This window comes from Streptomyces sp. NPDC028419 (genome assembly GCF_055565515.1).
This window is the reverse complement of the sequence record NZ_JBVHUE010000002.1, coordinates 55229-104416: the sequence shown is the minus strand read 5'-3', so window position 1 is coordinate 104416 and position 49188 is coordinate 55229. Positions and strand designations below refer to the sequence as shown.

The 49188-nt window shown below is 73.0% G+C and carries 45 protein-coding genes, 1 tRNA gene and 1 riboswitch (1 of these 47 running past the window's edge); of the genes, 20 read left to right on the top strand and 26 right to left on the bottom strand.

What is annotated here, in order from left to right; translation table 11 throughout:
- The first annotated feature begins 89 nt into the window (after positions 1-89).
- Both ACZ4UB_RS02865 and ACZ4UB_RS02860 read left to right on the top strand, forming a co-directional pair.
- Positions 90-1229 carry a N,N-dimethylformamidase beta subunit family domain-containing protein gene (locus tag ACZ4UB_RS02865; RefSeq protein ID WP_468067847.1) on the top strand — a complete coding sequence of 380 codons (1140 nt, stop codon included), beginning with the start codon at positions 90-92 and terminating at the stop codon, positions 1227-1229.
- Positions 1230-1351: 122 nt separating this feature from the next.
- A complete protein-coding gene (locus ACZ4UB_RS02860; RefSeq protein ID WP_468067846.1) occupies positions 1352-1756 on the top strand; it encodes a VOC family protein in 405 nt (134 codons plus the stop codon).
- Between the two features lie 64 nt (positions 1757-1820).
- On the opposite strand, the gene ACZ4UB_RS02855 is transcribed toward ACZ4UB_RS02860, so the two are convergent.
- The 3 genes from ACZ4UB_RS02855 to ACZ4UB_RS02845 are packed head-to-tail and all read right to left on the bottom strand — an operon-like array spanning position 1821 to position 4638.
- The gene (locus ACZ4UB_RS02855; RefSeq protein WP_468067845.1) at positions 1821-2609 is read right to left on the bottom strand and encodes an ABC transporter ATP-binding protein; all 789 of its coding nucleotides are present in this window, start codon (positions 2607-2609) and stop codon (positions 1821-1823) included.
- On the bottom strand, positions 2606-3667 hold the full coding sequence (locus ACZ4UB_RS02850) for a FecCD family ABC transporter permease (protein WP_468068172.1): 1062 nt from the start codon (positions 3665-3667) through the stop codon (positions 2606-2608). Before ACZ4UB_RS02850 ends, ACZ4UB_RS02855 begins: the two co-directional genes overlap by 4 nt.
- Entirely contained in the window at positions 3631-4638 is a 1008-nt protein-coding gene (locus ACZ4UB_RS02845) for an ABC transporter substrate-binding protein (RefSeq protein WP_468067844.1), read from the bottom strand. The genes ACZ4UB_RS02850 and ACZ4UB_RS02845 overlap by 37 nt, the downstream gene beginning before the upstream one ends.
- 47 nt (positions 4639-4685) lie before the next feature.
- Positions 4686-4800, bottom strand: a riboswitch (cobalamin riboswitch).
- A gap of 229 nt (positions 4801-5029) precedes the next feature.
- Between ACZ4UB_RS02845 and ACZ4UB_RS02840 the strand changes: the two genes are divergently transcribed.
- Positions 5030-5842: a peptidoglycan-binding protein gene (locus ACZ4UB_RS02840; RefSeq protein ID WP_468067842.1), complete on the top strand. Its 813-nt coding sequence runs from the start codon at positions 5030-5032 to the stop codon at positions 5840-5842.
- A gap of 85 nt (positions 5843-5927) precedes the next feature.
- Here ACZ4UB_RS02840 and ACZ4UB_RS02835 read toward each other — a convergent pair.
- Positions 5928-6000 (bottom strand) — tRNA-Trp (locus tag ACZ4UB_RS02835).
- 183 nt (positions 6001-6183) lie between these two features.
- Between ACZ4UB_RS02835 and ACZ4UB_RS02830 the strand changes: the two genes are divergently transcribed.
- The 5 genes from ACZ4UB_RS02830 to ACZ4UB_RS02810 all read left to right on the top strand — a co-directional run bounded on the left by ACZ4UB_RS02830 (position 6184) and on the right by ACZ4UB_RS02810 (position 13971).
- Entirely contained in the window at positions 6184-6717 is a 534-nt protein-coding gene (locus ACZ4UB_RS02830) for a DUF4352 domain-containing protein (RefSeq protein WP_468067841.1), read from the top strand.
- Between the two features lie 138 nt (positions 6718-6855).
- Positions 6856-8190, top strand: a complete 1335-nt coding sequence (locus ACZ4UB_RS02825) for a glycoside hydrolase family 18 protein (RefSeq protein WP_468067839.1) — start codon at positions 6856-6858, stop codon at positions 8188-8190.
- Positions 8191-8273: 83 nt separating this feature from the next.
- Entirely contained in the window at positions 8274-9512 is a 1239-nt protein-coding gene (locus ACZ4UB_RS02820) for a serpin family protein (protein ID WP_468067838.1), read from the top strand.
- Between the two features lie 168 nt (positions 9513-9680).
- The gene (locus tag ACZ4UB_RS02815) at positions 9681-11348 is read left to right on the top strand and encodes a sigma-70 family RNA polymerase sigma factor (protein ID WP_468067836.1); all 1668 of its coding nucleotides are present in this window, start codon (positions 9681-9683) and stop codon (positions 11346-11348) included.
- 169 nt (positions 11349-11517) lie between these two features.
- Positions 11518-13971, top strand: a complete 2454-nt coding sequence (locus ACZ4UB_RS02810; RefSeq protein ID WP_468067835.1) for a helicase associated domain-containing protein — start codon at positions 11518-11520, stop codon at positions 13969-13971.
- Positions 13972-13992: 21 nt separating this feature from the next.
- Here ACZ4UB_RS02810 and ACZ4UB_RS02805 read toward each other — a convergent pair whose 3' ends face one another.
- Both ACZ4UB_RS02805 and ACZ4UB_RS02800 read right to left on the bottom strand, forming a co-directional pair.
- Positions 13993-14910, bottom strand: coding sequence for a DUF1906 domain-containing protein (locus tag ACZ4UB_RS02805; RefSeq protein WP_468067834.1), 918 nt, complete (start codon positions 14908-14910; stop codon positions 13993-13995).
- 85 nt (positions 14911-14995) lie between these two features.
- Positions 14996-16423, bottom strand: a complete 1428-nt coding sequence (locus ACZ4UB_RS02800) for a glutamate decarboxylase (protein WP_468067833.1) — start codon at positions 16421-16423, stop codon at positions 14996-14998.
- A gap of 269 nt (positions 16424-16692) precedes the next feature.
- Here ACZ4UB_RS02800 and melC1 point away from each other — a divergent pair, with 269 nt between their 5' ends.
- A complete protein-coding gene (gene melC1, locus ACZ4UB_RS02795; protein WP_468067832.1) occupies positions 16693-17082 on the top strand; it encodes an apotyrosinase chaperone MelC1 in 390 nt (129 codons plus the stop codon).
- Positions 17082-17918, top strand: coding sequence for a tyrosinase MelC2 (gene melC2, locus ACZ4UB_RS02790; protein WP_468067830.1), 837 nt, complete (start codon positions 17082-17084; stop codon positions 17916-17918). The genes melC1 and melC2 overlap by 1 nt, the downstream gene beginning before the upstream one ends.
- On the opposite strand, the gene ACZ4UB_RS02785 is transcribed toward melC2, so the two are convergent.
- Positions 17885-18607: a response regulator gene (locus ACZ4UB_RS02785; RefSeq protein ID WP_385779690.1), complete on the bottom strand. Its 723-nt coding sequence runs from the start codon at positions 18605-18607 to the stop codon at positions 17885-17887. The two genes, melC2 and ACZ4UB_RS02785, sit on opposite strands and share 34 nt — an antisense overlap.
- Positions 18604-20187: a sensor histidine kinase gene (locus tag ACZ4UB_RS02780; protein ID WP_468067827.1), complete on the bottom strand. Its 1584-nt coding sequence runs from the start codon at positions 20185-20187 to the stop codon at positions 18604-18606. Before ACZ4UB_RS02780 ends, ACZ4UB_RS02785 begins: the two co-directional genes overlap by 4 nt.
- A gap of 105 nt (positions 20188-20292) precedes the next feature.
- Here ACZ4UB_RS02780 and ACZ4UB_RS02775 point away from each other — a divergent pair, with 105 nt between their 5' ends.
- Positions 20293-21675 carry a cation:dicarboxylate symporter family transporter gene (locus ACZ4UB_RS02775; protein WP_468067826.1) on the top strand — a complete coding sequence of 461 codons (1383 nt, stop codon included), beginning with the start codon at positions 20293-20295 and terminating at the stop codon, positions 21673-21675.
- Between the two features lie 277 nt (positions 21676-21952).
- The gene (locus ACZ4UB_RS02770) at positions 21953-23710 is read left to right on the top strand and encodes a S8 family peptidase (protein WP_468067825.1); all 1758 of its coding nucleotides are present in this window, start codon (positions 21953-21955) and stop codon (positions 23708-23710) included.
- Positions 23711-23746: 36 nt separating this feature from the next.
- Here ACZ4UB_RS02770 and ACZ4UB_RS02765 read toward each other — a convergent pair whose 3' ends face one another.
- From ACZ4UB_RS02765 to ACZ4UB_RS02750, 4 genes are all read right to left on the bottom strand, one after another.
- On the bottom strand, positions 23747-25174 hold the full coding sequence (locus tag ACZ4UB_RS02765; RefSeq protein WP_468067824.1) for an alpha/beta hydrolase family protein: 1428 nt from the start codon (positions 25172-25174) through the stop codon (positions 23747-23749).
- A 102-nt stretch (positions 25175-25276) separates the two neighbouring features.
- A complete protein-coding gene (locus ACZ4UB_RS02760) occupies positions 25277-25951 on the bottom strand; it encodes a (2Fe-2S)-binding protein (protein ID WP_468067823.1) in 675 nt (224 codons plus the stop codon).
- A gap of 62 nt (positions 25952-26013) precedes the next feature.
- A complete protein-coding gene (locus ACZ4UB_RS02755) occupies positions 26014-27075 on the bottom strand; it encodes an SIS domain-containing protein (RefSeq protein WP_468067822.1) in 1062 nt (353 codons plus the stop codon).
- Positions 27076-27114: 39 nt separating this feature from the next.
- Complete coding sequence (locus ACZ4UB_RS02750; protein WP_468067821.1) at positions 27115-28398, bottom strand: PTS transporter subunit EIIC; 1284 nt, start codon at positions 28396-28398, stop codon at positions 27115-27117.
- A 179-nt stretch (positions 28399-28577) separates the two neighbouring features.
- Between ACZ4UB_RS02750 and ACZ4UB_RS02745 the strand changes: the two genes are divergently transcribed.
- Positions 28578-29351, top strand: coding sequence for a GntR family transcriptional regulator (locus tag ACZ4UB_RS02745; protein ID WP_468067820.1), 774 nt, complete (start codon positions 28578-28580; stop codon positions 29349-29351).
- A gap of 93 nt (positions 29352-29444) precedes the next feature.
- On the opposite strand, the gene ACZ4UB_RS02740 is transcribed toward ACZ4UB_RS02745, so the two are convergent.
- The gene (locus ACZ4UB_RS02740; protein ID WP_468067819.1) at positions 29445-30689 is read right to left on the bottom strand and encodes an MFS transporter; all 1245 of its coding nucleotides are present in this window, start codon (positions 30687-30689) and stop codon (positions 29445-29447) included.
- Between the two features lie 336 nt (positions 30690-31025).
- On the opposite strand from ACZ4UB_RS02740, the gene ACZ4UB_RS02735 reads away from it, so the two are divergent.
- A complete protein-coding gene (locus tag ACZ4UB_RS02735; protein ID WP_385779670.1) occupies positions 31026-31718 on the top strand; it encodes a GNAT family N-acetyltransferase in 693 nt (230 codons plus the stop codon).
- Between the two features lie 51 nt (positions 31719-31769).
- Here the strand turns inward: ACZ4UB_RS02735 and ACZ4UB_RS02730 are convergent, their stop codons facing one another.
- The 3 genes from ACZ4UB_RS02730 to ACZ4UB_RS02720 are packed head-to-tail and all read right to left on the bottom strand — an operon-like array spanning position 31770 to position 35034.
- A complete protein-coding gene (locus tag ACZ4UB_RS02730; RefSeq protein ID WP_468067818.1) occupies positions 31770-32795 on the bottom strand; it encodes a TolB family protein in 1026 nt (341 codons plus the stop codon).
- 29 nt (positions 32796-32824) lie between these two features.
- Positions 32825-34141 (bottom strand): MFS transporter, encoded by a 1317-nt coding sequence (locus ACZ4UB_RS02725; RefSeq protein ID WP_468067817.1) that lies wholly within the window; start codon positions 34139-34141, stop codon positions 32825-32827.
- Positions 34142-34143: 2 nt separating this feature from the next.
- A complete protein-coding gene (locus tag ACZ4UB_RS02720; protein WP_468067815.1) occupies positions 34144-35034 on the bottom strand; it encodes an alkaline phosphatase family protein in 891 nt (296 codons plus the stop codon).
- A gap of 258 nt (positions 35035-35292) precedes the next feature.
- On the opposite strand from ACZ4UB_RS02720, the gene ACZ4UB_RS02715 reads away from it, so the two are divergent.
- Positions 35293-36612: an alpha/beta hydrolase gene (locus ACZ4UB_RS02715; RefSeq protein WP_468067814.1), complete on the top strand. Its 1320-nt coding sequence runs from the start codon at positions 35293-35295 to the stop codon at positions 36610-36612.
- Here ACZ4UB_RS02715 and ACZ4UB_RS02710 read toward each other — a convergent pair.
- Entirely contained in the window at positions 36590-38074 is a 1485-nt protein-coding gene (locus tag ACZ4UB_RS02710; RefSeq protein ID WP_468067813.1) for a carboxylesterase/lipase family protein, read from the bottom strand. The two genes, ACZ4UB_RS02715 and ACZ4UB_RS02710, sit on opposite strands and share 23 nt — an antisense overlap.
- A 150-nt stretch (positions 38075-38224) precedes the next feature.
- Here ACZ4UB_RS02710 and ACZ4UB_RS02705 point away from each other — a divergent pair, with 150 nt between their 5' ends.
- The gene (locus tag ACZ4UB_RS02705; protein ID WP_468067812.1) at positions 38225-38548 is read left to right on the top strand and encodes a hypothetical protein; all 324 of its coding nucleotides are present in this window, start codon (positions 38225-38227) and stop codon (positions 38546-38548) included.
- 113 nt (positions 38549-38661) lie between these two features.
- Positions 38662-38940, top strand: a complete 279-nt coding sequence (locus ACZ4UB_RS02700; RefSeq protein WP_468067810.1) for a chaplin — start codon at positions 38662-38664, stop codon at positions 38938-38940.
- A gap of 90 nt (positions 38941-39030) precedes the next feature.
- Here the strand turns inward: ACZ4UB_RS02700 and ACZ4UB_RS02695 are convergent, their stop codons facing one another.
- The 3 genes from ACZ4UB_RS02695 to ACZ4UB_RS02685 form a co-directional block, all read right to left on the bottom strand.
- Positions 39031-39897 carry a tyrosinase family protein gene (locus tag ACZ4UB_RS02695; protein ID WP_468067808.1) on the bottom strand — a complete coding sequence of 289 codons (867 nt, stop codon included), beginning with the start codon at positions 39895-39897 and terminating at the stop codon, positions 39031-39033.
- 65 nt (positions 39898-39962) lie between these two features.
- Positions 39963-40337: a tyrosinase family oxidase copper chaperone gene (locus tag ACZ4UB_RS02690; protein ID WP_468067806.1), complete on the bottom strand. Its 375-nt coding sequence runs from the start codon at positions 40335-40337 to the stop codon at positions 39963-39965.
- Between the two features lie 99 nt (positions 40338-40436).
- Entirely contained in the window at positions 40437-41048 is a 612-nt protein-coding gene (locus ACZ4UB_RS02685) for a trimeric intracellular cation channel family protein (RefSeq protein WP_468067805.1), read from the bottom strand.
- Positions 41049-41241: 193 nt separating this feature from the next.
- Here ACZ4UB_RS02685 and ACZ4UB_RS02680 point away from each other — a divergent pair, with 193 nt between their 5' ends.
- Both ACZ4UB_RS02680 and ACZ4UB_RS02675 read left to right on the top strand, forming a co-directional pair.
- Positions 41242-41661 (top strand): SRPBCC family protein, encoded by a 420-nt coding sequence (locus ACZ4UB_RS02680; RefSeq protein ID WP_468067803.1) that lies wholly within the window; start codon positions 41242-41244, stop codon positions 41659-41661.
- Between the two features lie 5 nt (positions 41662-41666).
- Complete coding sequence (locus ACZ4UB_RS02675; RefSeq protein ID WP_385779646.1) at positions 41667-42095, top strand: MarR family winged helix-turn-helix transcriptional regulator; 429 nt, start codon at positions 41667-41669, stop codon at positions 42093-42095.
- 19 nt (positions 42096-42114) lie between these two features.
- On the opposite strand, the gene ACZ4UB_RS02670 is transcribed toward ACZ4UB_RS02675, so the two are convergent.
- From ACZ4UB_RS02670 to ACZ4UB_RS02645, 6 genes are all read right to left on the bottom strand, one after another.
- Positions 42115-43014, bottom strand: coding sequence for a geranyl diphosphate 2-C-methyltransferase (locus ACZ4UB_RS02670; RefSeq protein ID WP_468067801.1), 900 nt, complete (start codon positions 43012-43014; stop codon positions 42115-42117).
- Between the two features lie 14 nt (positions 43015-43028).
- Positions 43029-44321: a family 2 encapsulin nanocompartment cargo protein terpene cyclase gene (locus ACZ4UB_RS02665; protein ID WP_468067800.1), complete on the bottom strand. Its 1293-nt coding sequence runs from the start codon at positions 44319-44321 to the stop codon at positions 43029-43031.
- Between the two features lie 137 nt (positions 44322-44458).
- Complete coding sequence (locus ACZ4UB_RS02660; RefSeq protein WP_468067799.1) at positions 44459-45871, bottom strand: family 2B encapsulin nanocompartment shell protein; 1413 nt, start codon at positions 45869-45871, stop codon at positions 44459-44461.
- Positions 45872-46087: 216 nt separating this feature from the next.
- Positions 46088-47128 carry a tryptophan--tRNA ligase gene (gene trpS, locus ACZ4UB_RS02655; protein ID WP_468067797.1) on the bottom strand — a complete coding sequence of 347 codons (1041 nt, stop codon included), beginning with the start codon at positions 47126-47128 and terminating at the stop codon, positions 46088-46090.
- Between the two features lie 236 nt (positions 47129-47364).
- Positions 47365-47487 (bottom strand): hypothetical protein, encoded by a 123-nt coding sequence (locus ACZ4UB_RS02650; protein ID WP_467956383.1) that lies wholly within the window; start codon positions 47485-47487, stop codon positions 47365-47367.
- A 178-nt stretch (positions 47488-47665) separates the two neighbouring features.
- Positions 47666-48556 (bottom strand): helix-turn-helix domain-containing protein, encoded by an 891-nt coding sequence (locus ACZ4UB_RS02645; protein ID WP_468067796.1) that lies wholly within the window; start codon positions 48554-48556, stop codon positions 47666-47668.
- A gap of 205 nt (positions 48557-48761) precedes the next feature.
- On the opposite strand from ACZ4UB_RS02645, the gene ACZ4UB_RS02640 reads away from it, so the two are divergent.
- Positions 48762-49188, top strand: partial view of a DUF5954 family protein gene (locus ACZ4UB_RS02640; RefSeq protein ID WP_468067795.1) — the start only. The gene runs 677 nt beyond the window's last position; the window shows 427 of its 1104 coding nt (coding positions 1-427); its start codon is at positions 48762-48764; the stop codon falls past the right edge of the window.

Here is a 49188-nt window from a genome sequence, read left to right as displayed (position 1 = left end):
GGGGGGGGGGCGGTCCCTTTTGGGGTTGACCCCCCAAAACAAAAACCCCCCCCCCACACCCGGGGGGGGGGGGGGGGGGGGGGGGGGGGGTGGTCCCCCCCCCCCCCCCCCCCCCCACCACCATCGAGACGAAGGACTGGCCGGAGGGCAGCTACCTGCTGCGGCTGGACGCGCAGGGCGGCGAGGGCCAGCGGTTCGTCCCGGTCACCGTACGGTCCGCGGCCACCAAGGGTCGTACCGTCATCGTGAACGCGGTGGCGACGTGGCAGGCCTACAACAAGTGGGGTGGGTACAGCAGTTACGACGGCCCGAGCGGTGGTTTCGCCTCGCGCTCCCTGTCGGTGACCTTCGACCGACCGTACGAGTACGACGACGGCGCGGGGTTGTTCCTGGTCTACGAGGCTCCGCTGATCGCCCTGGCCGAGCGGCTCGGCATACCCCTCGCCTACACCACGACGACCGACGTGGCCCGTGAGAAGCGGCTGCTGGAGGGGGCCACGTCCGTCGTCTCGCTCGGGCACGACGAGTACTGGTCGCCCGAGCAGCGCGCGCACATCGCCGCCGCCCGGGACGCGGGGAGCAACGTCGCGATACTGGGCGCGAACTGCTGCTACCGCCGCATCCGCCTGGAGGCGAGCGACCTGGGTCCGGACCGTACGGTCGTCTGTTACAAGACGTCCTACGCGCAGGACCCCGGCTTCAAGCGGGGTCACCCGCCGACCGAGGACTTCCGCACGGCCCCCGGGGCGGACCCGGAGAGTTCGCTGCTCGGCGTGATCTACGACGGCTACCCCGTGGACGCTCCGTACGTGGTGACCAACCCGGGCCACTGGCTCTTCGAAGGCACGGGCGTGCGGGCGACCGACCGCTTCCCGCACCTGGTGGGCGTGGAGTACGACAAGGTCAACACCGGCTTCCCGACCCCGCGCCCGATCGAGATACTGGCCCACTCGCCCGTGGTGTGCGAGGGCCGGCCCAGTCACCAGGACACCGCCTACTACACGACGCCGAGCGGCGCCGGGGTGTTCGCCACCGGAACCATGCGCTGGGTCGAGGCACTGGACGCGACCGGGGACGGGCGCAGCGGCGCCAACCACGGCCTCGACGCGCGCGCCGGCGCGCTGACGACCCGGGTGACGGAGAACCTGTTGCGCGCCTTCGCGGCGGGACCGGCCGGCCGGACCCATCCCGCACAGGACAACGTCAAGGCGGTGTACGGCGGTTCGTGACCCAAAGCGGTGGCCACGGGGCGGAACGGGCGTTTAGGATCACCTACACGTCATCGCGTGCCGGTCACCGTCCGGGTGAGGCATGGAGGTGGCCGTGAGGTGCCTTGCGGAGGCATTCACCCATGTCAGTCGAGTTGAACCACACGATCATCTTCTCCCGCGACAACCGGGAGTCGGCCGAATTCCTGGCGCACGTCCTCGGTCTCGAAGTCGGTCCCGCGTGGGGCCCCTTCGTCCCCGTCGACACCGCCAACGGCGTCCAGTTGGACTTCGCCACCGTCCCGTCCGGGACCGTCACCCCCCAGCACTACGCCTTCCTCATCTCCGAGGCGGAGTTCGACGCGTCCTTCGCCCGGATCCGGGCGAAGGACATCACGTACTTCGCCGATCCGATGCAGAAGCAGCCGGGCGAGATCAACCACAACGACGGGGGCCGGGGGCTGTACTTCCTGGACCCGTCCGGGCACGGGATGGAGATCATCACCCGTCCCTACGGGAGCGGCGCCGACGGCGCGACCACGCGGTAGTCGGCGCGACGGTCAAAAGGGGGGCGGCGCCGCGTGTACCGGGCGCCGCCCCCTCGCCGACCGCTCAGGGCAGGTAGACGATGTTCGGCGCGCCCGTGGTGGGGTGGGCGGTGATCCGTGTGCGCACGCCGTACACCTCGGCCAGGAGTTCCCGCGTCAGCACCTCTCCCGGCGGCCCGGACGCCACCGCCCGACCGGCGTCCAGGACGTAGAGCCGGTCACAGAAGGACGCGGCGAGGTTGAGGTCGTGCAGGACCAGCAGGGCCGTGGCGGGCAGGTCCCGGACCAGGCCGAGGACGTCCAGCTGGTAGCGGATGTCGAGGTGGTTGGTCGGTTCGTCGAGAGCGAGCAGGCCCGGTTCCTGGACGAGGGCCCGGGCCACGAGCGCGCGCTGGCGCTCGCCGCCGGACAGTTCGTCGAAGCGGCGGGCGGCCAACTCCCCGGCGCCCACCGTCTCCAGTGCGCCGGCGACGCGCAGGGCGTCGGCCGGTCCGTCCTGCTCCCAGAACCGTTTGTGCGGACTGCGGCCCATGGCCACCACCTCGCGCACGGTCAGCCCGAAGGTGCCGCTCGCGTCCTGCGGCACGACCGCGACCCGGCGGGCCCGTTCCTTGACGCCCAGCGAGGCCTCGTCCACGCCGTCCAGCACGACCCGCCCGCCGGTGGGCCGCAGGGTGCCGTACACGCAGCGCAGCAAGGTGGTCTTGCCGCTACCGTTCGGACCGACCACGCCGACCGTCTCGCCGGGGTGGGCGGTGAGGTCGACGCCGTGCAGCAGCGGCTTCCCGTCCACCTCGTAACGCACGGCCTCGGCGCGTAGTTCCAGCCCTGTCGAGGGAGGCGACGCCGTCATCCGGTCACCCCCTCGCTGCGGCTGGAGCGCCGCAGCATCCACAGGAAGAACGGCCCGCCGACCAGGGCGGTGACGACGCCGACCGGTATCTCCTCGGGCGCGGCCGCGGTACGGGCGACCAGGTCGGCCAGCATCAGGAACACGGCCCCGCCCAGCGCGGCCACCGGCAGGAGCGCCCGGTGCCCGGCGCCGACGACCATGCGGGCGGCGTGGGGAACCATCAGCCCGACGAAACCGATCGCACCGCTGAAGGCCACCAGCACCCCGATGACCAGGGAGGTCAGCACGAAGACGGCGGCCCGGAAGCGGCCGGTGTCGAGCCCGAGGGTCCGCGCGTCCTCCTCGCCGGCGAGCAGCAGGTCCAGCGGCCGGGCGAGGCCGAGCAGCAGCCCGGTCCCCACGGCCAGGACGGCCGCGGGCAGGGCCAGTTCGTCCCACCGCGCGCCGCCGAGGCCCCCGAGCGTCCAGAAGAGGATGGAGCGGACCTCCTCGGCCCGCGCCGAGAGGACCAGCACCAGGCTGGTCAGCGCGGACAGGATGTACTGGACCGCGACCCCGGCGAGGATCAGCCGCCCGGTGGTCATGGTCCCGCCGCGCCGGGCCAGGGCGTACACGGTGACCAGCGCGCCGAGCGATCCGACGAACGCGGCCAGGGGCAGGGTGACGCTGGTCGCGACCCCCGCGCCGAGGCCGAGCACGATGACGGCCACGGCGCCCGCGGAGGCTCCGGAGGACGCGCCGAGCAGGAACGGGTCGGCGAGCTGGTTGCGCACGAGAGCCTGCAACACGGCGCCCGTCACGGCCAGTCCGGCTCCGACCACGGCGGCCAGCAGCACGCGCGGCATCCGGACGTCCCACACGATGGAGGCGAAGGCACCGGGGCGCGGTCCGTCCGCGACGATCTCCAGCACCTGACCGGGAGCGATCCGCACCGGCCCCAGGGCCAGTCCCGCCACCGCGCCGGCGGCGAGCGCCAGGGCGAGGAGGACGAGGACGAGCGGGGTGCGGCGGCGATCCGCCCTCACGGGGCGTCGGGGTGCAGCTGACCGGCGAGGGATTCGACCGCGTCGGCGACGCGCACCCCGAGGACGGCCGAGGACAGCGGTAGGACGACGAACCGCCGGTCCCTGATCGCGGGAACCTGGGCGAGCGCCGGGTCGTTCAACAGGCGCTGCTTCTTGGCTTCGACGCCGGTCCCGCCGTAGTCGTAGATCAGCACGGTGTCGGGCCTCCGCTCGATGACCTTCTCCCAGGACACGTCCCCGAAGGTGTCCTTCAGGTCGGCGAAGGCGTTCGTCCCGCCCGCCAGGGAGACGATCTCGTTGCCGATGCCGTTGCCGCCCGAAGTGAAGGCCGCCGTCTCGCCGGAGTCGTAGACGAAGACGTTCGGGCGCGCCTTGTCCTTCACGCGTGCCGCGACGGCGTCGATGCGGCGCTGCTCGTCCTCGATCAGCCGCGCGCCCCGGTCGGGCACCCCGAAGGTGCGGGCCACCTCGGTGATCTCGGTCTTCAACTGTTCGAAGCGGACCGGGCCCTGGGTGCAGTACTCCACGCTGAGACGGGTGTTGATACCGCTCTTCCCCAGCGTCTCGCGGTCGCGTCCCTGGGACTTGTCGAAGGCGCTGGAGTAACCGCCGTAGACGAAGTCGGGGTTGGCGCCGAGGAGCAGTTCCTTCGAGGGGTACTCCTTCGCCAACACCTTGATCTTGTCGTAGGCGGGCCGGTACGCGGGCAGCACGGCGTCGTCGAGGTAGGCGGTGCCGGCCATCCGGTCACCGAGGCCGAGGGCGAGCAGCACCTCGGTGGCGTGCTGGTTCATGGCGACGGCGCGCCGGGGCGGTTCCCGGTACGTGGTGGTCACACCGCAGTTGGTCACGGTGTACGGGAACCCCGCGGCGCCGGACGCCGGCGGCGCCGCGCCGTCGGCCGTCGCTCCCTCCTCGGCGGCGCCGCACGCGACGAGCGGTATCAGGAGGGTCAGGGGGGCGAGCGGGGCGAGCGCGCGCAGGGCGGCGCGGAAACGCGACATGGCGGAGCCTCTCCGGGGGATCCTCGTCCCCTGGTCGAAAGGAAGTCGAAAGGAAGAGGCGGCGCGTCAGTGTCTGACTCCCGGACCCGCGAGGGTCCGGTCACAGTGGCGGGACCGTACCGGTTTCACACCGGTTTCCTGGTACACGCCGCCCGGGGGTAACCCGGACAATTCTGCCAGACCACCCGCGCCCCGGCGGCGCCGCACCGGCCGCGGAGCCCCGGGGGCCGCCGACCGCGCTGAATCGTTACAGCAGCTCAGGGGCGCATTCGCCGACACATTCCTGGGGACCACTTGGGAAATCGGCGGCTCTTGAGTACGTCACATGGGCGGGCCCCGTCCGGCCGCCGGCCCGTCGAAACGCCGCCCCCGTCACACCTGGAGGACCCCCATGTGCACCTCACCCCAGTGGCGGCGGCTCACCGACCACCTGATGTCCGTACCCGAACAGGTCTACGAAGGCTGGAACAGCACGGACGGCTGGGACAACTACACGCGGTGGGGACGCGAGTTCGGCGAGGACGGAGTCGCGTGGTGCGTCATCTTCGACTGGTGCGTCTACCACGACGTCGGTCTCGACGCGATCGTGCCCAAAGTCGACAACGTCTCGGCGTTCAGCGACTGGGCGCAGCGCCGCGGCCAGTGGTCCGAGTACCCCAGCGCCGGCGCGTGGGTGAACTTCGGCAACGGCGCGCACACCGAGATGGTCACCGGCTTCGACGCGGACACCGTGTACACCAAGGGCGGCAACTCCATCCGGGCCGGGGCCGCGGACCACGGACAGGGCAACGGCGTCTGGTCGCACTCCAACCCCCGCCGCAGCAACTACCTCACCGGCTACTTCGCCCCCCGCTACCCGGACGGCGAGTGCCCGCCGACCGCCGACCCCCACGACCCCCGCGGCGGGACCGCCATCACCGCCTGGCGCTGGGCGCCACCCGTCACCGCGCCCACCTTCGAGCCGTTCCCGGGCGCGGCCTGGTTCACCACGGGCCGCCGCTCGCCGATCGTCGCGGCCATGCACGACCGGCTGGTCGCCGTCGGCTGCGACCGGTACGAGTCGAGCCTCGACAAGGACGTCATCGGCCCCGGCGACAAGACCAGTTACGAGGCCTGGCAGCGCACGTGCGGCTTCACCGGTACCGCCGCCACCTGGCCCCCCGGCCGCACCACCTGGGATCTCCTCCAGGTCCCCCACACCTGACCCGAACACCCCGTGGACCCGCCCCAACGCCCGAAGCCCAGGGTGAACGCGGTGCGTTCGACCTGGGCTTCGGAGGGTTTTCTTGCAGGGGCGGCAGGACTCGAACCTACGACATTTGGTTTTGGAGACCAACGCTCTACCAACTGAGCTACGCCCCTTCGACGGCCTTAGCTTCGCACGGGGTACGCGGATGATCCAATCCTTTCCAGCATGTGGTCACCGGACGGGACCGGCGGCCGCCCCGGGGCGCTGCCGGGCCCCGGCGGGGAGCTTCGCAGGTGGCGGGGGCGGGCGCCGAGGGGGATGGTGGGAGGTGGCCCCACGTCCGAGGAGGTTCCGCCATGCGCCGTCTTCGGCCCGCCTCCGCCGCGCCCGCCCTCACCCTCGCCCTCACGCTCGCCCTCGCCGCGCCGACCCTCCTCGGACCCGCCACCGCGGGGGCGCGGGGCAGGCTCCCCGCGGGTCCCACCGGGGAGACGATCTCGCTGCGCGGCAATCGGCCCGGCGAGCTGCTCGACGTCACCCTCGTCGCCGTGACCGATCCGGCGACCCCGCGCTCCGCGGATCCCGCCCCGGACGCGGCGCAGCGGCTCGTCTCCGTCGAGTTCCGCCTGGTCAACACCGGGACGGCCGCCTACACCGACGCCCCGCGCGACGGCTCGTACCTCCTGGACCTCGGCGGCAAGCGCTACCCCGGTGTGGCCAGGGCGACGACGGCCGGGACGGAGTTCCCGGACGGACGGTCCCTCGCGCCCGGCGACCGGTCCACCGGCAGCGTCACCTTCGAGCTCCCCCGCGACGCCCGCCCCTCGGCGGTGCAGTTCGCGCTGAACGGCGGAACGGCCGACGACATCGGCCAGTGGCCCCTCTCCTGAGCACGCCCCTCTTCCGAGCGCGCCCCCACACCCGTCGCCCCCTTGACCACTCTGGTCCAGACCAATACCTTCCGGGATGCACAGCACGCGCACAGCACGGCTCAGGAGCACCACTCCCCGCATCCGCAAAGGAAGCCCATGCGCCGCAGCACGCTCGGCAGGCTGGCCGTCGCCGCCTGTTCCCTCTCCCTCCTCGCGGCCTTCGCGCCCGCCGCCGGAGCCGCCACCGCCCGTTCCGGCGGCGACCTCGGCCACGGGCGCGCGTACCACCGCGTCGGCTACTTCACCCAATGGGGCGTCTACGGGCGCGACTTCCAGGTCAAGAACCTGGAGACCAGCGGCACCGCCGCCAAGCTGACCCACATCAACTACGCCTTCGGCAACATCGGCGCGGACGGCAAGTGCTTCACCGGCAACGTCCCCGGTGAGGCGGACGCCTGGGCCGACTACGCCCGCCCGCTCGACGCCGCGGCCTCGGTGGACGGGGTGGCCGACACCTGGGACCAGCCGCTCGCCGGGAACTTCAACCAGCTGCGCGAGCTCAAGGCCAAGCACCCGGGCCTCAAGGCCCAGATCTCACTGGGCGGTTGGAGCTGGTCCACGCACTTCTCGGACGCGGCCCGGACCCCCGCCTCGCGCAAGGCGCTCGTCCAGTCCTGCATCGACCTCTACATCAAGGGGAACCTGCCCCAGGACGGCACCCGCGGCGGCGCCGGTGCGGCCGCCGGCCTCTTCGACGGGATCGACCTCGACTGGGAGTGGCCCGGATCGCCCGGCGACACCGACACCACCTACCGGCCCGAGGACAAGCGGAACTTCACCGCCCTGGTGCAGGAGTTCCGTACCCAGCTCGACGCCTACGGCCGGACACAGAAGAAGAAGTACCAGCTGACCGCCTTCGTCCCGACCGCCCCCGCCAAGATCGACGCGGGCTTCGAGGTGCGGAAGATCATGCGTGACCTGGACTTCGTCACGCTCCAGGGCTACGACTTCCACGTCTCCGGCGAGAAGACCACCGCCCAGCAGTCGGCCCTGTACGCGCGCGACGACTTCAGCGTCGACGGCACCGTGGACGCCTGGCTGCGGCGCGGGGCACCCGCCAGCAAGCTCGTGATGGGCATGCCGTTCTACGGCCAGGGCTGGACCGGGGTCACCGGCGGCGGCAACGGCATGGGGAAGCCCGCGACCGCGCCGGCGCCCGCGACCTGGTCCGCCGGGTACGAGGACTACAAGGCGCTGAAGAAGCTGGCCGATGCGGGCGCGTACACCCTGCACCGGGACCGACGGGCGGGCAGCGCCTGGCTGTTCGACGGGACCACCCTGTGGACCTACGACGATCCGCAGGTGCTGCGCACGAAGACGGCGTACATCCGTGAACACGACCTGGGCGGCGCCATGTTCTGGTCCCTGGACGGGGACACCGCGGACGGCGAACTGATGACGGCCGTGGACCAGGGGCTGCGCGGCCACTGATCCGCCGGGGCGCCCCCCGGTCCCCCGCGGCCCACGGGGAAATCCACCGGCACGGGAGGCGCCCCGGCCCGTAGCCTCCGCGCATGGACATCACGACGATTGACGCGGTCAACCGGCTCACCGAGCGCTGGGCCGCGGTGGTCCGGCCCGACGCCGGGGGCACGGTGTTCACCGCGGCCGGGGTCTGGCCGCTGCTGGCGCTCCTCGCCGACGGCGCGGGCGGCCCCGCGCGCGAGGAGCTGGCGCGGGCCCTCGGCATACCCGCCGAGGGGGCCGCGGCCGCGGCCCGCGCGCTGCTGGACGGGCTCGGTCGGGTCCCCGGCCTGGTGGCGGCGACCGGCCTGTGGACCAGGGCCGACCTCCCTTTGGAGGAGCGGTGGACCGACGCCCTGCCGGACGGCGCGCGCGGGACGCTGACGGGGGACGCGGGCGTCGACCGGCCGGCGCTGGACGGGTGGGCGGCCGCGCGCACGGACGGCCTGATCGAGCACATGCCGGCACCCGTGGGCCCCGAGGTGCTCATGGTCCTCGCCTCGGCGCTCGCGCTGCGGGTGACCTGGCGCCAGCCCTTCGACGCGGTCCCGACCGGGACCGAGGACGGCCCGTGGTCCGGGCGGCGCTTCCTCGGCCTGCAACGGACCACCCGGGAGCTGGACCGGGTCCGGGTGACACGGTCGCCCGCCGGACCGGTCACGCTCCTGGAGGTCGGGGGGACGACGGGCGTCGATGTCCACCTGCTGCTCGGCTCCCCCGACGCCGCTCCCGGGGAGGTGCTGGGCGCGGGGATCGCCGCCGTCACCGGGAGCGCGCCCGCCGAGGGCGCGAGCACCCTGCCCGAAGGGACCCCCGGGCCGGGACTGGACGTGCGTACGGTCGAGTCGTTCTCGCCCGATTCCTACCTGATCGAGAAGACCGTGGCCTTCGACCTCCGGGCCGAGCACGACCTCCTCGACCAGGCCGGGCTGTTCGGGCTGGACGCCGCGTCCGACGACGCCTTCGGCCACTTCCCGGGGATCAGCTCCTGCCCGCTGGCCGTCGGCTCGGCGCGGCAGTCCGCGCTGGCCCGCTTCCACGCGACGGGGTTCGAGGCCGCGGCCGTCACCGCGGTGAGCATGCGGATGGGCGGGGGCGTGCCGACGACCAGCTACCGCGTCCGTCGCGCCGAGGTCGACTTCCGGCGGCCCTTCGGATTCCTCGCGGTGGACCGCTCCTCCCGCCTCGTGCTCGCGGCGGGCTGGGTGAACGAGCCCCTCCGCTACGAAAGCCGCGCGACCGACGCGACCGACGCGACCCGCGAAGCCTTCGGAGCCCCCGTTTTCTAGGAAGTAAGGGTCGAATCCCCAGGAAGTGAGGGCCCGAACCCGGACCCTGGTGCGCCCCACGCGCCCTTGTGCGAGAGAGTGCTCACCGATAAGTGTTATCGGGGCCCCGCTCGGCGGTCTCCCATGTATTGGGCACCATCGACCGCCGGTACGGACAGGGATCATCACATGAGTACTCAGCACACCGCAGCGCTGGTGTCGGCCGCCCGGGCCGGCGATCCGGGGGCGCAGGACGAACTCGTCGGCGCCCACCTGCCGCTCGTCTACAACATCGTCGGCCGGGCCCTGAACGGGTCCGTCGACGTGGACGACGTGGTCCAGGACACCATGCTGCGGGCCCTCGACGGCCTCGGCGGGCTGCGCTCCGACGACAGCTTCCGGTCGTGGCTGGTGGCGATCGCGATGAACCGGGTACGGGCGCACTGGGAGGCGCGCAGCACCGGCCCCGACGCGAGCGGGCTGGACGCCGCCCGGGAACTCGCCGACCCGGGCGCCGACTTCGTGGACCTGACCGTCGTACAGCTGAACCTCACCGGACAGCGGCGCGAGACCGCCCGGGCCACCCGCTGGCTGGAGCCCGACGACCGGGCGCTGCTGTCCCTGTGGTGGTTGGAGTGCGCCGGGGAGCTGACCCGGGCGGAGGTCGCGGCCGCCCTGGAGCTGTCCCCGCAGCACACCGCCGTGCGCGTGCAGCGGATGAAGGCGCAGTTGGAGTCCGCCCGCGTGGTCGAGCGGGCGCTGGACGCCCAGCCGCCCTGCGACGCGCTGCGGGCGGTGGCCGGCGGCTGGGACGGGCTGCCGTCGGCGCTGTGGCGCAAGCGAATAGCCCGGCACGCGCGCGAGTGCCTGCGCTGCGCCGGCCTGTGGAACGGCCTGGTCCCGGCGGAGGGCCTGCTCGCCGGGCTGGCCCTGGTCCCCGTCGCGGCGGCCCTCGTGGCCTCGGTCCACGAGGCCACCGCGGTGCCGGCCGCCTTCTCCTACGCCGCCTCCCCGGACACCGCTCCTTCGTACGTCGCCCCCTCCTCCGGCGCCGCGAAGGGCTCCGGAGCCCACGCGGCCGGGGGGCGCGGTGAGGTGGGCCGGGGGGCGTCGCGCAAGCGGCGCCGCACGCGCCGGAGGGTCATCGCGGGCGGCGTGGTCGTCGCGTGCATCGCCGGTGGTGGGGCCCTGTACCTCGGTGGCGCCCTGCCGGGAACGGGTGAGGAGGGGACGACCGCCGCGGCTCCCGGTACGCCGCTGGCCGCGCTCTCCACCACCGGTTCGGCGCCTTCGGCGTCCGCCTCCGCCTCCGCCTCCCCCTCGGCGTCCGCCTCCCCGTCTCCTTCGGCCTCCGCCTCGGCTTCCGCTTCGGCCTCCGCTTCCGCCTCCGCTTCTGCCTCCGCCTCGGCTTCCGGGAGCGGGAGCGCGACGCCCGCCCCGCGCCCCTCGGCTCCGCGTCCGGCGCTCGCCGCGCCGCAGGGCGCCGTGGCCCAGGTGATCGCGCTGGTCAACCAGGAGCGTTCGGCGGCCGGTTGCGGACCACTGGGGGACGACGCCCAGCTGCGCGCCGCCGCCCAGGGCCACTCGGACGACATGGCGGACCGGGGCTTCTTCGACCACACCAACCCCGACGGCGCCGACCCGGGCAAGCGGATCACCGCCGCCGGGTACCGCTGGTCGACGTACGGCGAGAACATCGCGCGGGGCCAGGCGACGCCCGCCGCGGTCATGGACTCCTGGATGAACAGCCCCGGCCACCGCGCCAACATCCTCAACTGCTCCTTCAAGGACATCGGTGTGGGCATCCACAACGGGTCCGGCGGCCCCTGGTGGACCCAGAACTTCGGCGCCCGCTGACGCCGGTCGAGGGGACGCCCGCGGGCGTCCCCGACGGACGGAGGAACGTCTTCCGCTCGCACGTCGCTCGACGACACCGGCCCGCGCGGTCACTGGATGCTTCAATTTCGGGGCAGGATAGTGACAGGAGCCGAACGGGCTGATCAGACGGGTGAGCGGAGTACGACGGATGGCACGAAGGGTCCTGCGCCCGCACCAGCGCGAGGCCGTCGACGCCGTCGTGCGGGCACTGGAGCTGCCCGTGGGCGGGCAGCTGCCCGAGACCGGGCTGCGCACCCAGGTGATCATGGCCACGGGGTCCGGGAAGTCCCTGGTGGCCGTCCGTTCCGCCGAGGCCCTCGGGGCCGGGCGGGTGCTGGTCCTGGTGCCCTCGCTCGACCTGCTGACGCAGACCGTCGCCGCCTGGCGCGAGGGCGGTCGCACCGGGCGCTTCCTCGCCGTGTGCTCGCTGCGCGGCACGGAGGTGGGCGTGCCCAGCACCACCGATCCGGAGCGGATCGCGCAGTGGTGCCGACCGGTGCCCCAGGTCACCGTCTTCGCCACCTACGCCTCCCTCGGTCTCGGCATCGTCGAGGGGGCGCACCGCGCCGGCTTGCCGCGGTGGGACCTGATCGTGGTCGACGAGGCCCACCGCACGTCCGGACGGATCGGCAAGCCCTGGGCCGTGGTGCACGACAACACCCGGATCCCGGCGGTCCGCAGGCTGTACATGACCGCCACGCCCCGGGTCTGGCAGGACCCCGAGACCACGGAGGACGACCGCCCCACCGAGGGCGACCGCACCGGGGGCGACCGCGCCGGGGGCCGGGTGCCCGGCGGGGTGCTGGTCGCCTCGATGGAGGACGATCCGGACGGGCCGTTCGGCGCCCGCTGCCACACCCTGTCCCTGTCCGAGGCCATCGACCGGGGCATCTGCGCGCCGTACCGGGTGGTGTGCGTGGACATCAGCGATCCGGAGTTCCAGGCGGCGGTGCTGCTGGGCCCGCAGGGGCGCTCGGACGAGGTGCGCGGGGCCCGGTTGGCGGCGCTGCAGACCGCTCTGGTCAAGGCGGCGGCCGACCAGGGCTTCCGGCGCACCCTGGTCTTCCACCACCTGACCCGGGAGGCCGAGGCGTTCGCGGCGGGGCTGCCCGCGGTGGCGGCGCGGCTGCGGATGACCAGCCGGGCCCCCCGCCCGGTGTACCCGCGGACCGTGTGGGCGGACTGGTTGGGCGGGCAGCACCCGGCGGCGCACCGGCGGCGGGTGCTGGACGCCTTCGCGGCCGACCGGATCGCGGAGAAGGCCTTCCTCGGCAGCGTCCGGGTGCTCGGCGAGGGGGTGGACACCAAGGAGTGCGACTCCGTGTTCTGGGCGGACGTCCGCGACTCGATGCCGGACCTGGTGCAGGCCGTGGGCCGGGCGCTGCGGATCCGCCCCGGCGAGGGAAAGGTCGCCTCCCTCGTGGTGCCGGTGCTGCTGGGCCCGGGCGAGACCCCGGAGACGATGCTGACCTCACGGGCGTACGGGAGCCTGGCGCGGCTGCTGGAGGCTCTGCGCGCGCACGACAGCAGGCTCGTGGAGTCGCTGGCCGAGCCGCAGCGTCCGGGTGCCGCGCCCGGGCCTTCCAGGACGGCCGGGGCGGGGGCCGCGCCGGAGGGCGGGGCCGCGGGACTGCTCAGCTTCTCGACCCCCCGCGATCCGGCGCTGCTCGCCGCCTTCGTCCGGCTGCGGGTGCTGCACCCCGAGCACGAGCACTGGCGGCGCGGGCTCGCCGCGTCCGCGCACTACGTCGCCGTCGCCGGGGACTTGAAGGTGCCCTTCGGCTTCAAGGCGCCCGCGGGCGGCGACGGCTGGCCGCCCGGGCTGGCCCGCTTCCCGCTCGGGCAGTGGATCTCGGACGCGCGGCGCGCCCACCGCCGGGGATCCCTCGGCAAGCGGCGGACCGCGGAGCTGGACGCGCTCGGGATGGTGTGGAGCGCCTTCGACGTGGCCTTCGAGGAGGGGCTGACGGCGGCCCGCGCCTGGGCCGCGGCCCACGGCCACCTGCTGCCGCCGGTGGACTCCACCTGGGAGGGCCACCCGGTCGGCATCTGGGCCAAGAACCAGCGCGCCGCCGCCCGCCGCGAGGGTCCCGGGGGGCTGTCGGCGGAGCGCCGCGCGGCGCTGGACGACATCGATCCCGGCTGGTGCCCGGACTGGGACATCTCCTGGCAGCGGGCCTACCGGCTGACCCGGGCGCGGCTGGAGGCCGGCGGCGCGCTGCCGCGCGAGCCCGGGGAGGTGTACGTGCAGGGCGAGGACCTGGGGCAGTGGCTGCGGGCGCAGCGCCTGGGGTGGGAGCGTTTGACCCCGGCGCAGCGGTGGCTGCTGGAGCACGGCCTGGGGGCGGGTCCGGCCCCGGAGTCCGAACGCCCGCGACCGCGCCGGGCGCACGCCGACGCCTGGGCCGCGAACCTGGCCGCGGCCCGCCGCTTCCAGGCCCGGGAGGGTCACCTCCAGGTACCGCGCACCCATGTCGAGCCGCTGGGCGGGGAGGAGTTGCGGTTGGGGTCCTGGATCGCCAACCAGCGCTCCCGCGCGGCCCGGCTGGCTCCGGAGCGGCGCGCGGCCCTGTCGGAGTTGGGCATGCGCTGGGCCGCCTGAGTCGCAGGGGCGCGGCGCGGGTCAGCCGGAGGGGCTCGCCGGCCGGACCGCGACCGGGGCGTCGAGGAGGTTGCGGTCGATGGTGAGGGTCACCCCGCCGTGGGTCTCCCGCACGTTGCCGAGGTACTGGTGGATCCGCCGGTGCCCCTGCCAGAGCCCGGCGGCCAGCGCGCCGCTGTCGGCGGTGTCCGCGCGCCGGTCCCAGCGGGCGTACCAGACCGCGTCCGGCAGCGGTGCGGTGCCCGCCCGGGCGGCGGCGGCGAGGTCGACCAGCCCGGAGCCGAGGCTGGAGTAGTAGCCCGCGCGGTAGCCGGACCGGTGCAGCCGCTGCGTCCAGCCGCTCGTGAAGTCGACGACGGCCTGCGCGCACCGCGGCTCGGCGGAGGGGTACGCCTCGATGTCCAGGTACACCGGGGTGCCGGCGCCCAGGCCCAGACCGCGGAGTCCGGCCAGCGCCTCGGCGGCCTCCTCCCGGCCCTGCTCGACCGCCCGCGCAGGATCGATCCTGCCGGGCTTGTGCGCGTACGACGTGCAGGGTGCCTGGCGTCCGACGTGGACCGGTACCAGCCGCCACCCCATGGCCTGGACCCGGCGGACCCACTCCGCGGTGAGCCGCGGCTGCGCGCAGTGCCGCTGGCTGCCGCTGGTGTAGATGCCGACGGCCCCGTACGGCGAGTGGTCCCGCCAGGCCCGCATGGCCGCGAGCGAGGGGGCCGCGCAGGCGTCGAAGCCCTCGCCCCGGAACACCTCGGGGTCGCGGCGGGGCGGTCCGTGGTCGGGCAGCACCCGCGGGGTGATCCCCCGCTGCGCGGCGGGCCCCGGGGACGGCCCCGGGCCCCCGCGGGCCGCGGCCGGGGCCGTGCCCGGACCGGACAGCACGAGGGCGGCGGCGAGAGAGGCGACGAGGGGGGCGAGCGCGGTCACGCGAGTTCGGGGCATGCCCCCACGGTCCGTGCGCCACCCCCGCCGCCCGGGCAGCCCGCGCCGGGCGGCGGCCAAGTTCATCCGTGCGCCGGCGTCGCGGTCAGTGGTGGAAGCCCGGCTGCGGGTCGGACACGGGGGTCGGGGGCGCCTTCGTCAGGTGGTCCACGGCCCGGCGCAGGTCGTCGACCAGCAGGGCGATCTGATCGAGGGTCACCCCGTGCCGGATCAGGACGCGCTGGACGACGGTCTCGCCCCGGTCCGCGGGCAGCGGGTAGGAGGGCACCTGCCAGCCCCTCATCCGCAGCCGGTCGGAGAGGTCGTACAGGGTGAAGCCGCTCGCCACGGGGTCGATGAGGGTGTAGCAGACGGCGGGGAGGCCGCCCTGGCCGTCGTACAGGAGGGTGAAGGGGCCCATGCGCCGGACCTCCCGGGCCAGGTACGCCGCGGTGTCGGCGCAGGCCTGGTGCACGCGCCGGTATCCGCCCCGCCCCAGCCGCAGGAACAGGTAGTACTGGGCGATGATCTCACCGCCGGGGCGGGAGAAGTTCAGGGCGAAGGTCGGCATGTTGCCGCCGAGGTAGTCCACCGTGAAGACGAGTTCCTCGGGCAGCAGGTCGGCGGTGCGCCAGACGATCCAGCCGACGCCCAGGGGCGCGAGCCCGTACTTGTGGCCCGAGGTGTTGACGGAGGCCACCCGGGGGAGCCGGAAGTCCCAGACCACGTCGGGGTGCAGGAAGGGGGCGACGAAGCCGCCGCTGGCCGCGTCCACGTGGATCGGGACGTCCCAGCCGTGCTCGGCCTGGATCCGGTCGAGTTCGGCGGCGATGTCGGCGACCGGCTCGTAGTCGCAGGTGTAGGTGACGCCGAGGATCGCGACGACCCCGATGGTGTTCTCGTCGACGTGCGCGGCGAGCTGGTGGGGGCGCAGGCCGGTGGCACCGGGCTCCAGGGGGACCTGGCGCAGTTCCACGTCGAAGTACCGGGCGAACTTCTCCCAGCAGATCTGCACCGGACCGCAGACCAGGTTGGGGCGGTCGGCGGGCTTGCCCTCGGCCGTCCGGCGGGCCCGCCAGCGCCATTTGAGGGCGAGGCCGCCGAGCATCGCGGCCTCGCTGGAACCGGTGGTGGAGCAGCCGGTCGCGGCGCCGCCGGGCGGGGCGTGCCAGAGGTCGGCGAGGATGTTCACGCAGCGCGACTCGATCTCGGCGGTCTGCGGGTACTCGTCCTTGTCGATCATATTCTTGTCGATGCACTCGTCCATCAGGCGGCGGGCGCCGTCGTCGGACCAGGTGGTGCAGAAGGTGGCCAGGTTCTGGGCCGCGTTGCCGTCGAGGAGCAGTTCGTTGTGGAGCAGGGAGTAGACGACCTCGGTGGGCGAATGATCTTCCGGCATCCGGTACTTGGGCAGTACCTGGCCGCTGAGCGGGGACGCGAACACGTCCGTGGCGGCATCGGTGCCGATGTCGGGGCTCTCGCCCCGCGTGCGGTCGGCTGCGGTGCGGACGTCCTTCATCTCATGAAGTGCCATGTTTGGACTATAGGTCGCTATTGCCCGAGGCATGTCACCCTACGGCTTCCGGTCGAGTACGGCGTGTGACCGCTCGCATAGCCACCCCCCGCCACAGGAGATATTCCCGTCGAGTAGGCTCTTCGCAGGTGATCTTCCTGTTTGAGCCACTGGAGACGGTTTGGGCGGGAAGATCGCCGATCTTGTTTTCTGCGCAACATATCCTTAGATGTCCGGATCCAGGCCCGAAGTTTGGGCCCTCCGCGCCCCCGCTGAGCATCCTTCGTGGCATGAACCAGATCACCCGCCGCCGGGCCCTCGGGACCACCGCCGGCGCACTCAGTGTCCTCGGCATCGCCGCCACCGCGCACGCGGCCACCCTCCCCGCCACCGCGACCGTGCCCGCACCCCGCACGGGCGACGTCCTCGACGAGGTCTACCAGGGCCGCCGGATACGAATAACCCCCGCGCAGGGCGGGGGCCACCACGGGGGCCACCACTCCCCCGGCACCCCGACCGTCCGCATAGACGGCGCCGAACTGCACGTGATGCGCAACGCCGACACCACCTGGATCAGCGTCGTCAACCACTACGAGACCTTCGCCGACCTGCCCTCCCTCGCCCGCGCCGCCGTGCGCGAGCTCCAGGGCGCCGCCCTCGTCCCGATGGGCGGCATGTGATGACCGTGCGCAAGAACCAGGCGACCCTGACCGCCGCCGAGAAGCGCGCCTTCACCGCGGCGCTGGTGGAACTCAAGCGGACCGGCGCCTACGACCGGTTCGTCACCACGCACAACGGTTTCATCATGGCCGACACGGACAGCAGCGACCGGGTGGGCCACCGCTCCCCCTCCTTCCTGCCCTGGCACCGCCGTTTCCTCATCGAGTTCGAGACGGCGCTCCAGAGAATCGACCCGGCCGTGGCCCTGCCGTACTGGGACTGGACGGCCGACCGCACGTCCCGCTCCTCCTTGTGGGCGGCCGACTTCCTCGGCGGCACCGGCCGGGCGCGCGACGGCCAGGTCATGGACGGGCCCTTCGCCTACGCCGCCGGGAAGTGGCCGGTGAACGTCCGCGTCGACGGCCGCTCCTACCTGCGCCGCGCGCTCGGCACCGGGGTCGCCGAACTGCCGACGAAGGCCGAGGTCGACTCCGTCCTCGCCATGGCCGTCTACGACGCGGCCCCCTGGAACAGCGCCTCCAACGGCTTCCGCAACAACCTGGAGGGCTGGCGCGGCGTCAACCTGCACAACCGCGTGCACGTCTGGGTGGGCGGCCAGATGGGTACGGGCGTCTCGCCCAACGACCCGGTGTTCTGGATGCACCACGCCTACGTCGACAAGCTCTGGGCCGAGTGGCAGGCCAAGCACCCGCAGTCGCCGTACCTGCCCGCCGCGGGCACCCCGGACGTGGTGGACCTGCACGACACGATGCGGCCGTGGAACGACGTGACCCCGGCGGACATGCTCGACCACCGCAAGTTCTACACCTTCGACACCGAGCCCGCCTCGGTCTGATCGCCGGCGGCCAGCCAGCGGTAGTGCAGCTCGGGGCGGCCGACCTGGCCGTACCGGGGCGCGCGGGCGGCCCGACCGGTGTCCACCAGGTGCTCCAGGTAGCGCCGGGCGGTGATCCGGGAGGTGCCCGCCGCCCCGGCGGCCCCCGCCGCCGTGAGCCCCTCGGGGGCCGCCCGCAGCAGGGCGGCCAAGCGGTCCAGGGTGGGGGCGCTCAGCCCCTTGGGCAGCTCGGCGGGGCGGGGCGGCCGGAGCGTCGCGAGCGCCCGGTCCACGTCGTCCTGGCCCGCCGCCTCCCCGGCGGCGGCGCGGAACTCGGCGTAGCGCAGCAGTCGTTCGCGCAGCGTCGGGAAGGCGAAGGGCTTGAGCACGTACTGCACGACGCCCACCGAGACGCTCTCGCGGACCACCGCCAGGTCACGCGCCGAGGTCACCACGATCACGTCCACCGGATGCCCGGCGGCGCGCAGCCCGCGGGCGAAGCGGAGCCCGTTGCCGTCGGGCAGGCCGAGATCGAGGAGCAGCAGGTCGACCGGGGTCCGCTCCAGGGCCCGGGTCGCCTCGGCGAGGGAGTGCACCGCGGCGACGGCGGTGAAGCCGGGGACCCGGCCGACGTAGAGCGCGTGCGCGGCGGCAGCGACGGGGTCGTCCTCGACCACCAGCACCCGCACCGGCGACGCCCCGCCGCTCATGCCCGCGCCCCGGCGGCGAGCGGCAGCCGTACGGTGAACTCCGCGCCCCCGCCCGGCGCTTCGGCGGCGCTCACGCTCCCGCCGTGCCGGTGCGCGGCCTGGCGCACCAGCGCGAGGCCGAGCCCGCGCCCCGCCCCCTTGCCGGACCAGCCGCGCAGGAAGACGTCCGCCCCGGCGGGCAGCCCGGGCCCGTTGTCGGCCACCCGCAGCAGCAGCTCCCCGCCGCCGGGACGCACCGTCACCCGGACCCGCCCGCCAGGGGTGCCCGTGAGCGCGTCCACCGCGTTGTCGATGAGGTTGCCCAGCACCGTGACCAGGTCGCGGGCCGGGGGCGCGGCGTCCGCCGCGGTGAGCGGCCCGCTGTCGGGGGTGACCACGAGCTCCACCCCGCGTTCGTGCGCCTGGGCCGCCTTGCCCAGCAACAGGGCGATCAGGACGGGCTCGCCGACGGCGGTGACCACCTCGTCGGTGAGCGCCTGGGCCAGCTCCAGTTCGGCGGTCGCGAAGTCCACCGCCTCCTGCGCGCGGCCGAGTTCGATCAGGGACACCACGGTGTGCAGCCGGTTGGCCGCCTCGTGGGCCTGCGAGCGCAACGCCTCGGTGAAGCCCCGCTCGTGGTCCAACTCCCCCGTCAAGGACTGGAGTTCGGTGTGGTCGCGCAGGGTGACGACGGTGCCGTACCGGCCGCCGCCCGCCACCGGTGAACTGTTGACGACCAGGACCCGGTCGGCGCTCAGGTGCACCTCGTCCACCCGGGGGCGGTCGGCGAGCAGCGCGCCGGTGAGCGGCGCCGGCAGGCCCAGCTCGGCCACGCCACGGCCCCGCACCTCCCCGCTCAGCCCGAGCAGTTCACGACCCGCGTCGTTGATGAGGGTGACCCTGCGCTGCCCGTCGAGCATCAGCAGGCCCTCCCGGACGGCGTGCAGGACCGCCTGGTGGTAGTCGTGCATCCGGCTCAGTTCGGCCGCGTTCATCCCGTGCGTGTGCCGGCGCAGCCGGGCGTTGACCACGTACGTTCCCGCGCCGCCCAGCGCCAGGGCGGCCGCCGCGACCCAGGCGAGCGCGGCCAGCTGCCCGCCGAGCCGGTCGCTGATGGCGCGGACCGTGATGCCGGAGCTGACCAGGGCGGTCACCCGGCCGTCGTCGACGACCGGGGTGACCACCCGGATCGAGGGGCCGAGGGTGCCGGTGTAGGTCTCGCTGAAGGTCTCGCCGCGCAGGGCGCGGGCGGTGTTGCCGAGGAAGCGCTCGCCGATCCGGTGCGGGTCGGGATGGGTCCAGCGGCGCCCGTCGGGAGCCATGATCGTCACGAAGTCCACGCCCGTGTCGGTCCGCACCCGCTCCGCGTAGGGCTGGAGCGCGGCGGAGGGGTCGGGGCCGTGGACCGCCTCCCGCACGGAGGGCGAGTCCGCCACGGCGCGGGCGGCGGCGCCCGCCTGGCGTTCGGCCGCCTCCTCGGCCTGGCGGCGCGCGGTGGCGTACGCGAAGACCGCGCAGCCGGCGACGACCAGAGCGACCAGCACCACCTGCATGGCGAAGAGCTGGCCCGCGAGGCTGCGGGGACGGGGGAAACGGAACATGGCGCTCAGTGTGCACCCGGCCGTGAACTCAATGAACGCAAGGGTGACCGGGGTCACAGGGTGGGCCATGGTCGGCGCGGGACGTATTCATCTTCAGGAGGCGACGTGGCCGCCAGGCGCGACAGAACCCACTATCTCTACATCGCGGTGATCGTCGCGGTGCTGCTCGGCATCGTGACGGGTCTGGCCGCGCCCGACACGGCCGTCGAGCTGAAGCCCCTCGGGACGGGCTTCGTGAATCTGATCAAGATGATGATCTCGCCGGTGATCTTCTGCACGATCGTGCTGGGCATCGGTTCGGTGCGCAAGGCCGCCAAGGTGGGCGCGGTGGGCGGGCTCGCGCTCGGCTACTTCATGGTGATGTCCACGGTCGCGCTGGGCATCGGGCTGCTCGTGGGCAACCTGCTGGAGCCGGGCAGCGGGCTGCACCTGACCGAGGCCGTGCGCGGCGCGGGCGAGGCCCAGGCGAAGGCGGGCGGGGCGCAGAGCACCGCGGACTTCCTGCTGGGGATCATCCCCAAGACGATGGTGTCGGCCTTCACCGGGGGCGAGGTGCTCCAGACCCTCCTGGTGGCGCTGCTGTGCGGCTTCGCGCTCCAGGCCCTGGGAACGGCGGGCGAACCGGTGCTGCGCGGGATCGGGCACCTGCAGAAGCTGGTCTTCCGGGTGCTCGCGATGATCATGTGGGCGGCGCCGGTGGGCGCCTTCGGGGCGATGGCGGCGGTGGTCGGCGCAACCGGCGTCGACGCGCTGAAGTCCCTCGCGGTCATCATGATCGGCTTCTACACGACCTGCCTGCTCTTCGTCCTCGTGGTGCTCGGGACGCTCCTGCGGGTGTGCACGGGCGTCAGCGTCTTCGCGCTGCTGCGCTACCTGGGCCGCGAGTTCCTGCTGATCCTGTCCACCTCCTCCTCCGAGTCGGCGCTGCCGCGACTGATCGCGAAGATGGAGCACCTGGGCGTGTCCCGGCCGGTGGTCGGGATCACGGTGCCGACGGGGTACTCCTTCAACCTCGACGGCACCGCGATCTACCTGACGATGTCCTCGCTCTTCATCGCCGAGGCGATGGGCAAGCCCCTGGCGCTCGGTGAGCAGATCTCGCTGCTGCTGTTCATGATCATCGCCTCCAAGGGTGCCGCCGGGGTGACCGGCGCGGGCCTCGCCACCCTCGCGGGCGGCCTCCAGTCGCACCGGCCCGAACTGGTCGACGGCGTCGGCCTGATCGTGGGCATCGACCGCTTCATGAGCGAGGCGCGGGCGCTGACGAACTTCGCGGGCAACGCGGTGGCGACCGTGCTGATCGGGACCTGGACCAAGGAGTTCGACCGGGACCGGGCCACCGAAGTCCTGGCGGGGCGCCTGCCCTTCGACGAGGCGAGCCTGACCGACGGCGAGCACGCCGAGGGGGCGGACCACGCGCGCGACGACGCGGCGTCCACCCCGGTACCCGGCCAGCCGGCCGTGGGCAAAGACGGCGTACCGGTATAGAGCGGCGCCTCCCGGTACGCGCGTCGGACCGGCCGGGCAGGGCTCTCCCCCCACGGTGCCCAGCCCGGCCGGTACCGACACCCCTGGCTATAGGCGATTTTCAGCCAACCATCCGATAACCGGCGTGCGGTAAAAGGTACTTCCATATAGGGGCACGCTTCTGACATCTTGCGTCCACCACTCGTTTCGTACGGCCCGGTAGGTACCACCAGCATCACCGGGCCCATCGGAGGACGCATTGATACCCCACATATCCAGCCGACCTCGACGTACCCTCGTGCTGGCCGCCGCTCTCGGCGCCGCACTGACCTTCGGGGCACCCGCCGCGCTCGCCGGCACCGCCCCCGTGGCACCGTCCGGGGCCCCCGCCCCGGCTCCCCGGGCCGCGGCCCCGGCTTCCCAGAGTGCGACCTGGGCTGCCGGAACCCGTGCCTACCTCGTGATCACCGCTCCCGGTGACAGCTCCGCCGTCCGCTCGGCCGTCACGGCCAACGGCGGCACGGTGTTCTCGAACTTCGACGCCATCGGCGTGATCGTCGCCCACTCGGCCTCCGCATCCTTCGCTTCCACGATGCGCGGGGTCAGCGGGGTCCAGCAGGTCGGCGCCACCCGCACCTCGGACGTTCCGGCCGATGCCTACAACCCGGCGCTGCCCGCCAACCCGGCGCAGTCCACGACCCCCGCGGGCGAGCCGGTCCGCGCGGACATGAGCCAGATCAAGGCGGACCAGGCCTGGGCCGTCACCACCGGTTCGTCCTCCGTGAAGGTCGGCATCCTGGACACCGGTGTGGACGACCAGCACCAGGACCTGGCCCCGAACTTCAACGCGGCCGACTCGGTCTCCTGCGCCTACGGCAAGCCGGACACCCGCGCCGGCGCCTGGCGCGACGTGGACACCCACGGCACGCACGTCGCGGGCACCATCGCCGCCGCCAAGAACGGCAAGGGCGTCATCGGCGTGGCCCCGAGCGTGAAGATCTCCGCGGTCCGGGTCGCCGAGCCGGGCAACTCGTTCTTCTTCGCCGAGAACACCATCTGCGGTTTCGTCTGGGCGGGTGACCACGGCTTCAAGGTCACCAACAACAGCTACTACACGGACCCGTGGCAGTTCAACTGCCCGGACAACATCGACCAGGCCGCCATCATCGAGGGCGTCAAGCGCGCCCAGGAGTACGCGGAGGGCAAGGGTTCGCTCCAGGTCGCCGCGGCGGGCAACGAGAACTACGACCTCGCCCACAAGACCACGGACTCGGCGAGCCCGAACGACTCGACGCCGACCACCCGGACCATCACCAACGCCTGCCTCGACATCCCGACCGAGCTTCCGGGCGTGGTCACCGTCGCGGCGAACGGCACCGGCACCACGAAGGCCTCGTTCTCCAACTTCGGCGCGGGCGTCATCGACGTCGCGGCCCCGGGCAGCGACGTCTACTCCACCCTCCCGGGCGGCAAGTACGGCACCAAGAGCGGTACCTCGATGGCCACTCCGCACGTCGTGGGCGTGGCCGCGCTCCTCGCGAGCGCCAACCCCGGCATCACCCCGGCGCAGCTGCGCGACAAGCTGGCCACCCAGGCCAACGACATCGCCTGCCCGTCGGACAGCCGGTGCACCGGGACCACCGCCAACAACGCGTTCTTCGGCGAGGGCCAGGTCGACGCCCTGAAGGCGGTGGGCGGCTCCACCCCGCCGGCCGGCAAGTACTTCGAGAACACCGCCGACTTCGCGATCAACGACAACGCGACCGTGGAGAGCCCGATCACCGTCAGCGGGGTGACCGGCAACGCGCCCGCCACCCTCAAGGTGGGCGTGGACATCAAGCACACCTACATCGGTGACCTGAAGGTCGACCTCGTCGCACCCGACGGCAGCGTCTACACCCTGTCCAACCGGGCCGGCGGCGGCACGGACAACATCGTCCAGACCTTCACCGTCAACGCCTCCTCGGAGGTCGCGAACGGCGTCTGGAAGCTCCGTGTGAACGACAACGCCAACTCCGACATCGGCAAGATCGACGCCTGGAACCTCACCTTCTAGGGTGCCGGGCGGCGGCGTGACGGGCACGCCCGTGCGCTAGCGCCGCAGGATGTCGGCGAGCCAGTCGAAGACGACATCGCAGTGCTGTTGCGGGGCCATCGGGGAGCAGTGCAACTGCGCCCCGGTGGCCCCGGTCAGCTTCACGTACTCGCGCCGGGCCCGCAGCAGGTCGTACATCTGCCGGGGCTGCCCCGGGTAGAACTGCTCGCCCTCGTAGTCCAGGACCAGGGTCGGCGTCTTGATCCTCGGCACCAGGGCGGTGACGTCCAGGCCGATCGCCCGCTGGGCCGGGGTCCACAGGTCCTTGAACACCCGGCCGGCCCTGGCCTCGCGCAGCGCCTCCCGGGAGAAGATCTCGAACCGCTTCTTGACCAGGTAGGCCAGTTGCGGGGAGAGGTCCGGGACCACCTGCTCGTTCCAGTTCCGGTTCGTCTCCTCCTTGTCCGCGGTGACCACGTCCCGCAGCGTCTTGTCGAAGGCGAGCCAGGGGCTGACGCAGCCCGGCATGCAGACCAGGGCCGCCAGGCGGTGCTCGAAGGCCGCCGCGCGGGCCACCAGGTTGCCGCCCATGCTCATGCCGGTCAGCGCGATCCGACCGCTGTCCACGTCCTTGCGGCGGTCCAGCCAGTCGATGAGCGGGGCGACCACCCCTTCCCAGCGGGTGGTGAAGGGCATCTCCTCGACGAACAGCAGCCGGCCCTGGCCGGGGCCGTCGTAGACCAGCGCGTTCCACCCCCGGTCGAGGGCCGCGGACACGCCGTAGGTCCACATGTCGACGTTCTGGCCGTCGCTGCCGTTGGTGAGGATGACCGTCGGACGCGGCCGCTCCGGGCCCTCGGGGCGGAAGAACCACACCGGCAGGTGGGTCTTCTCGTACGGGACCCGCGCGCGCTCGGCGGCCGGCGAGCACAGCGAGGCGAAGGTGTCCCAGGCCGCCGCTCCGGCCAGGTACACCGCCTTCTCGTCGGCCGGTTTCGCGGTGCCCAGGACGTAGAAGAGGCTCTGGGCGAAGTACTGCGAGGCCCGCAGCGCCCGGAAGCGGCGGGTCTGGGAGGGCGGTTCGTGGCCGTGACGCCCGGCGGGCGGGGGCGCGGCGAGCTTCTCGCCCCAGCCGCGGAAGGTGTCGCTGAAGGTCTGCTCGGACGCCCCGGCGGCGTTCACCGAGTTGACGGCGGTCAGCACCTCGCCGACCTCGGAGGCCCGCATCCCCGCGGCGCCGAGGGCGAACAGGGCGGCGAAGTTGAAGCCGGGGTCGGTGAAAAGCGTCATGGCACCGGGCGCCGCGTCCGGCCGCGCGGCGGCGCCCACCGCGGCGGCCCGGGCCGGGGCCGCGGCCACGGCGCCGCCGGCGGCGAGCGCCCCGGCCCCCGCGGCGATCCCGGCCAGCGCCGCGCGGCGGGAGAGGGCGGACGGGGGCAGCGGCGCGGGTGGCGGCTGGTGCGGGGTGGTACGACGGTGCGTCATGCCCGGGACGGTAGGAGGCCGCTACGGCGGGTCGCCCGGCGCCACACCCGCCACTGCTCCGAACGGACCTGCCCGGCGGACCGCCACCGCCCGCCGGACGCCCTACCGGGTCCGCAGCACACAGTCCCCGCACAGGCCGCCGCCCGGTGCCTTGTAGTAGAGGCAGCAGCTGCGCCGTACGAAGGCCACCCCGAGCCCCTCCTCGTGCACGAAGGTGCCGGTGGCGCCCAGCGGTCCGTCATCGGCCAGCAGCGCCGCGGTCAGGGCGACCGCGTCACCTCCCGGGATCCGGTCGAGCAGCACCCGCAGGCTGCCGACCAGCCCGGAGGCGGCGTTCCCGCGCAGCACCCGCGGCGACAGCGCGTACCGGGCGCGCAGCCCCGCCTCCAGCACGGCGAGGTTCCCGAGCACCGTGGCCCCGAGTTGATCCCCGGGCAGGTCCACCGGTCCGGGCAGCCACAGCTCCAGCGACCCCGCGTCCGGCAGTCGCCACCACACCCGGTCGGGAGCCAGGTCCGGCACCCGCCCGGAGAGTGCGGCGCAGCCGAGCCCGAGGGACCACAGGCGGGAGGCGATGCCGAACTGCGCGGTGGAGGCGGCCACCCGGCCCGGGCCGGTGCCCATGCGCCGGCCCATCTCGCCGACGTACTCCGCGAGCCGGTCGCCGTACAGCTCGCTCAGCGGACGAAAGCCCGGCCCGGGCGGCTGCCCCGCGCACGGCACGGTGAAGAAGGGCCCCACCGGGGCCAGTCGCCGCAGTACGTCCTCCAGGTCCATGGCCCGATGATCTCAGGCGGCGACCGGCGCCCGGGGGCGGGGTCCGCCCCCGGGCCGAGGGCTCAGCCCGCCGGGGTGTGGGCGGCCACCTCGAAGTCGGACATGTCCAGTCCGCCTTCCTTGGTGTCGTCGTTGGCGAAGACGAAGGACTCGATCGGCACGCCGCGTTCGTCGCTGAGCTGGGCCACCAGTTCCTGCAGGACCACGGTCTCCAGGACCACCCGGACCGCGTCCGCGCACCGCGGCAGCCGGACGACGGCCAAGTGGTCCGCCGCCTCGATCTCGGCGGTGGTGATCAACAGGGTCAGGTGACCGGCGTCGGAGAGCGAGCGGGCCAGCTCGATCTCGCGCCCGTCGCCGAAGACGAGGTGGAGGGTGTTGCCCGCCGACTCCATCTCGCCGTGCAGGTAGTTGCGCGTCGCCGAGGCGGCCGCGGTCATCCGCACCACCTCGCGCAGCAGCAGCGCGCCCTCCTCGGCGGACGCCCGGGAGGCTCCCGCGGCCACCCCGTCGGAGGCGATGCAGCGGGCTCCGCGCTCGCGCAGACCGGCGATGACCCCCGTGGCCTGCTCGTGGACCGCAGTGGTCTGCTCGGCGATCCGCCCCCAGGGGTCCTCGGTCGCGGGCCGCCCGGCGATGGCTCCCGCGATCAGGTCGAGGGCGACGACGGTTCCGGTGTAGCCGATGGTCGAGGCGTAGGAGTCGGGCTCGTTGCCGAGGTCCACGGTGAGGTCGGCGAGGTCGCCCAGCGGGGACGGCACCACATTGAGCACAGCGGTCCTCGTGATGCCGGGGGCGGCGCGCTGGAAGGCGGCGAGGGTCTCGGAGCTGCGGCCGCCCTGGGAGACGGCGATCAGAGCGTCGGTGTCGAAGCCGGTGGTGCCGGTCTCGATCTCGCTGGAGAGCACGCGCTGGGTGACCACCCCGGCCGTGCGCAACTGCTGGACCGGGACGGCGAGGGCCGCGTACGAGGCGCCGATCCCGGTGAAGAGCGGGCGGCGCGCGGCGCGCAGGGGAGCCAGCGCGGGGTCGGCGAGCTGGGCGCGGACGCGCTCGGCGACGCGTGCGAGCGCGGCGCCCTGGTCGGCCTGGCCCTGGAGGAAGGTGATACGGGATCCGGACATGGTGTGTCTCCGCTTCTCGTCGTGGTGTCGTACGGCCGGTCAGGCGTCGGTCTTGGCAGGGGCGGCCTGCCCGGGCACTTCCCCGGCGGGTGCGGCGTCCGCTTCCGGATCCCGTTCCCGGCCCGGGGTGGGCAGGTCGAACCTGACGATGGCCCAGCGGAAGAGCACGTAGTAGACCGCTGCGAAGCACAATCCGATCGGGATGATCATCCACGGCTTGGTGGCGATGCCGTAGTTGACGACGTAGTCGATGGCGCCGGAGGAGAAACCGAAGCCGTCGCGGATGCCGAGGGCGTAGCACAGGGCCATCGAGACGCCGAAGAGCACGGCGTGGACCGCGTAGAGCAGCGGCGCGACGAACATGAAGCTGAACTCGATGGGCTCGGTGACTCCGGTGATGAAGGAGGTCAGGGCCACCGAGATCATCATGCCCTTGATCATGGTGCGGTTCTCGGGGCGGGCGGTGTGCGCGATGGCGAGCGCCGCGGCCGGGAGGGCGAACATGTAGATCGCGAAGCCGCCGGTCATGAACTGGCCCGCGCTCGGGTCGCCGGCGAGGAAGCGGGCGATGTCGCCGTGGACCACGGCGCCGGTGTCGGGGTTGGTGAAGGAGCCCGCCTCGAACCAGGGGAAGAACGAGAAGAAGTGGTGCATCCCGATCGGGATGAGGGCGCGGACGACCACGCCGAAGATGCCGGCCCCCATCGCCCCGGTGCCCACCAGCCACTCGCCGAAGTGGTGGAACCAGCCGCCGACCGCGGGCCATAGGAAGCCGAAGACCACGCCGAGCCCGACGCCCGCGAAGGCGCTGAGGATCGGGACCAGGCGGCGGCCGCCGAAGAAGCCGAGCCATTCGGGCAGCTTGGTGCGGCTGAAGCGCTGGTAGAGGTGGGCGACGACGAGGCCCATCAGGATCCCGCCGATGACCTTGGCGTCGAGCGGTTCGCCGTCGACGCCCTTGGGGAAGGCGGGGCTGGCGAGGACGGCCTTGAAGACGAGGTAGCCCACCACCGCGGCCAGGCCGGTCGAGCCGTCGGCCTTCTTCGCGAAGCCGATGGCCACGCCCACGGCGAAGAGCAGCGGCAGGTTCGCGAGGACCGTGTCGCCGCCGGCCGCCAGCACCATGCCGAGCTTCCGCACGAGGACCGGGAGCCCGTCGCTGCCGAGCAGGTCCTCCTTGCCGAGCCGGGTCATCAGGGCTGCGGCCGGGAGGGTCGCCACGGGCAGCATCAGGCTGCGGCCGATGCGCTGCATCACCGGCATGACCCTGCCTGCGGCCTGTGGCTTCTTCCCGGTGGCGGCCGGGGCGGTGGCCGTACTCATGGCGGTACTCCTCGTCGAGCGGGGGGGGTGGGGACGACTCCGAAGGTAATCAGTGGTTTTAAATTGGTCAACAGTGGTCTGCTCTGGTCTCTTCATAAAGGACCCGGTCGGGTCGAAGGTCCCCACCCCACCAGGCCAGATGGGTCCACCAAGTGGTAGCAAGTGGTATGGTTTCGCCCATGACCCATGACGACGTCACGACGGCTGCGACCGCTCCCGGCGCCGCCCACGGAGCCGACCCCCTGTGGTCCCGGGCCGCGGACCGCATCCGGGAGGAGATCGCCCGCCGCGGGCTGACCGCGGGCAGCAAGCTGCCGCCCGAGCGCGAGCTGTGCACCCGGCTGGACATCTCACGGGTCACCCTGCGCCGTGCCCTGCAACACCTGGTGGAACAGGACCTGGTCACCTCCTCGCACGGACGCGGCTGGTTCGTGGCCGCCCAGCAGCCGCCCACGCCCGCCCGCGAGTGGCCCAAGGACCTGGAGTCCTTCACCGCCACCGCCCGCCGCAAGCACATGCGCCCGAGTTCACTCGTGCTGCGCCACGACACCGTCACCGCCTCGCTCGACGACGCGGACCGGCTCGACGTGCCCGCGGGCACCCCGCTGATGCGTCTGGAGCGGGTCCGGCTGCTCAACGACGTACGGATCGCCCTCGACCGCACCCTGCTGGTCGCCGACCTCGCACCCGACCTGACCCGGACCGATTTCCGCGGCGCCTCCCTCTTCGAGGAGCTGCGCCGCTGGGGCGTCGAGCCCGAGCGGGCGGAAGCGACCATCGAGGCGCGCACCGCGGACGCGGGGCTCGCCGGGCACCTGGGCATCGCCGAGGGCGCGCCCGTACTCGTCCTCGACCAGACGGTGTACGCGCGGGACCAGCGGCCGCTCCTGCTGTCCACGGTGGAGTACAGCGGGGACCGCTACCGGCTGCGCACGACCCTCCAGACAGACTGACACGCGGGCACGGGTCCGGTGGCCGGCATCGGTCCCCCGACCCGGCGACCAAAGGCCCGACCCGCGACCGCGGGCGCCGGTGCGAGCGGGGCCTCAGCCCGCCCGTACGACGGCCCGCGCGCCCGCGTCGGCCCGCCCGGCCCCGGCCTCGGCCCAGCGCACGGCCGGGCCCATCGCCCAGGAGGCCGCCAGCAGCACGGCGGCCAACAGCAGCCAGCCCGGGATCCCCCAGAGCAGCAGCAGCGAGGTCAGCAGCAGCGGCCCCAGGGTGCGCGCCACCGGTACCCCCGTACCGAAGAAGCCCTGGTACTGCCCGATCCGCTCGGGCGGCGCCAGCGAGAAGCTGATCTGCCAGGACCCGGCGGACTGGCGCATCTCCGCGTGCACCTGGAGCACGGCGCCGAGCACGAGCAGGGCGGCGGCCGGCCAGGCACCGGAGGGCAGCGCCGAGAGCGCGAAGGCCACGCAGGAGGCGGCCATCACCAGGCCCGAGTTGCGCACCGCGGCCCGCGCGCTGCCCAGACCGTCCACCGGGCGGGCCATCCGGACCTGGAAGAGCATCACGGCCACCGTGTTCAGCACGAACAGCGCCGACACCAGCCAGCCCGGGGCGTGCGTGCGCTCCACGATCCACAGCGGGATGGCCAGGCTCAGCAGCGGCATCCGCAGCAGCAGGATCGCGTTCAGCAGCGTGACCAGGGTGTAGGGACGGTCGCGGAGCACCGCCAGGCGCGGCTCGCCGGCGCCCCGCTTGGGCAGCGGGGCCACCGCCGGCAGCCGCAGCAGCACCCCGGCGCAGACCAGGAAGCTCGCCGCGTCCAGCACGAAGACCAGCCGGTAGGCCTGCGCGGTGTCCGCGCTGAGCGCGAGCCCGCCGATGGCCGCGCCCAGGGCCAGCCCGCCGTTCAGCATCGACTGGAGGTGGGCCAGCACCGCGGTGCGCTCCCCCGGGGCCACCAGCCCGGCGAGCAGGGCCTGCCGGGCCGCGGCGAGCCCGCACTGGGCGGTGGCGTACACGCAGGCGGCCAGCAGGAACGGCCAGAACGAGGAGATCAGCAGGAACGAGGCGACCGCGGCGGCGGTCGCCAGGGCGAGCAGGACCGAGGTGCCCCGGGGGCCCCGCCGGTCGGCGAGGGCGCCGATGGGCACCCCGGCCACGGACCCGATGGCCCAGGCGACGGTGAGACCGAGGCCGATCTGGGCGGGCGACAGACCGACCACTCGGGTGAAGTAGAGCGCCGAACACACGTAGTAGGCACCGTCACCGACGGAATTGCTCAGCTGGGCGGCGGCCAGGCGGCGCGGCGCGCCCGGCGGCGGCAGGATCCGTATCCTCATCCGACCATTTGAACAGGCTTTCCGCCTGCGTGGAGGGTGCATCTGACCGTAGGCCCGGTGGGCCGCTTGCCCACGCCAACAGCTCCGCCGGTTTGGGGTGGAACGGGCGTCTTCCGGGGCGCGGACCGGGCCCTTCGGGGCCTCTTGCCGGGCCGGTGGAAAACAGTGTCGCGCCGTTGCCAAAAGGGGGGTTCATATGGGGACTTCTAGGAGCTACATTGAGCCACTCGCGTTCACCTGACAGCCCGTTGCCTTTCACTCGCGTTTTGCGCGGGGGGTGACGTCAGAAGCGCAGACTGTGCCACCACCCCACCGCCTAGAAGGACCGAAGGCTCCGTGCCCGTACCCGTACTCCTCGCCGGCCGCACCGTGCGGCTCGAGCCCCTCGCCCCCCACCACACCGAGGCCCTGGCCCTGGCCGGGGCCGAGGATCGTACGACTTACGCCTTCACCCCCGTGCCCCACGGGCTGCAGGCGTCCCACGAGTACATCGACCGTGCCCTCGCCGATCAGGCGGCGGGTCGATCGCTCCCCTTCGCGGTGGTCAGAGCCACCGACGGACGGGTGGTCGGATCGACCCGGTTCCTGGAACTCGACTACTGGCAGGGGCCCCTGGTGTGGCCCGCCGTGCCGGGAGTCCCGTACGGCGACCCGGCCACGTCGATCCCCGATGCCGCGGAGATCGGGAACACCTGGCTCTCGCCGGGTGCCCAGGGAACCGGCATCAACACCGAGGCGAAGCTGCTCATGCTCCGCCATGCCTTCGAGACCTGGGGGGTCCGCCGGATCTCGCTGCGCGCCGATGCCCGCAACACCCGCTCCCGCGCGGCCATGGAGCGGCTCGGGCTGACCTGTGAGGGGGTCCGCCGGGCCCATTCGCGGGGGCTGGACGGAGCCGTGCGCAGCACCGCCTTCTACTCGGTGCTCGACGAGGAGTGGCCGGCCGTGCGCTCCGTCATCGAGCTGCGGATCTCGGGCCGGCGGCCGCGCCGGTCCCGGCGCCCCGCCGGATCCCTGATCCCGGCGTAGACCGGCACGGGGCTCTCCGCCTCGGCCCTCGCCCCGGCCTCTCGGCTGTGCTCAGCCGAGGAAGGCCGGGGCGAGGGCCGAGGGCATGAACCGGACGGGCGCGCCGCTGCCGTCGGCGGGTACGGAGTACAGGTCGGAGCCGAAGTCTCCGGGCAGGGAGTAGGCCACCGTGTGGTCGTCGGTCCACACGGCCTGGTCGTCGACGCTGCGGGCCTCGGCGAGCGGGGTCTCGACCCCGGAGGCGAGGTCGAGGACGTGGAGCCGCCAGGGCGCGTCGGCGGGGGCTCCCGACACGCGCTTCTTGAAGACGATCCGGGTGCCGTCGGGCGACAGCGAGGGGCACTCCACGTTCTCGCGGACCGTGGTGAGGGTGCGCCCGGCGAGGTCGCCGTGGACCAGGTAGGTCTTGCCGCCCGTGGCGAGGGTCGCGTAGAAGGTCCGCTCGTCGGCCGCGAAGGTCACGCCCCAGAAGTTCACGTCGGCCGCCCGGTAGGGGTGTCCGTCCTTGCTGACGGCGAAGTCCTCCAGGGAGGCGTCGTACGTCCCGGTGCGGGTGTCGAGCAGCGAGGTCCGGGTGGAGAAGTCGGTCCCGGCGTACGAGTCCCCGCCGACGAAGACGGTCCAGGCCACCAGGTGCCCCCCGGGCGAGACCCGGGCGCGGGTCGGTATCCCGGCCAGCGGGTGGCTGGAGACCTCCTTGAGGTGGGCGTCGAGCACCACCGCCCGGTAGCTGTCCTGGACCCCGCCCTTGACGGAGCGCAGGCAGACCCCGGTGCCCGCGGCGGCGTAGAAGCGCAGGCAGGAGACCCCCGAGGCGGTGCGCTCGCCGTCCGGCCGGTCGGCGGGGACGCTGGCCAGCTCGTCGCGGTGCGGCCCCCAGGCCATGTTGCGGAAGACGATCCGCCGCCCGCCGTCGGGGGCCAGCGAGAGCGGTCCCGGGGTGATCCGGGGCCCGCCCGCCTGTTCCTGGTTCCTCTCGTCGGCGCGGGAGGAGGCCCGCACGACGGCGACGATCCCCACGCCCGCGAGGACGAGCACGGCGGTGAGCAGGATCAGGATCCGGCGCTGGAGGGTCATGGGTGGGGGGCCTTTCGGGTGGGGACGCGTCAGCGGGTGGCCGTGGCGGCGGCGGGTTCGGCGTCGTCGGGGCGCAGGCGGGCGCAGACGACGGTGGCGGTGGCGAGCAGGACGGCGGCGACGAGCAGCGCGGGCCGGGCGCCCCAGGCGGTCCAGGCCGCGCCGAAGGCGAGGGAGCAGACGAAGCGGGCCAGAGCCTGGCCGGTCTGGACGAGGGCCAGGCCGGCGCCGCGGTGCTCCTCGGGGACGGTGTCGGCGGCCGCGGCCATCAGCACGCCGTCGGTGGCGGCGTAGAAGGCGCCGTGCAGGAGCAGGACGGCGTAGGGCAGGGCGGGCTGTTCGGCCCCGGTCAGCAGGAGTCCGTAGGCCAGGAGCAGGGCCAGGTGTCCACCGAGGAAGACGCGGCGGCGGCCGATCCGGTCGGCGAGCCGGCCCAGCGGCAGGGCGAGCAGGAAGAACGCGGCGGCGGTGCCCAGCGGCAGCAGCGCGAACCAGCGGTCGGCGATGCCGGTGGTGCGCTGGAGCAGCAGGAAGACGAAGGCGTCGCTGACCGTGCACAGGCCCAGCAGCAGCGCGCAGAGGCTGATCCGGCGCAGTGCGGGTCGGCGCAGCAGGTACAGGGAGGCGCGCAGCCGGGGCCGCTCGCCCGCGCCCTTCGCCGGGGCGGCGTCGGCTGCGGCGCCGGGCCCGGCCGTGGTGCGGCCCGGCACGAACAGCACCAGGACGAGGACGCCGAGGGCGGCCACGCAGGAGCTGACGGTGAAGACGGCGTCGTAGCCGTCGGCGGCACTCCGCAGGATCACGAAGGCGAGGACCGGTCCGATCAACGCGCCCGCGGTGTCCATGGCCCGGTGCGCGCCGAAGGACCGGCCGCGGTCCTCGGGGGTGCTGGCCAGCGAGATCAGCGCGTCGCGCGGGGCGGTGCGCAGGCCCTTGCCGGTGCGGTCGAGCGCGAGCACCGCGCCGATGGCGGGGAGGGTGTGCGCGAGCAGCAGCAGCGGCTTGCAGAGCGCGGAGAGGCCGTAGCCGAGTCCGGCGAGCAGTTTGTGGCGGCCCCAGCGGTCGCCGAGGTGGCCGCCGGTGAGCCGGACGAGGGCGCTGACCCCGTTGTAGAGGCCGTCGAGCAGGCCGAAGCCGAGCGGGGAGAGACCGAGTCCGGCGACGAGGTAGAGCGGCAGGACGGCCGTGACCATCTCGGAGGAGACGTCGGTGATCAGGCTGACCGTGCCGAGGGCGAGGACCGTGGGGGCGAGCGCGGCGCGCCGCCCCGGGCGGATGCCCGGGGCGACGGCCGGTTCGGTGGTCACGGCGGGCGCGGGGGTACCGCGGCTGTCCGCAACGTACATCGTCAGCTCGCCCAGATCCCCGTGATGTCATGGGCGGAGGCGGCGTTCCCCGCGTGGGTGGTCAGGCCCGCCAGGCCCTCCAGGGTGCGCAGCACGTCGTAGTGGTTGTACGTGGTGGCGGAGGAGGAACCGGGGGTCACGGGCTGGCCGTAGAGCACCGTCGGGATCTTGTTGCCGGCGAGCCGGTTGTCCTCGTCGAAGGTGACGACGAGGAGGCTGTTGTGGGTCTTGGCCCAGTCCGCGTAGGCCTTGAGGTTGGTCTTGAGCCAGGTGTCCCCGGTGCCGACCGAGCAGTCGTGCATGTCGCTGCACAGGTTCGGGACGACGAAGGAGACCTTGGGCAGGGTGGTGAAGTCCGTCGGGAACTGGGCCATCGTCTTGGCCGTGCTCGTCGGGACGTTGGAGAAGCCGAACCAGGGGTTGTGCTTGCGGGCGTACTTGCCGCTGCTACAGGTGGTGGAGCCCTGGCTGGGCAGGGTCTCGTTGTAGCTGCCCCAGGTCTTGCCCGCGGCTATCAGCTCGGAGGCCAGGTTGGGCGCGGAGCTGAAGCCGGGGGTGTAGCAGCTGTCGTCGGTGATGCCCTGGTTGGAGCCCGAGAAGAGCTGCATGTAGTTGGGCTGGCTCGGGTGGGTGACGCCGAACGACTGGGTGAGGTTGGCACCGCCCGTCTTGAGCGAGTTGATGTAGGGGGCGCTGGAGCTGCCGATGACCTGGTTGTAGGCGTGGTTCTCGAACACCACGACGACGACGTGGTCGGGGGCGGGCAGCGAGGCCGCGTGCGCGGGCTGGGCCGCGCCGAGCGAGGTCCACAGGGCGGCGAAGGCGGCGGTGAGGCCGATCGCGGACGCGAGGGCGGTGGTGCGGCGGGGCCGTGACAGGGGCAGGCCGAACACGGGATGTACCTCCGGCTGAGGTGGGGGTCTGGGGGCGGCGCGGACGCACCATACCGACGGGCATGTGCAGGGGCCAGAGACCGTGGGCCAACGGAAAAAGAACGCGCGCTGCACGCTGGGGGCCGGGTAAGGAAGTGCTCTAGGTGAGATCAAGAAAGTGAAAAATTAGGAACCTGAGGGCTCTGTCGTTCATCCTTCGAACGGAAGAAGACCATTCCCGCCACGCGCGGGGCCCATAACAGCCGGAGAGCTCCGCACATGTCGTATTCGCCCGACGGGCAGTACCAGCCGTACCAGCCGTACCCGCCCGAGGGCCAGCGACCCGACGGGCCCTACCAGCAGGCACAGCAGACCCAGCCGCTGCCGCGCCAGCAGTACCCGCGCCAGGACCAGTACGGCCAGGGCCAGCAGCAGGGCCCGTACCAGGGTCAGCAGCAGGCGCCGCGCCAGGACCGCCACCAGGGCGTGGCGCCCGGCGAACTGTGCCCGACCTGCGGGCACGTGGCCCCGGACGCCGAGCCCGAGCGCCGACCGTCGCGGGTCAAGCGCTGGGTGATCGCCGGTGGCACGGTGCTCGCGCTCGCGGGCATCGCGGCGGCCGCGATGACGTACTTCGAGATACCGCCGTTCACGGACAAGGGCAGCGCGGTCTCCTTCGGGGACACCCCGGGCGCGGGCAAGGGCGGCGACGCGCCGCAGGCGGCCAACTCCAAGGCCCTGATGCCCACGGGCCCCAAGGCCGACTTCGCGAACTCGATGACCCTGCCGGACGGCACCCACGTGGCCGTCACCACCATCACGGGCAAGAAGTCCGGCTTCAAGGGCAAGGTCTGGGTCTGGGCTCCGAAGGAGTACAACGACCCGAAGTTCGCCAAGAGCGGCTTCCCCGTGATGATCGCCCTGCCGGGCGGCGCCGGATTCCCGAACAACTACTGGATGGGCACCGACCTCGGCCTCCAGAAGAGCATCAGCAAGTGGTACGAGGAGGGCAAGGGCAAGCCCTTCATCCTCGCCATGCCCGTGCTGAACCCGGCACCCGACGACAACGGCACCTACTGGGACGGATCCGACATTCCGGGTCAGCCCAAGATGGGCACCTGGCTCACCGACGACGTCCCGGACCTGATGCGGGAGAACTTCCGCACCATCAAGTCGCGCGACGGCTGGGCCTTCATGGGCTCCTCCACCGGTGGCTTCGCGGGCCTCAAGGCCGTGCTGAAGTACCCGGAGAAGTTCAAGGCCGTGATCGCCTCCGGTCCGGACATCGTTCCGGACTCGGTGCTCTGGAAGGGGCACGATCAGGAGAAGGCCGCGAACAACCCGGAACTCCTCGCCAAGGAACTCATCAACAAGAAGGGCCCGGACGTCTACCTGGCCTTCCAGGTGGGTGACAACGAGAGCAACAAGAAGACCTTGCCGGACGTGCAGAAGTTCATCGCGACCTACACCAAGGGTCCGATCCACACGAGCCTGCGCGTCATCCCGGGCGGCCAGCACAACGCCAAGACCTACGTGCCGAACATGGGCGAGGGCCCGATCCAGTACATCAGCAAGGTCATGGAAGGACCAGTGGAGTAGCGACCTCCGGCCGCCCCGCCCCCGCGTCCCCTTCCGCGCCCTCACCCTCGCGCTCCGGCCCGCCGAACGTCCTCGGCGGGCCGTTGCCGTCCCAGGGCTCCCAGCCCGGGCTGCCGGTGACCGCGAAGCGCACCCAGGCCGCGTGCATCTCGTCGGCCAGGGCCTGCGGCGCGTCCGGGCCGGCCAGCCACGTGCTCTCGGGCACGGCGAGGGTGTCGAAGACGAAGCCCAGCTCCAGGGCGTGGCAGGCGCCGAGCCCCGGCAGGCCGGACGGCCAGGCGAACTCGTACAGGTAGCTGGGCGCCTCCCGGCGGGCCCCGGCCAGGCGCCGCAGCGGATCGCGCAGCAGCTGGTCCGTGAGCAGCCGGCCCACCAGGTCGGCCGGACTCACCCCGGGCAGGTTCTCCCGCAGCTCCCGCACCGCGAGCCGGTCCTTGCCGCTGCGGTGCCGGGCCAGCGCCACCGCCAGCGGGCCCAGCTGGTCGAAGAGCCGCATCGCCCCGCTGGGGGCCAGCCACAGCCGGTGCTCCTGCGCGGTCCAGCCCACCAGCAGGGGTATCCCCCGGGCCGCGCGGCCGTCCGCGACGGCGTCGAGCGGGGCCTCGGGCAGCGTGTCGGGGTCGGTGACCAGGAGGAAGGCGGGGCCGCCCAGCAGTGGTCCGGAGCGGCGCAGTACGGCTGCCTGGGCGGCGAGCAGGGCGTCCGGCTCCACCGCGGTGAAGGCCTCGGCGGTGGCGGGCACCTTGAGCAGGGAGGCCATCCGGCGGACCATCGGGCGGACCCGCTCGCGGGGGTAGACCTCGGGGGCGCCGCTCTGCAGCACCGCCTGCGCGAAGAGCCCCTCGGCCCGGGGCGCGGCGAGCAGGGCCCCGACGCTGATCGCCCCCGCCGATTCGCCGAAGACGGTCACCCGGTGCGGGTCCCCGCCGAAGGCCCCGATGTTGTCCCGCACCCATTCCAGGGCGGCGATCTGGTCCAGCAGCCCGCGGTTGGCGGGGGCGTCGGGGAAGAGCCCGTAGCCGAGGACGCCGAGCCGGTAGTTGGCCGAGACCAGGACCACGCCGTCGCGGGCGAAGGCGGAGCCGTCGTAGACGGGCACGGCGGCGGAACCCCGGGTCAGGGCGCCGCCGTGGAACCACACCATGACGGGCAGCCGGTCGCCGGGGCCCGCCCCGGGCGTCCAGACGTTGAGGTTCAGGCAGTCCTCGCCCGGGACGTCGGGATCCGGGAGCAGCGCGGCGAAGCGCCGCGGGTAGGGGACCTTGGGCGCGGTCGGCCCGTAGGCACCCGCGTCGCGCACGCCGTCCCACACGTCCGGGGGCGCGGGCGCGGCGAACCGCAGGGCGCCGACGGGCGCGGCCGCGTAGGGGATGCCCTTGAAGGCGAAGACGCGGCCCTCTGCCCGGCCTTCGACCACTCCGTGCCTGGTCGTGGCCCTGGGGCGGGCTCCCGCTGCGCTCATCTCGTCCTCCTGTGTCCGCTCCTGGGCGCACCGTCGCACAGCCACCTACGGGTGACAAGGCGTGACCCGGGGCGGGTCCGGGCGGGTTGGACCCCGGGCGGTGCAGCCGCACCGGCCGTTTCCAGACGTTCCCCGAGGGGCGAGACCTCCATGCGCATCCACCACACCATCCGGGCGACCATCGGGCCACTGCTGCTGCTGGCCGGAGCCGCCGCGGGAGCCGCGGGCACGGCGCAGGCCGCCGGCGCGGACTTCCAGTACATCGGCCAGGACGACAAGCCCCACGCGATCCCGGCGCGCCCGGGGTGCCACGCCGCGGAGGGCGGCAGTTCGCGGGGCGTGGTCAACCAGACGGGGCTGAAGGCCGCGCTGTACCGGGACGAGGGCTGCAAGGGGCAGCCCGTGGCCTACGTCCTGCCCCGGACGAGCGCGCCCGTGACGGCCTATTTCGCGTCCGTACGCCTGTCCGGGTAGCTCGACCCCACCAGGTGGGCGCACGGGCCGTGACTCCGGGGCGCTCGCCGCGTTGTACGCCATGTCAAACGCCGCAGATTCTGCGGCACCCCATTTCTCAGTAGGAGATCTTGATGTCGCGTATCGCGAAGGCACTCGTCGTCACCGCTGCGGCCGGTAGCGCCCTGGCCGCCGGTGCCGGTCTGGCCGCGGCCGATGCCGGAGCGCACGGTGCGGCGGTCGGCTCCCCCGGTGTCCTCTCGGGCAACCTGCTCCAGGTTCCGGTCCACGTTCCGGTCAACGTCTGCGGCAACACCGTCAACGTGATCGCCCTGCTGAACCCGGCGTTCGGCACCACCTGCGTCAACGCGTCGGGCGGCGGCCACCACACCGAGGGCGGCTACGGCGGCTGATCACCGGCCACCGCATGACGGCCGTGCCGTGAGGAGGGCCCCCGCCGACCGGCGGGGGCCCTCCTTCGTGTCAGGACGCGCAGCGGTGGGTCAGACCTCGTAGCGGTAGAGGCCGACGTGGCTCAACATCTCGCGCGGCGGGATGCCCCACGGCGGCATCGGCTCGTCCAGGGCGATCACCCGGCCGTGCTGGAGGTCGTACTCCGGCGGCGGGGTCGCGGGCAGGTAGCCGGAGCCGGGGTGGCGCTGCTGCCAGCGGTCCCAGACCAGGTCGACGAAGGCGTGGTGCAGCCAGAACACCGGGTCGTTGGGGGCCGTGCCGCCCGTCATGTGCCCGCCGACCCACTGGTGGACCTTGTTGTGGTTGCGCCAGCGCTCGCTCTTGGGCGCGGCCCAGCCCTCCAGCTTGTTGCGGAAGCCGCCCGCCCGCGCCGTGGAGTCCCAGGGGTCCGTGTCGTAGACCGGGTCGTCGATCGCCGTCCGCAGTTCGGCGGCGGTGGGCAGCTTGATGGGGTTCTGCGGTCGGCCGAGGTTGCGGGTGAGGAAGCGGGACTCGGTGACGCCGACGGTGACCGTCCAGTTGCCGCCCGCGTGGGCGAAGGGGCCGGTCATCACCTGGTGGTCGCCGTCCCGGCCGGTGCCGCCGAGGAAGTCCTCGGCCCAGAGGGAGGAGACGGGGCTGTTGTCGGTGGTCCAGTCCCAGTACGGGATGGTGACCGCGGAATCCACCTCCCGCAGCTGCTTCTCGAACTCCAGCAGGTAGCGCCGGTGCCACGGGAAGAACGACGGTGACATGTGACCGACCCGCAGTTTGCGGTCCCGGTCCGGCACGAAGTACTTGTCGTGGGTGCGCACGAAAGCGTCGTAGGTTCCGTTGCGCTTGAGCTCCAGCACGGCGGCCGTGAACCGCTTCTTCTGCGCGCTGGTGAGGTTCTTCTGGTTCTGCCGGGTGTACACGCCGGTGTCCTCCGCTTTCCCGTGGTCCCGTGGGGTACGGCCGTCCGGTCCGGCCGTGCCGGGTATCAGCCGTGGTGCGGGGCGCCGGCCGCGAGCGCCAGCTGGGCGGTGCCCAGCTCGTCGACGGCCGCCCGGGCCAGCTCGATGGGCGTCGCGAAGGACTGGAAGTGGTTGACCCCGCTGAGGTAGCTGCCGTCCGCGCGCCGCATGACGTGCAGGGGGCGCCCGTCGATCCGGATCCCGGTCCGACCGATCGCGATGTGCCGGCCCCGGTACGTCTCCTCCGCGAGCGGGGCGGGGGTCACCGTCTGCACCGGGCGCCGGGCGCGCAGTACGGGCGCCAGTGCGGCCGCGGTGGTGGCGACCACCGCGGCCGTGAAGAGCGTGCGCAGGGCCGCGCGCCGCGTCGGCGGAGCGGTGGGGCCGGTGGCCGCGTGCATGCGTTCTCCCTCGATCGGTGGCTGCGTCACGGGGTCTAACGCCGTGCGGCGGGCGAGGTCACCACCGCGGGGAGCGGCCTGCCGGAACGGCCGCGCGGATCAGCCGTCGACGCGCTGGAGGCGCGGCAGGTGGAGGTCGCCGAAGACCGCCGCCATGCGCAGGGCGAAGACCAGGCCCGCCGAGACCACGATCGCCACGGTGGCCGAGGCCCCGGTCCAGTGCAGGAGCAGGTAGCAGCCGGCTCCGGCGAGCGCCGCCGTCGCGTAGACCTCCTCGCGCAGCAGCAGCGGCGGGAACTCCCCGCACAGCACGTCGCGGACGACCTCGCCGGTGACCCCGGTCAGGACGGCGAGGATGAGCACGGCGACGGGGGTGACGTGGGCGTCGATGGCGGCGCGCGCCCCGATGACGGTGACCACGGCGAGGCCGACGGCGTCGACCACCATCAGTGTCCGCTGGGGCAGTTCCCATCGACGCAGGTAGAGCATGGTGGCCGTGGCGACCGAGGCGATGAGGACGAGGAGCACCCAGTCGTGGGTCCAGTAGAGGGGGTGCCGGTCGAGGATCAGGTCGCGTAGGGTGCCGCCCGAGATGCTGGCGGCGAAGGCGAGTACGAAGCCGCCGAAGGGGTCCATGTTGGCGCGGTGCGCGGCCAGCACGCCGGAGGCCGCGAAGGCGGATATGCCGAGCAGGTAGAGGGCGTGCAGCACGGCGCCTCCTTCACGGGGCGGGGCGGGACGGGGTGATCCGTCGAGGATGCCGCGGCGCCGCGCCCCCGCGCATCGGCCGTTCGGCCACGCCACGGCCCGCCCCCTCGACAGATAGTCTGCGCGCAGATAGTCTGTGCGCAGATAGTCTGTGCGCAGATAAAAGCACGGCACGACGACGTCCGAGGAGACACCCATGTGGGACTACGAGCACAGCCTGGACACCGACGCCCCCGCCGAAGCGATCTGGGCGCTCTGGGCCGACGTACCGAACTGGGGGACCTGGAACGGCGAGATAGAGCGCATCGACTTCGAGGGTCCCTTCGCGGTGGGGGCCGGGATCACCATGACCCCGCCCGGGGACTGCCCCGTGGAACTGCGGGTCACCGACCTGGTCGCCGGCGAGTCCTTCACCGACGAGGCCCGCGTGGGCGGGCTCGTCCTGCGGACAGCCCACACCCTCGCTCCGCTCCCCGGGGGCCGGACCCGTATCGTCTACCGGATGGAGATCACCGGTACGGGCGCCGACGAGGTCGGCCCGCAGATCGGCCCCGGCATCACCGCCGACTGGCCCGAGACGATGGCCGCGCTCACCGCGCTGGCCGCCCGGGGCTGAGCTCGGTGCAGCCCGGCGAGAGTCCCGGCTTCCTGCTCTGGCACGCCACGCTGCGCTGGCAGCGCGGCATCGCGGCGGCCCTGGCTCCGCTGGGCCTGACGCACGTCCAGTTCGTGCTGCTCGCCTGCACCTGGTGGATGAACGGCCGGGGCGAGCGCCCCAACCAGCAGGCCCTCGCCCGGCAGGCGGGCACCGACGTGAAGATGACCTCGCAGGTGTTGCGGACCCTGGAACAAAAGGACCTGGTCGCCCGCGAGGTCGATCCGGCCGACAGCCGCGCCAAGCGGCTGCACGTGACCGACCTCGGCGCCGAGCTGGCGCCGCGCGCGATCGCCGCCGTCGAGGAGGTGGACGCGGGCTTCTTCGGCCCGGTCCCGCTCGACGACGCCCTCACGCTGCTGGGCCGCCTCGCCCACCCGGCCGAGACGGCCTAGCCGAGGCCCGGCCGGTCGGTCAGACGCGGTCGGCGGCGATCAGGACGTACTGGAAGGAACCGTCCCGGTAGGAGTTGATGAAGGCCTCCTCGATGCCGGTGACCAGCGAGGAGGTGGCCCTCAGCTCCCAGTACGGCAGGGTCTCGGGCGTCAGGTCGATCACGGCCTGGGGGACGAGACGGTTGTCGGCCATCGCCTTGAGGTACTCCCGGCGCGAGTGGATGTTGCACTCGAAGTGGGCGTTGATCTGGGAGACCCACTTCGAGGGCTGGCCGTAGCGCGGGTTCCAGCAGCCGGTGATCGTCACGTACCGGCCGCCGACCCGGAGCACGCGGGAGTGCTCGGCGAAGAGGTCGTCCAGGTCGACGTACATGCTCGACTCGTTGTTCCACGAGGCCGCGGCGCTGCCGGTCTCGAAGGGGGTGCGGAGCATGTTGCAGACCCGGGAGCGGACGTGGTCCTGGATGCCGAGTTCGGCGGCGCGCTGGTTGCCGAACTCGGCCTGCTTCGCCGACAGGGTGACGCCCTCGACCTTGCAGCCGAAACGTTGATGCGCCATGACCATCGAGCCGCCGCGGCCGCAGCCGGCGTCCACGAGGGTGTCCTCGGAACCGATGGCGCCGAGGTTGTCCAACAGGACCTCGGCCTGCGCCGACTCCAACCGGTGCAGCTCGGCGATCAGCCGCTTCTCGTAAGCGCTGTCGCCGGCGTCCCCGAGGGCGGCGCGGTCGATGTCCCCGATGCCGTAGTGGTGGTGGTAAAGGCCGTCGACGTCACCGAGACGCAGGTTCACGGGCCTGGCCTCGTGGTCCCAGTAACGGGCGATGTCCCCCTGGTACGCCGTCGCCGGCGAAGGGATGAACACCGAGCCGCTGACGGAGGTCGCGGTGGTGGCGGTGCTGTAATCGGTACCGGTCATGAAGAGTTCCGTCCTTACCAGAAATCGGGCAGGCTGTAGCGGTAGGTGTTGGTCTGGTGCCAGTAGTGGTTGCCGTCGACCCACACGGCGACGCCGCGCAAGAAGCGCAGCACGCTCGGTGCGGGGCAGGCGACGGCCAGGTCGGCGGCCTCGGATTCGAAGTCGCGCATGAGGTCGTTGTGGACCTCGACCGCCTTGAGGTACGCCTCCTGCTCGGAGGTGCCCTCGCGGTCCGCGATCACCACGGGCAGGTTCAAGTGCCGGCCCGGGGCGGCGAGTTCCTTGGTGTAGGAATACAGGTCGTTGACGATGGTGGCGGCGTTCCCGGCGAGTGCGATGACCCGCTGCATGGCCGGCTGCGCGTGGAGGTCCGCGGGCAGTTCGTAGCCGCCGACGGTGTCCGTGATGGTCGGGCAGGGCCGGAAGTTGTTGAACTGGCGCATCGCCAGGTACTCCCACACCTCCGGCACGTGCTCCGTCTGGGCCCAGGCCGCCTCGGCGAGGTAACCCATGTGCAGCCGGGCCATGTCGTGCCGGTAGCGGTCGGCCTGGGACGGGGTGCACTGCCCGACCAGGTACCGCATGGCGGACACGTAGCCGCGCCGCGGCGCGTCCGCCCGGAGGGAGTCCGCCCACCGCGGCTCGTACTCCTTCGTCGTGTGGAGGGGATCGAGGGCGGTGTGGGCCAGCAGGAGCCGGCCGCCGAGGCCGATGGGCGAGCCGCCGTGGTCCTCGCAGTAGACGTCGTCGAGCGCGTTCTCCGCGACCATCAGCCGCGTGGCGATCATCAGGTGCTCGATGGTGGGGGCGTCCGGGTGGCAGGCGACCATGTAGCGCCCGACGGAGAAGCCGTCGAACTGGTCCTCCCACTCCTCCGGATAGAGATCGACCTCGTCGAGCGCCCACGCCTTGATCCGGCGGCTGACCTCTTCCACGCGTGCCGGATCGGGCTCGGGCACGGGGTGGTAGTAGAGGCCGGGGATCGGAGTGCCGGCGACCGGCTCCGCGGCCGGGTGCGGCACGGACTCCGGGCGCGGGGTCAGGTACAGGCCCGCGGTGCCCAGCCCGCTCGGGCCGCGCAGGAGCCGCTCCAGTGCGGCGGCGGGTCCGGCCACGACCTCGGCCGACGGTACGTCCAGGGGCGGATCCACCGGCTCGGGCACCACCGCGGGCACCGGAGCCGGTACGTCCACGGGCGGGGCGGGGGTCGGGACGGCGGGCGGGGCGGCCGCGAGGACGTGGGCGCCGAACTGGGCCGCCGCCCCGGGCAGGCTCGATTGCAGAGGGGAAAGCCCGGGCTCGGGCATCCGTAGCTCCTTGGGTGACGTGGGTGGGCTGCCCGGGATCCGGGCACGCCGATCCGGCCCCCGGGGGTCGGGGCGGCACCGGAGATCCGGGCGGCCGTGACCCTCGGGGACGTCGGACAGGTCCTGCGGTCGTGCGGCTAGTCGCGCCGGCGCGCGATCTGCACGTTCTCCAGGACGCCGAGGGCGTCGGGGACCAGGATGGCGGCGGAGAAGTAGGTGGTGACCAGATAGGAGATGATCGACCGCTCGTCGATGCCCATGAAGCGCACCGACAGGCCCGGCTCGTACTCCTCCGGCAGGCCCGTCTGGTGCAGGCCGATGACGCCCTGGTTGTCCTCGCCGGTGCGCATGCAGAGGATCGAGCTGGTGTTCTCCTTGGTGATCGGGATCTTGCCGCAGGGCAGGATCGGCACCCCGCGCCAGGCCGGTACCTGCTGACCGCCGAGGTCGACGTGGTCCGGGTAGAGCCCGCGCGCGTTCCACTCCCGCCCGATGGCGGCGATCGTCCGCGGGTGGGCGAGGAAGAACTTGGAGCCGCGGCGGCGACAGAGCAGGTCGTCGAGGTCGTCCGGGGTGGGCGGACCGGAGTGGGTCTGGATCCGCTGCTTGAAGGCCGCGTTGTGGAGCAGGCCGAACTCCCGGTTGTTGAGCAGCTCGTGCTCCTGGCGCTCCCGCAACGCCTCGATGGTGAGCCGGAGTTGCTCCTTGGTCTGGTTCATCGGCTCGTTGTAGAGGTCGGCGACCCTGCTGTGGACCCGCAGCACGGTCTGCGCGAGGGACAGTTCGTACTCGCGCGGATGGGGCTCGTAGTCGACGTAGGTGCCGGGCAGTTCGGCCTCGCCGGTGTGGCCGGCCGACATCGCGATCTCGGCCTCGCCGTGCTTGTTCTGCCGCCGCAGGGGGAGCGTGCTGAAGTGCCGCACGTGTGCCCGCAGGGCCGGCGCCGCGGACAGTACCGCGGCGAAGTCGGCGCGGGAGAGGGTGAGCAGGGTGCCCGCCGTCTCGGCGGTGGCGGTGCAGTCCCACACGGCGTCCGCGTCGAGCAGGGCGTCCTCACCGAACTGCTCGCCGTCGGCCAGTACCGCGACGGCCACCTCGTCCCCGTAGGGGCCCGCGGAGGTCTGGCCGACCCGGCCGTGGGCGATCAGGTGGACCTGTTCCGCGGGGGCACCGCGCTCGGCCAGCACCTCGCCCGCGCGGAAGTCGCGCTGCACGCACCGGTCGGCGATCGCGGTCAGCACGTCCACGTCGTCGAAGCCCCGCAGCAGGGCCAGTTCGCCCAGCTCGCGGGGGATGACCCGGACGTTGCCGCCGTCCTGGACGAACTCGATGCGCCCGTCGCCGACGGTGTAGCTCAGCCGCCGGTTCACCCGGTACGTGCCGCCCTTGGTCTCCACCCAGGGGAGCATCCGCAGCAGCCAGCGGGAGGTGATCTCCTGCATCTGCGGGGCGGACTTGGTGGTCGTGGCGAGGTTACGGGCAGCCGCCGTGCCCAGGCTGGACTGCCGGGGCGGCTCCAACTGGGCTTCGGGGCCGGTGTCAACGGTCATCAGCGAGGCTTCCTTAGCGACGTAAAGGAATGAATATCCGGCAATGGGTCCAGAACCGTTCAGAACCGTAACGGCCTGCCGCCGTCCGCTTCGGCGGAGCCGGTGGGAGTTACCTCGATGCAGTGATCTTGTGCGACAGGGGGTTTGCATGAGCCGTTGACGGTATCTGGACACCGACCAGATGGATTCGGCCGAGCGTGACGGCGGCGGAGTCCGTCAATACGCCATCTTCATGGCATTCCGGACCTCCGCGAGCGTGGCGTCGGCCTGCGCCCGGGCCCGTTCGTTGCCCTCCCGGAGCACGGCCCGCACGTGTGCGCGGTCGCGGGACAGTTCGACGCGACGGGCCCGCATCGGCGCGAGGTGGTCGTTCACGGCCTCGGTGACGGTCCGCTTCAAGGCCGCCGATCCGCCGGCCCCGATCTCCCGCGCGACCTCCTCCGGGGCGCGGTCCTGGCAGAGGGCGGCGAGGAGCACGAGGCTGGAAACCTCCGGCCGGGCCTCGGGATCGTAGGTGATGTGGCGCTCCGCGTCCGTCTTGGCGCCCTTGATCAGTCGGGCGGTCTCGTCCGCGGTGGCGGCCAGGGCGATGGCGTTGCCACGGGACTTGCTCATCTTGGTGCCGTCGGTTCCCAGCAGGACGGGCGCGGCCGACAGCAGCGGCGCCGGTTCGGGGAAGACGGTGGCGTAGCGGTCGTTGAAGCGGCGGGCCACGGTCCGGGTCAGCTCCAGGTGCGGGAGCTGGTCGCGGCCGACCGGTACCAGGTTGGCCTTGCAGAAGAGGATGTCGGCCGCCTGGTGCACGGGGTAGGTGAACATCAACCCGCTGACCGCGGCCTGCCTCGAATGCGTGATCTCGTCCTTCACGGTGGGGTTGCGCCCCAGTTCGGCGACGGAGACCAGCGAGAGGAAGGGCAGCATCAGCTGATTGAGGGCCGGGACCGCGCTGTGGGCGAAGATCGTGGAGCGCCGTGGGTCGATCCCCGCCGCGAGGTAGTCCAGGACCAGGTCCTCCACGTGCTCCTCGAGCCGCTCGGCGACGTCCCGGTCGGTGAGGACCTGGTAGTCGGCGACGATCACGTAGGTCTCCACGCCGAGGTCCTGGAGCTCCACCCGACCTTGGAGCGTCCCGAAGTAGTGCCCCAGGTGCAAGCGGCCCGTCGGCCTGTCGCCCGTCAACACCCGGTACGCACCCGGGTCGCGGCGGATCTCGCGGATCTCCGCGTGACGGTCCGGCCGCGTCGTCGTTTCTGCCATGGTCTGCTCCTGCCGCTCGGTTCGGGCGCTCCCCAGGGTCCCGGCCGGCTCCGCACACCACGCACCGCGCATGCGAAAAGGGCCGTCCCATGGACGGCCCTTGGATGTGTCCAGTCTGTGGCCGTCCCTAGAAGGAACGCCACCAGCACAGACAGGACAACGTAGACATGCCCCCAACATAGCCCGGATCACCCCGGTGATCCAGGGCCACCCGTCCCGCGGGAGGGGGACTTCCGTCACCGGCCGCTCTGGTCTCCGTTCTCGCGACGACTGCGGTTGCGTCGGCTGAGGCTCCCCACCAGGGCGATCAAGCCACCGGTGAGCGCGCCGGACACGAGGATGCGCAGCAGGTCTTCCATCGAGTACTCCCCTTCGGAACCAGGTTCAGGTGGCCGTCGGGCCGCTCCGGCGACGGCCGGTAGCGGATCCCGGGCGCCCCGCGGGGGCGTCCGTCGGCCACACAGGGGACGCTACTGAGCCACGGACGGGCTGGCTTGGACGAATCCGACCTGGGCCCTCACTTTCGGATCCCGCCCCTCACAGCGCGACGGCCCCCTCGGTCACCCGCGCGGCGGCCAGTTGGCCGGGGGTGGTCCCGCCCAGGACGCGGAACTCGCGGTTGAGGTGGGCCTGGTCGTAGAAGCCGCAGGCGGCGCTGACTTCGGCGGGATGGGCGCGCTCGTGGGTGAGGAGGCGCACGGCGCGGTGGAAGCGCAGCACCCGGCCGGACGTCTTGGGCGCCAGGCCCACCTGCTCGGTGAACCGGCGGGTGAGGTAGCCCTGGCTCCAGCCCACTTCGGCCGCGATCCGCGCCACCGGGATCGCGCCGCCCGTGCGGGACAGCAGGTGCCAGGCGTGGCTCACCTCGGGTGCGGGCAGCGGGCCGCGGGCCAGCCTGGCCGTCAGCGCCAGGTCCAGCAGGTCGAAGCGGGCCGCCCAGTCGCCGGCGGCCGCCAGCCGCTCCACCAGCACCGCGGCCTCGGGCCCCAGGACGTCGCCCAGCTCGACCACCCGGTCGGTCAGCTCGCTCATCGGCCGGGCGAACAGCCGGTACGCGCCCAGGGGGGTCAGCTCCAGTCGGATCGCCTCCTGGCCGCCGGGGTGGTCGCACACCCGGGGGCCGTTCTCCAGGCCCGCGACCAGCGAGCCGGTCACCTGCTGGTACGGGCTCGCGTACCCCTGTCGGCCGATCCGGGCGAAGGGCTCCCCCAGGCTGATCACGACGACGGCCCGGCCCGTGGGAACCAGCCTGACCCGGAAGGGCGAGACCGAACCCTCCCAGTAGCCCGCGTAGCTGTGCACGATCGGGCGCAGGTGGGCCGGCCAGGGCCGGGTCACCCGCCACCGGCCGGCCACGCCGACCCGGGTCACCTCGACTCCGCGACCGGCCGCGCGAAGGCGCGGGCCCGCGCTCGTGAGCACCGTCATGTCCCTCTCCCCCCAGCACGTCCGGATCGGGCATCAGCATCCCAGACCATGTGGGGCGGGGCGGCGGGCAGTTGGCTGGAACCCGCAGGCCGCGGCCGTGCGGGTGGCGCGGCCCGCTGGCCGGAACCGGCCGTCCCGGGACCCGGGAGGGGGAGGGTTCCTCGAATCGGCAGCGGGGCGGGGGTCCGGTCGTCAGGATGGGGACATGGAGCATGGGGATGCGGGACGGGGCGGGGCGCGGCCGATCGTGGTGCGGGTTCCCGTGGAGCCGGTGGAGGCCGCGGTGGAGGCCGACGCGGTCGACGCCGTGGCCAGGGCCGGCGAGGTCGTCGTGCGCGGTCCCCTGTTCGGGGTCGCGGCGCAGGGTCCCGAGGACGGGCCGCGGTGGCGGGTGGTCATCGCGATCATCAACCCCTGCCCCCAGTTGGCGCGCGACAGCCTGAACTCGAAGCTCTGGTTCCGCGCGAAGGACGAGGCGAAGGACCGGGCCGAGCGGCGCGAACTGCTGGCCGCGGTGGCCCGGTTGGAGAGCGAGCGGGTCGACGACCTGGAGGCGGGCGGGACCCGGTACCGGGTCGTGCGCGCCGAGGAGTACGCGGGCTCGGGGCCGGACGGGATCGAACTGCCGCGCC

What these genes read in the sequence shown, in the direction of transcription:
- ACZ4UB_RS02830 (WP_468067841.1), top strand. Translation starts at nt 6,184, where the DNA reads ATGCGCCGTCTTCGGCCCGCCTCCGCCGCGCCCGCCCTCACCCTCGCC.
- ACZ4UB_RS02785 (WP_385779690.1), bottom strand. Translation starts at nt 18,607, where the DNA reads ATGAGCGGCGGGGCGTCGCCGGTGCGGGTGCTGGTGGTCGAGGACGAC.
- ACZ4UB_RS02825 (WP_468067839.1), top strand. Translation starts at nt 6,856, where the DNA reads ATGCGCCGCAGCACGCTCGGCAGGCTGGCCGTCGCCGCCTGTTCCCTC.
- ACZ4UB_RS02805 (WP_468067834.1), bottom strand. Translation starts at nt 14,910, where the DNA reads ATGCCCCGAACTCGCGTGACCGCGCTCGCCCCCCTCGTCGCCTCTCTC.
- ACZ4UB_RS02810 (WP_468067835.1), top strand. Translation starts at nt 11,518, where the DNA reads ATGGCACGAAGGGTCCTGCGCCCGCACCAGCGCGAGGCCGTCGACGCC.
- ACZ4UB_RS02680 (WP_468067803.1), top strand. Translation starts at nt 41,242, where the DNA reads ATGTGGGACTACGAGCACAGCCTGGACACCGACGCCCCCGCCGAAGCG.
- ACZ4UB_RS02840 (WP_468067842.1), top strand. Translation starts at nt 5,030, where the DNA reads ATGTGCACCTCACCCCAGTGGCGGCGGCTCACCGACCACCTGATGTCC.
- ACZ4UB_RS02855 (WP_468067845.1), bottom strand. Translation starts at nt 2,609, where the DNA reads ATGACGGCGTCGCCTCCCTCGACAGGGCTGGAACTACGCGCCGAGGCC.
- ACZ4UB_RS02725 (WP_468067817.1), bottom strand. Translation starts at nt 34,141, where the DNA reads ATGTACGTTGCGGACAGCCGCGGTACCCCCGCGCCCGCCGTGACCACC.
- ACZ4UB_RS02800 (WP_468067833.1), bottom strand. Translation starts at nt 16,423, where the DNA reads ATGGCACTTCATGAGATGAAGGACGTCCGCACCGCAGCCGACCGCACG.
- ACZ4UB_RS02750 (WP_468067821.1), bottom strand. Translation starts at nt 28,398, where the DNA reads ATGAGTACGGCCACCGCCCCGGCCGCCACCGGGAAGAAGCCACAGGCC.
- ACZ4UB_RS02760 (WP_468067823.1), bottom strand. Translation starts at nt 25,951, where the DNA reads ATGGACCTGGAGGACGTACTGCGGCGACTGGCCCCGGTGGGGCCCTTC.
- trpS (WP_468067797.1), bottom strand. Translation starts at nt 47,128, where the DNA reads ATGGCAGAAACGACGACGCGGCCGGACCGTCACGCGGAGATCCGCGAG.
- ACZ4UB_RS02710 (WP_468067813.1), bottom strand. Translation starts at nt 38,074, where the DNA reads ATGAGCGCAGCGGGAGCCCGCCCCAGGGCCACGACCAGGCACGGAGTG.
- ACZ4UB_RS02645 (WP_468067796.1), bottom strand. Translation starts at nt 48,556, where the DNA reads ATGACGGTGCTCACGAGCGCGGGCCCGCGCCTTCGCGCGGCCGGTCGC.
- ACZ4UB_RS02660 (WP_468067799.1), bottom strand. Translation starts at nt 45,871, where the DNA reads ATGACCGTTGACACCGGCCCCGAAGCCCAGTTGGAGCCGCCCCGGCAG.
- melC1 (WP_468067832.1), top strand. Translation starts at nt 16,693, where the DNA reads ATGAACCAGATCACCCGCCGCCGGGCCCTCGGGACCACCGCCGGCGCA.
- ACZ4UB_RS02860 (WP_468067846.1), top strand. Translation starts at nt 1,352, where the DNA reads ATGTCAGTCGAGTTGAACCACACGATCATCTTCTCCCGCGACAACCGG.
- melC2 (WP_468067830.1), top strand. Translation starts at nt 17,082, where the DNA reads ATGACCGTGCGCAAGAACCAGGCGACCCTGACCGCCGCCGAGAAGCGC.
- ACZ4UB_RS02740 (WP_468067819.1), bottom strand. Translation starts at nt 30,689, where the DNA reads ATGAGGATACGGATCCTGCCGCCGCCGGGCGCGCCGCGCCGCCTGGCC.
- ACZ4UB_RS02665 (WP_468067800.1), bottom strand. Translation starts at nt 44,321, where the DNA reads ATGCCCGAGCCCGGGCTTTCCCCTCTGCAATCGAGCCTGCCCGGGGCG.
- ACZ4UB_RS02780 (WP_468067827.1), bottom strand. Translation starts at nt 20,187, where the DNA reads ATGTTCCGTTTCCCCCGTCCCCGCAGCCTCGCGGGCCAGCTCTTCGCC.
- ACZ4UB_RS02650 (WP_467956383.1), bottom strand. Translation starts at nt 47,487, where the DNA reads ATGGAAGACCTGCTGCGCATCCTCGTGTCCGGCGCGCTCACCGGTGGC.
- ACZ4UB_RS02705 (WP_468067812.1), top strand. Translation starts at nt 38,225, where the DNA reads ATGCGCATCCACCACACCATCCGGGCGACCATCGGGCCACTGCTGCTG.
- ACZ4UB_RS02690 (WP_468067806.1), bottom strand. Translation starts at nt 40,337, where the DNA reads ATGCACGCGGCCACCGGCCCCACCGCTCCGCCGACGCGGCGCGCGGCC.
- ACZ4UB_RS02755 (WP_468067822.1), bottom strand. Translation starts at nt 27,075, where the DNA reads ATGTCCGGATCCCGTATCACCTTCCTCCAGGGCCAGGCCGACCAGGGC.
- ACZ4UB_RS02745 (WP_468067820.1), top strand. Translation starts at nt 28,578, where the DNA reads ATGACCCATGACGACGTCACGACGGCTGCGACCGCTCCCGGCGCCGCC.
- ACZ4UB_RS02730 (WP_468067818.1), bottom strand. Translation starts at nt 32,795, where the DNA reads ATGACCCTCCAGCGCCGGATCCTGATCCTGCTCACCGCCGTGCTCGTC.
- ACZ4UB_RS02670 (WP_468067801.1), bottom strand. Translation starts at nt 43,014, where the DNA reads ATGACCGGTACCGATTACAGCACCGCCACCACCGCGACCTCCGTCAGC.
- ACZ4UB_RS02815 (WP_468067836.1), top strand. Translation starts at nt 9,681, where the DNA reads ATGAGTACTCAGCACACCGCAGCGCTGGTGTCGGCCGCCCGGGCCGGC.
- ACZ4UB_RS02765 (WP_468067824.1), bottom strand. Translation starts at nt 25,174, where the DNA reads ATGACGCACCGTCGTACCACCCCGCACCAGCCGCCACCCGCGCCGCTG.
- ACZ4UB_RS02715 (WP_468067814.1), top strand. Translation starts at nt 35,293, where the DNA reads ATGTCGTATTCGCCCGACGGGCAGTACCAGCCGTACCAGCCGTACCCG.
- ACZ4UB_RS02845 (WP_468067844.1), bottom strand. Translation starts at nt 4,638, where the DNA reads ATGTCGCGTTTCCGCGCCGCCCTGCGCGCGCTCGCCCCGCTCGCCCCC.
- ACZ4UB_RS02700 (WP_468067810.1), top strand. Translation starts at nt 38,662, where the DNA reads ATGTCGCGTATCGCGAAGGCACTCGTCGTCACCGCTGCGGCCGGTAGC.
- ACZ4UB_RS02820 (WP_468067838.1), top strand. Translation starts at nt 8,274, where the DNA reads ATGGACATCACGACGATTGACGCGGTCAACCGGCTCACCGAGCGCTGG.